The 56,130-nt window shown below is 67.5% G+C and carries 54 protein-coding genes, 1 tRNA gene and 2 pseudogenes (1 of these 57 only partly in view); 25 read left to right on the top strand and 32 right to left on the bottom strand.

Going from position 1 to position 56,130, the window contains the following annotated elements; genetic code table 11:
• On the bottom strand, positions 1-161 hold the beginning of the coding sequence (locus DEI89_RS12800) for an SRPBCC family protein (RefSeq protein WP_110904441.1). It extends 292 nt beyond the left edge of the window; the window shows 161 of its 453 coding nt (coding positions 1-161); the start codon lies at positions 159-161; its stop codon lies beyond the left edge, outside the window.
• A 201-nt stretch (positions 162-362) separates the two neighbouring features.
• Here DEI89_RS12800 and DEI89_RS12795 point away from each other — a divergent pair, with 201 nt between their 5' ends.
• Both DEI89_RS12795 and DEI89_RS12790 read left to right on the top strand, forming a co-directional pair.
• Entirely contained in the window at positions 363-905 is a 543-nt protein-coding gene (locus DEI89_RS12795) for an amino-acid N-acetyltransferase (protein ID WP_181421642.1), read from the top strand.
• A gap of 64 nt (positions 906-969) precedes the next feature.
• On the top strand, positions 970-1,662 hold the full coding sequence (locus tag DEI89_RS12790; RefSeq protein WP_110904440.1) for a hypothetical protein: 693 nt from the start codon (positions 970-972) through the stop codon (positions 1,660-1,662).
• Positions 1,663-1,737: 75 nt separating this feature from the next.
• Here DEI89_RS12790 and DEI89_RS12785 read toward each other — a convergent pair whose 3' ends face one another.
• Positions 1,738-1,944 (bottom strand): cold-shock protein, encoded by a 207-nt coding sequence (locus DEI89_RS12785; protein WP_065963953.1) that lies wholly within the window; start codon positions 1,942-1,944, stop codon positions 1,738-1,740.
• 122 nt (positions 1,945-2,066) lie between these two features.
• Positions 2,067-3,173, bottom strand: a complete 1,107-nt coding sequence (locus DEI89_RS12780) for an acyl-CoA desaturase (RefSeq protein WP_110904439.1) — start codon at positions 3,171-3,173, stop codon at positions 2,067-2,069.
• 196 nt (positions 3,174-3,369) lie between these two features.
• Here DEI89_RS12780 and DEI89_RS12775 point away from each other — a divergent pair, with 196 nt between their 5' ends.
• Both DEI89_RS12775 and DEI89_RS12770 read left to right on the top strand, forming a co-directional pair.
• On the top strand, positions 3,370-3,657 hold the full coding sequence (locus DEI89_RS12775) for a hypothetical protein (RefSeq protein WP_110904438.1): 288 nt from the start codon (positions 3,370-3,372) through the stop codon (positions 3,655-3,657).
• Positions 3,658-3,730: 73 nt separating this feature from the next.
• Positions 3,731-4,114, top strand: coding sequence for an SseB family protein (locus DEI89_RS12770; protein ID WP_110904437.1), 384 nt, complete (start codon positions 3,731-3,733; stop codon positions 4,112-4,114).
• 44 nt (positions 4,115-4,158) lie between these two features.
• On the opposite strand, the gene radA is transcribed toward DEI89_RS12770, so the two are convergent.
• Positions 4,159-5,520 (bottom strand): DNA repair protein RadA, encoded by a 1,362-nt coding sequence (radA, locus tag DEI89_RS12765; RefSeq protein WP_110904436.1) that lies wholly within the window; start codon positions 5,518-5,520, stop codon positions 4,159-4,161.
• 9 nt (positions 5,521-5,529) lie between these two features.
• Complete coding sequence (locus tag DEI89_RS12760) at positions 5,530-6,498, bottom strand: SGNH/GDSL hydrolase family protein (protein WP_110904435.1); 969 nt, start codon at positions 6,496-6,498, stop codon at positions 5,530-5,532.
• 141 nt (positions 6,499-6,639) lie between these two features.
• On the opposite strand from DEI89_RS12760, the gene DEI89_RS12755 reads away from it, so the two are divergent.
• Positions 6,640-6,729: transfer RNA gene (locus DEI89_RS12755), tRNA-Ser, on the top strand.
• 95 nt (positions 6,730-6,824) lie between these two features.
• Here DEI89_RS12755 and DEI89_RS12750 read toward each other — a convergent pair.
• From DEI89_RS12750 to DEI89_RS12735, 4 genes and pseudogenes are all read right to left on the bottom strand, one after another.
• Positions 6,825-8,768 (bottom strand): hypothetical protein, encoded by a 1,944-nt coding sequence (locus tag DEI89_RS12750; protein WP_146236787.1) that lies wholly within the window; start codon positions 8,766-8,768, stop codon positions 6,825-6,827.
• Positions 8,765-10,045 carry a hypothetical protein gene (locus DEI89_RS12745; protein ID WP_110904433.1) on the bottom strand — a complete coding sequence of 427 codons (1,281 nt, stop codon included), beginning with the start codon at positions 10,043-10,045 and terminating at the stop codon, positions 8,765-8,767. Before DEI89_RS12745 ends, DEI89_RS12750 begins: the two co-directional genes overlap by 4 nt.
• A 621-nt stretch (positions 10,046-10,666) precedes the next feature.
• A pseudogene (locus DEI89_RS17765) lies at positions 10,667-10,822 on the bottom strand (transposase); the annotation flags it as partial.
• A 77-nt stretch (positions 10,823-10,899) separates the two neighbouring features.
• A complete protein-coding gene (locus DEI89_RS12735) occupies positions 10,900-11,559 on the bottom strand; it encodes a hypothetical protein (RefSeq protein WP_110904432.1) in 660 nt (219 codons plus the stop codon).
• A 190-nt stretch (positions 11,560-11,749) separates the two neighbouring features.
• On the opposite strand from DEI89_RS12735, the gene DEI89_RS12730 reads away from it, so the two are divergent.
• Positions 11,750-12,076 carry a hypothetical protein gene (locus DEI89_RS12730; protein ID WP_110904431.1) on the top strand — a complete coding sequence of 109 codons (327 nt, stop codon included), beginning with the start codon at positions 11,750-11,752 and terminating at the stop codon, positions 12,074-12,076.
• 678 nt (positions 12,077-12,754) lie between these two features.
• The gene (locus DEI89_RS12725) at positions 12,755-15,517 is read left to right on the top strand and encodes a helix-turn-helix transcriptional regulator (protein ID WP_110904430.1); all 2,763 of its coding nucleotides are present in this window, start codon (positions 12,755-12,757) and stop codon (positions 15,515-15,517) included.
• Positions 15,518-15,567: 50 nt separating this feature from the next.
• Here DEI89_RS12725 and DEI89_RS12720 read toward each other — a convergent pair whose 3' ends face one another.
• Entirely contained in the window at positions 15,568-16,521 is a 954-nt protein-coding gene (locus DEI89_RS12720; RefSeq protein ID WP_110904429.1) for an SDR family NAD(P)-dependent oxidoreductase, read from the bottom strand.
• On the bottom strand, positions 16,514-17,113 hold the full coding sequence (locus DEI89_RS12715) for a type 1 glutamine amidotransferase domain-containing protein (protein ID WP_181421640.1): 600 nt from the start codon (positions 17,111-17,113) through the stop codon (positions 16,514-16,516). The genes DEI89_RS12720 and DEI89_RS12715 overlap by 8 nt, the downstream gene beginning before the upstream one ends.
• 92 nt (positions 17,114-17,205) lie before the next feature.
• Here DEI89_RS12715 and DEI89_RS12710 point away from each other — a divergent pair, with 92 nt between their 5' ends.
• The gene (locus tag DEI89_RS12710; RefSeq protein ID WP_110904427.1) at positions 17,206-17,574 is read left to right on the top strand and encodes a helix-turn-helix transcriptional regulator; all 369 of its coding nucleotides are present in this window, start codon (positions 17,206-17,208) and stop codon (positions 17,572-17,574) included.
• Positions 17,575-17,806: 232 nt separating this feature from the next.
• Here DEI89_RS12710 and DEI89_RS12705 read toward each other — a convergent pair whose 3' ends face one another.
• From DEI89_RS12705 to DEI89_RS12695, 3 genes are all read right to left on the bottom strand, one after another.
• Complete coding sequence (locus tag DEI89_RS12705; RefSeq protein WP_110904426.1) at positions 17,807-19,441, bottom strand: ATP-dependent DNA helicase RecQ; 1,635 nt, start codon at positions 19,439-19,441, stop codon at positions 17,807-17,809.
• A gap of 61 nt (positions 19,442-19,502) precedes the next feature.
• Positions 19,503-20,261, bottom strand: coding sequence for an MBL fold metallo-hydrolase (locus DEI89_RS12700; protein ID WP_181421639.1), 759 nt, complete (start codon positions 20,259-20,261; stop codon positions 19,503-19,505).
• 183 nt (positions 20,262-20,444) lie between these two features.
• Positions 20,445-21,194 carry an acetoacetate decarboxylase gene (locus DEI89_RS12695; RefSeq protein ID WP_110904424.1) on the bottom strand — a complete coding sequence of 250 codons (750 nt, stop codon included), beginning with the start codon at positions 21,192-21,194 and terminating at the stop codon, positions 20,445-20,447.
• Positions 21,195-21,538: 344 nt separating this feature from the next.
• Here DEI89_RS12695 and DEI89_RS12690 point away from each other — a divergent pair, with 344 nt between their 5' ends.
• The 3 genes from DEI89_RS12690 (at position 21,539) to DEI89_RS12680 (ending at position 24,291) form a co-directional block, all read left to right on the top strand.
• On the top strand, positions 21,539-22,501 hold the full coding sequence (locus DEI89_RS12690; RefSeq protein WP_110904423.1) for an alpha/beta hydrolase: 963 nt from the start codon (positions 21,539-21,541) through the stop codon (positions 22,499-22,501).
• Between the two features lie 114 nt (positions 22,502-22,615).
• Positions 22,616-23,680, top strand: a complete 1,065-nt coding sequence (locus DEI89_RS12685; RefSeq protein WP_181421638.1) for a DNA topoisomerase IB — start codon at positions 22,616-22,618, stop codon at positions 23,678-23,680.
• On the top strand, positions 23,677-24,291 hold the full coding sequence (locus DEI89_RS12680; RefSeq protein ID WP_110904421.1) for an NADPH-dependent F420 reductase: 615 nt from the start codon (positions 23,677-23,679) through the stop codon (positions 24,289-24,291). The genes DEI89_RS12685 and DEI89_RS12680 overlap by 4 nt, the downstream gene beginning before the upstream one ends.
• 30 nt (positions 24,292-24,321) lie before the next feature.
• Here DEI89_RS12680 and DEI89_RS18330 read toward each other — a convergent pair whose 3' ends face one another.
• Positions 24,322-24,834: an NAD(P)-binding domain-containing protein gene (locus DEI89_RS18330; RefSeq protein ID WP_181421637.1), complete on the bottom strand. Its 513-nt coding sequence runs from the start codon at positions 24,832-24,834 to the stop codon at positions 24,322-24,324.
• Between the two features lie 969 nt (positions 24,835-25,803).
• On the opposite strand from DEI89_RS18330, the gene DEI89_RS12670 reads away from it, so the two are divergent.
• The 5 genes and pseudogenes from DEI89_RS12670 (at position 25,804) to DEI89_RS12655 (ending at position 30,183) form a co-directional block, all read left to right on the top strand.
• Positions 25,804-27,390, top strand: a complete 1,587-nt coding sequence (locus tag DEI89_RS12670) for a sodium:proton antiporter (RefSeq protein WP_110904419.1) — start codon at positions 25,804-25,806, stop codon at positions 27,388-27,390.
• Positions 27,391-27,802: 412 nt separating this feature from the next.
• The gene (locus tag DEI89_RS12665; RefSeq protein ID WP_309146530.1) at positions 27,803-28,195 is read left to right on the top strand and encodes a UBP-type zinc finger domain-containing protein; all 393 of its coding nucleotides are present in this window, start codon (positions 27,803-27,805) and stop codon (positions 28,193-28,195) included.
• Positions 28,196-28,367: 172 nt separating this feature from the next.
• Positions 28,368-28,685: pseudogene (locus DEI89_RS18325) on the top strand (alcohol dehydrogenase catalytic domain-containing protein); the annotation flags it as partial.
• Between the two features lie 69 nt (positions 28,686-28,754).
• The gene (locus DEI89_RS18130) at positions 28,755-29,336 is read left to right on the top strand and encodes a zinc-binding dehydrogenase (RefSeq protein WP_258368899.1); all 582 of its coding nucleotides are present in this window, start codon (positions 28,755-28,757) and stop codon (positions 29,334-29,336) included.
• A 97-nt stretch (positions 29,337-29,433) separates the two neighbouring features.
• Positions 29,434-30,183: an SDR family oxidoreductase gene (locus DEI89_RS12655; protein ID WP_110904417.1), complete on the top strand. Its 750-nt coding sequence runs from the start codon at positions 29,434-29,436 to the stop codon at positions 30,181-30,183.
• Between the two features lie 182 nt (positions 30,184-30,365).
• On the opposite strand, the gene DEI89_RS17390 is transcribed toward DEI89_RS12655, so the two are convergent.
• Positions 30,366-30,857, bottom strand: coding sequence for an FtsX-like permease family protein (locus DEI89_RS17390; RefSeq protein WP_146236786.1), 492 nt, complete (start codon positions 30,855-30,857; stop codon positions 30,366-30,368).
• A 196-nt stretch (positions 30,858-31,053) separates the two neighbouring features.
• On the opposite strand from DEI89_RS17390, the gene DEI89_RS18320 reads away from it, so the two are divergent.
• The 4 genes from DEI89_RS18320 (at position 31,054) to DEI89_RS12635 (ending at position 34,966) form a co-directional block, all read left to right on the top strand.
• Positions 31,054-31,257: a ketopantoate reductase C-terminal domain-containing protein gene (locus tag DEI89_RS18320; RefSeq protein WP_110904416.1), complete on the top strand. Its 204-nt coding sequence runs from the start codon at positions 31,054-31,056 to the stop codon at positions 31,255-31,257.
• 170 nt (positions 31,258-31,427) lie between these two features.
• Positions 31,428-32,561, top strand: coding sequence for a glycosyltransferase (locus DEI89_RS12645; RefSeq protein ID WP_111050491.1), 1,134 nt, complete (start codon positions 31,428-31,430; stop codon positions 32,559-32,561).
• A gap of 448 nt (positions 32,562-33,009) precedes the next feature.
• Positions 33,010-34,065 (top strand): LLM class flavin-dependent oxidoreductase, encoded by a 1,056-nt coding sequence (locus DEI89_RS12640; RefSeq protein ID WP_110904414.1) that lies wholly within the window; start codon positions 33,010-33,012, stop codon positions 34,063-34,065.
• Between the two features lie 340 nt (positions 34,066-34,405).
• Entirely contained in the window at positions 34,406-34,966 is a 561-nt protein-coding gene (locus tag DEI89_RS12635) for an NADPH-dependent FMN reductase (RefSeq protein ID WP_110904413.1), read from the top strand.
• Positions 34,967-35,357: 391 nt separating this feature from the next.
• Here DEI89_RS12635 and DEI89_RS18125 read toward each other — a convergent pair whose 3' ends face one another.
• Entirely contained in the window at positions 35,358-36,410 is a 1,053-nt protein-coding gene (locus DEI89_RS18125; RefSeq protein WP_258368895.1) for a hypothetical protein, read from the bottom strand.
• Positions 36,411-36,434: 24 nt separating this feature from the next.
• On the opposite strand from DEI89_RS18125, the gene DEI89_RS12625 reads away from it, so the two are divergent.
• The gene (locus DEI89_RS12625) at positions 36,435-37,034 is read left to right on the top strand and encodes a TetR/AcrR family transcriptional regulator (protein WP_110904411.1); all 600 of its coding nucleotides are present in this window, start codon (positions 36,435-36,437) and stop codon (positions 37,032-37,034) included.
• Positions 37,035-37,046: 12 nt separating this feature from the next.
• On the opposite strand, the gene DEI89_RS12620 is transcribed toward DEI89_RS12625, so the two are convergent.
• The 11 genes from DEI89_RS12620 to DEI89_RS12570 all read right to left on the bottom strand — a co-directional run bounded on the left by DEI89_RS12620 (position 37,047) and on the right by DEI89_RS12570 (position 48,214).
• A complete protein-coding gene (locus DEI89_RS12620; RefSeq protein ID WP_110904410.1) occupies positions 37,047-38,198 on the bottom strand; it encodes a glycosyltransferase in 1,152 nt (383 codons plus the stop codon).
• A 22-nt stretch (positions 38,199-38,220) separates the two neighbouring features.
• Positions 38,221-39,588: an FtsX-like permease family protein gene (locus DEI89_RS12615; RefSeq protein WP_110904409.1), complete on the bottom strand. Its 1,368-nt coding sequence runs from the start codon at positions 39,586-39,588 to the stop codon at positions 38,221-38,223.
• Position 39,589: 1 nt separating this feature from the next.
• Entirely contained in the window at positions 39,590-40,324 is a 735-nt protein-coding gene (locus DEI89_RS12610; RefSeq protein WP_110904408.1) for an ABC transporter ATP-binding protein, read from the bottom strand.
• Positions 40,325-40,409: 85 nt separating this feature from the next.
• Positions 40,410-41,102, bottom strand: coding sequence for a hypothetical protein (locus DEI89_RS12605; RefSeq protein ID WP_110904407.1), 693 nt, complete (start codon positions 41,100-41,102; stop codon positions 40,410-40,412).
• A gap of 130 nt (positions 41,103-41,232) precedes the next feature.
• A complete protein-coding gene (locus DEI89_RS12600) occupies positions 41,233-44,025 on the bottom strand; it encodes a LuxR family transcriptional regulator (protein ID WP_220034539.1) in 2,793 nt (930 codons plus the stop codon).
• A 71-nt stretch (positions 44,026-44,096) separates the two neighbouring features.
• Positions 44,097-44,612, bottom strand: coding sequence for a MarR family winged helix-turn-helix transcriptional regulator (locus tag DEI89_RS12595; protein WP_110904406.1), 516 nt, complete (start codon positions 44,610-44,612; stop codon positions 44,097-44,099).
• A 96-nt stretch (positions 44,613-44,708) separates the two neighbouring features.
• Positions 44,709-45,065 (bottom strand): nuclear transport factor 2 family protein, encoded by a 357-nt coding sequence (locus DEI89_RS12590; protein WP_258368894.1) that lies wholly within the window; start codon positions 45,063-45,065, stop codon positions 44,709-44,711.
• 83 nt (positions 45,066-45,148) lie between these two features.
• Positions 45,149-45,640 carry a nuclear transport factor 2 family protein gene (locus DEI89_RS12585; RefSeq protein WP_110904405.1) on the bottom strand — a complete coding sequence of 164 codons (492 nt, stop codon included), beginning with the start codon at positions 45,638-45,640 and terminating at the stop codon, positions 45,149-45,151.
• Positions 45,633-46,592 (bottom strand): alpha/beta hydrolase, encoded by a 960-nt coding sequence (locus tag DEI89_RS12580; RefSeq protein ID WP_110904404.1) that lies wholly within the window; start codon positions 46,590-46,592, stop codon positions 45,633-45,635. The genes DEI89_RS12585 and DEI89_RS12580 overlap by 8 nt, the downstream gene beginning before the upstream one ends.
• Before the next feature lie 82 nt (positions 46,593-46,674).
• Positions 46,675-47,622, bottom strand: coding sequence for an SDR family NAD(P)-dependent oxidoreductase (locus tag DEI89_RS12575; protein ID WP_110904403.1), 948 nt, complete (start codon positions 47,620-47,622; stop codon positions 46,675-46,677).
• Positions 47,615-48,214 (bottom strand): type 1 glutamine amidotransferase domain-containing protein, encoded by a 600-nt coding sequence (locus tag DEI89_RS12570; RefSeq protein WP_181421634.1) that lies wholly within the window; start codon positions 48,212-48,214, stop codon positions 47,615-47,617. The genes DEI89_RS12575 and DEI89_RS12570 overlap by 8 nt, the downstream gene beginning before the upstream one ends.
• A gap of 89 nt (positions 48,215-48,303) precedes the next feature.
• On the opposite strand from DEI89_RS12570, the gene DEI89_RS12565 reads away from it, so the two are divergent.
• Positions 48,304-48,711: a helix-turn-helix transcriptional regulator gene (locus tag DEI89_RS12565; RefSeq protein ID WP_110904401.1), complete on the top strand. Its 408-nt coding sequence runs from the start codon at positions 48,304-48,306 to the stop codon at positions 48,709-48,711.
• Here the strand turns inward: DEI89_RS12565 and DEI89_RS12560 are convergent.
• On the bottom strand, positions 48,708-49,454 hold the full coding sequence (locus tag DEI89_RS12560; RefSeq protein ID WP_110904457.1) for an NADPH-dependent F420 reductase: 747 nt from the start codon (positions 49,452-49,454) through the stop codon (positions 48,708-48,710). The genes DEI89_RS12565 and DEI89_RS12560 overlap by 4 nt on opposite strands.
• Positions 49,455-49,490: 36 nt before the next feature.
• Entirely contained in the window at positions 49,491-50,078 is a 588-nt protein-coding gene (locus tag DEI89_RS12555; RefSeq protein WP_181421633.1) for a discoidin domain-containing protein, read from the bottom strand.
• A 118-nt stretch (positions 50,079-50,196) separates the two neighbouring features.
• On the opposite strand from DEI89_RS12555, the gene DEI89_RS12550 reads away from it, so the two are divergent.
• Genes DEI89_RS12550 through DEI89_RS12540 form a run of 3 tightly spaced genes read left to right on the top strand, consistent with a single transcriptional unit; the run spans position 50,197 to position 53,303 of the window.
• A complete protein-coding gene (locus DEI89_RS12550) occupies positions 50,197-51,462 on the top strand; it encodes a histidine kinase (RefSeq protein ID WP_146236785.1) in 1,266 nt (421 codons plus the stop codon).
• A gap of 4 nt (positions 51,463-51,466) precedes the next feature.
• Positions 51,467-52,138 carry a response regulator transcription factor gene (locus DEI89_RS12545; RefSeq protein WP_110904398.1) on the top strand — a complete coding sequence of 224 codons (672 nt, stop codon included), beginning with the start codon at positions 51,467-51,469 and terminating at the stop codon, positions 52,136-52,138.
• A 10-nt stretch (positions 52,139-52,148) separates the two neighbouring features.
• A complete protein-coding gene (locus DEI89_RS12540) occupies positions 52,149-53,303 on the top strand; it encodes a low temperature requirement protein A (protein ID WP_110904397.1) in 1,155 nt (384 codons plus the stop codon).
• A gap of 819 nt (positions 53,304-54,122) precedes the next feature.
• Here the strand turns inward: DEI89_RS12540 and DEI89_RS12535 are convergent.
• Positions 54,123-55,151 (bottom strand): hypothetical protein, encoded by a 1,029-nt coding sequence (locus tag DEI89_RS12535; protein ID WP_110904396.1) that lies wholly within the window; start codon positions 55,149-55,151, stop codon positions 54,123-54,125.
• Positions 55,152-55,404: 253 nt separating this feature from the next.
• Positions 55,405-56,130, bottom strand: a 726-nt coding sequence (locus tag DEI89_RS17760; protein WP_110904394.1) for an antitoxin VbhA family protein, incomplete at its 5' end; no start/stop codon positions are given.

Here is a 56,130-nt window from a genome sequence, read left to right as displayed (position 1 = left end):
TGACCGGCGACCTTGACGGTCCAGTCGGTCGTGGTGTCGTCGACCTGGACGATCTTCTCCACCTCGTCCAGGAAGGTGGGGAACTCCTCGAAGCGGGTCCACTGGTCGTAGGCGGCACGGACGGGGACGTTGACGTCGACGGTCTCGATGATCTGGGGCATGTGGTGCTCCTCCTGCTCGTCGTACTGGTGTGTCTCGGACGGTAGGCCGGTGCGCCTGTGCAGGGCCCTGACGCATGTCCCCCGATGACGTCGTGTGACGTGGCGGGTCGGACGGGGCTGCCGGGGCTGCCGGGGCCGGCGTACAGCCGGGGGCCGGGTGCGGCGCGGCCAGGCGGTTGGCGGAGACGTAGGCTGGAGCGGATGACTGAGCACGGACGGCATGCGTTCTCCGAACGGGACGACCACGGGATCCTGGTGCGCCCGGCGCTCGCGTCCGACGTCCCGCACATCCAGCGGCTCATCGCGCCGTACGTCGACCGGCGGATCCTGCTCGGCAAGGAGAACGTCGTCCTCTACGGGTCGATCCAGCAGTTCCGGATCGCCGAAGGGCCCGACGGTGTCCCGATCGGCTGCGGCGCCCTCGCCGTGTTCTGGGACGACATCGCCGAGGTCCGCACGCTGGCCCTGGACCAGGACTGGATCCACAAGCGCGTCGGCCACCGCATGCTCGAGGCGCTCGAACACGACGCCCGCGAGCTCGGTGTCGCCCGGATCTTCTGCCTGACGTTCGAGGTCGACTTCTTCGCCAAGCACGGCTACCTCGAGATCGGCGAGACCGTCGTCCCACCCGAGGTGTACGCCGAGCTCGTGCGCTCGTCCGACGAAGGCGTCGCCGAGTTCCTGGACCTCGCCCGGGTGAAGCCGAACACGCTCGGCAACACCCGCATGCTGAAGATCCTCTGACGGGTTGACCGGCCGCCCGGCGAGGGACCTCCTCCGGGCTCGCACGGATGTCTACCCTGTGCGCATGTCGTCGTTCCGCCATCCCGTCGGCCCCGAGCGTCCCGGCACCTACTGGCGCCGCCGAGCCCTGGTGCTCGGGGTGGTCCTGCTCGTCGTGGTCGTCGTCGTGCTCATCGTCGTCGGTCGTGGCAACGGAGCCCCCGCGGCCGGTCCGACGCCGGGTGCCGGGGCTTCCTCGGCAGCAGCTGGTTCCTCCACCGGCTCTGGCGGGGCTGGCGGTTCTGGCGCGTCGGATGCCGCCTCGGGCGCGCCGAAGTCTTCGCCGGCCCCGTCCGCCGCAGCCCGCAAGGACGGCGCGGCCTGCGACCCGCACCAGATCGAACTCACCCCGGTGCTCGACAAGCGCGTCTACGCAGCCGGCGAGGACCCCCAGGTCGCGATGTCGATCAAGAACACCGGGTCGAACTCGTGCCACATGGACCTCGGGTCCGCGCAGCAGGTGCTCACCATCACCTCGGGCACGGAGCAGTACTGGTCGTCGAAGGACTGCCAGACCGGAGGCACCGACCAGGACGTCACCCTGAAGGCCGGCCAGGAGCTCACCACGCCCGCCATCGCCTGGGACCGCACCCGGTCCTCGGCGACCACCTGCGACACCGCACGCGCCTCGGTGACGGGCGGGGGAGCCAGCTACCACCTGCAGGTCGCGGTGGGGGAGATCACGTCGGCGGAGTCGGTGCAGTTCGTCCTGAACTGAGGACATCGGGGCGGGAACGACGAAGCGCCGGGCCCGAGGATCGCTCCTCAGTCCCGGCGCTCACGAAGACCGGTACTAGCCGATGACGGTGATGTTCTCCGCCTGCGGGCCCTTGCGGCCCTCGGTGATCTCGAATTCGACCTTCTGGTTCTCCTCGAGCGACTTGTAGCCGTTGCCACCGATCGCGGAGAAGTGGGCGAAGACGTCAGCGCTGCCGTCGTCCGGCGCAATGAAGCCGAAGCCCTTTTCGTTGTTGAACCACTTGACAGTTCCAGTTGCCATTTCGGCGTTCCTTACTTTCTTACGTGCGCGGCGAGAGAATTCCACCACCGCGGGTTTCGACGACGTTGCCATCGAGTTGTGTGCGACACCCGGCATCGTGCGGGGTGACGGAGATCAGAGGTTCAGTGCAATCTGTAGGCACTGACCATCGGGCAGGTGAACGGGTCGCGCGCTGCGAGACCGACTCGGTTGAGGTACCGGACGACGATCCCGTAGGAGCGGAAGAGTGAAGTCTCCGTGTACGGGACCTCGTGCTGTTCGCAGTGCTCACGCACGAGGGCCTTCGCACGACGCAGGTTGGGCCGCGCCATGCTCGGGAACAGGTGGTGCTCTGCCTGGTGGTTGAGACCACCCAGCAGGTGGTCCACCCACACGCCACCAGTGATGTTACGGGAAGTTCGGACCTGACGCGAGAAGAAATCTATCTTGGCCCCCTCGGCGATGACCGGCATGCCCTTGTGGTTGGGCGCGAACGACCCTCCCATCATGACACCGAAGACCGCCATCTGGACCGCGAGGAACGCGAAACCGATGCCCAGCGGCATCACCGCGAAGACGAACCAGGCGAGCAGACCGAAGCGTGCGACGAGCAGCACGGCCTCCAGGCGGCGCTCCCTCGCCGTGCCCTTCGCGGCCTTGCCGGTGACGACGGCACGGACTGACAGCCAGTGCAGGTTGGCGCCCTCGAGCGTCAGGAGCGGGAAGAACGCCCACCCCTGGACCATCGCGAGCTTCCGGAGGAACCCGCGCCGCTGCTGGGCGTCCTCCTCGATGAAGACCACGCCGTCCGGGGCGATGTCGGGGTCCTTGCCGATCGTGTTCGGGTTGCCGTGGTGGCGGTTGTGCTTGTTCATCCACCACGAGTACGACAGGCCGACGACGAAGACGCCGATCCAGCGACCGGCGTGGTCGTTCCACTTGCGCGAGGCGAAGATCTGGCGGTGTGCCGCCTCGTGCGAGAGGAACGCGAACTGCGTGAAGAGGACACCCAGGACCCCGGCGGGGATCAACTGGAACCACGACGCGCCGAGTAGGGCGGACACGCCGAGGGTCGCGGCGGTGGCGACGACGAGGGACGCGAAGACCGCCCAGTAGAAGCCGGTCCGGCGTTCGAGGAGACCTTCGGTTCGGACCCGCTCGAGCAGGTCCTTGTACGTCGAGGTCGGTGTCGGCGCTCCGGGGGTCCGGGGAGCGGTCGGGCGGTAGAGGGTGGGCGATGGTGCCGGCATGAGAGCTGCTTCCCCATCAGGAACAGCCCTTCGGCCGTGCAACGAAAGTTCCCGCGACTGCGATTGAGGCGAAAGTAGTGACGTTGTCTGAGTTATCACCGCGAAGCGCGCCTGCTGAGTGCGTCTACAGGACGACGGGCGACTTCGTGACGGCGACCGCGGCGCAGCGTCACGGACATCGACGGAAGGCTGGGCAATGAAGTACCTCATCTACGGGGTCGCCTCGGTCATGACGAGCGATGAGGCCGCATACGCCGTGCTCGACTACGCCACAGCCCTGGCCCAGTCCGGACTCGCCGATCGTGTCGATGTCCCCTCGGTGGACGACTACGGCATGGCGGCGACGTCGAGCTTCATGCTCGCCCCCGCGATCGGCGTCCTGGTGCAGTCCGCGCCCGACGATGAACTCGGGCCGGAGACCACCCAGTTCGCCGCTGACCTGCGCACCCGGACGCACGCGGTGCAGGCCGGCCGGGTGCACTGAAGCGGTCCCGCCCTCCCCTGTCTGACGGTTTGACCGGACCCGTGCGCACTCGCATGCTGCTTGACTAGGGGCGATGGCAGAGAAGGAACAGCGCTTCCGGAGTGAACAGCTCGAGGAAGCCCTCGCGAAGCAGGACGTCGCCGCGGTGGCGTATGCGCTGCGCAACGACATCGTGATCGTCCCGCGGCTCGTCACCGGGAAGAAGGACATGCAGGTCCGGGTGTTCGGTCGTGAGGACTCGGACAAGCGCATCCTGCTGCTGTTCTCGTCGGCGGACGCGTACACCGCGATGGTGCCGGGCGAGAAGCTCCGGCAGGTGATGGTCTACGACGCCGCTCGGCTCGAGGAGTTCCTGGCGGCACACCTCGACTCGCTCGAGGGCGTGTTCTTCGACATCGCCGGGCCGCACACCATGCAGTCGGAGCCGGCGGACCTGTTGGCCGCGCTGCGCGCCTGACTGGTCTGGAGGCTGTGTCTGGAAATCCAGACGGGCTGCCGATCTCAGAACGCGGCGTCGAGCTCGCGCTCTCGCGGTGACTTCGTCATCGAGAACGCGACCCGCAGGGCTTCGCGCAGGTGCTCGGCGTCAGCCCCCAGGACGGTCGTGAAGCCCAGACGTCCGGCCTCGTTCGCGCGCTGCTTCGCCCCGGTCGCCGCGCGGATCTCGCCGGCCAGGCTGATCTCCCCGATCGCGGCGAGGGTGTGCGGATACGGGCGGTCCCGAGCGGCACTCGCCAGGGCGAGCACGATCGCCAGGTCGGCGCCCGGCTCGGTGAGCTTCATGCCACCGACCGTCGACACGTAGACGTCGGCGTCCGACAGCTTGATGCCGGCGCGGCGTTCCAACACCGCGAGGAGCATCGCCACCCGGGACGCGTCGACACCGTTCACGACCCGACGTGGCTGCGGCGCGGAACTCGGGACGACGAGCGCCTGGATCTCGACCGGGAGGGCGCGTCGGCCTTCCATCGCCACGGTGATGCACGTGCCGGACACCGGGGCGCCGTTGCGGGACATGAACAGGCCGCTGGGGTCCGGGACCTCGTGGATGCCATCGCCGGCCATGTCGAAGCACCCCACTTCGTCGGTGGGGCCGAACCGGTTCTTCAGCGCTCGGACGAAGCGCAGCGCGGTCTGTCGATCGCCCTCGAAGTGGCAGACCACGTCGACCAGGTGTTCGAGCAGTCGGGGGCCGGCGATCGTGCCGTCCTTCGTGACGTGTCCGACGATGAGGACCGGGAGCGCCTTCTGCTTGGCCACACGGATCAGCGTCGAGGCGACTTCGCGGACCTGGGACGTGCCGCCCGCGATGCCGTCGACGGAGGCGGACGAGATGGTCTGCACGGAGTCGGCGATGAGGAGGTCCGGTTGCACCTGCTCGATCTGCCCGAGGATCACGCCGAGGTCGACCTCGCTCGCCAGGAACAGGTCGTCGTGCATGGTGCCGGTGCGCTCGGCACGAAGCCGGACCTGGTCGACCGACTCTTCAGCACTGACGTAGAGGACGCGCTTGCCCATCGCAGCCGCGCGTGAGGCGACCTCGAGCAACAGGGTGGACTTGCCGACGCCGGGCTCACCGCTCAGCAGGACGGCCGCGCCCGGGACGATGCCGCCGCCGAGGACCCGGTCGAATTCACCGATGCCGGTCTGCCAGCGCTGGAAGGAGCCGCTGCGGGCTTCGGTGATCGGTCGGGCGATGCGGTTGCCGGTGACGGCGATCGACGTGGTGCCGCGTGTGCTCGCCGTCGCGGCAGATGCGTCCTCCACCGTTCCCCACGACTGGCACTCGCCGCAGCGGCCGACCCACTTGATGCTGTTCCAGCCGCACTCGGTGCAGCGGTAGGACGACTGGGGGCGGGCCATGCGACGAGGTTAGGCCGCTCCGCCGACATCGGTCGGCTCGTTGCCATCGGTCCGGCCGGGCAGCGGGAGCGACCCGGTGACGCGCTGTCGCAGGCGGTCGAGCGAGCTCGGACGGTTCGCCGTGTCGAGTGCTTCGGCGCCGTCGGTGTCCTGCTCGGCGCGGGCATGGGCGACGTCACCGGCCTGGCGGCCGAGGTCTTCGGCTTCCCGCGCGGACAGGTACCGCCGGATGGCCGCGACGGTGTCGACCCGGGCGTCGACGGCGGGCTCGAACGCGCTCGCCCAGATCTCGTACCCACGGTCGTTCGGGTGGAACAGATCGCCGTAGGAGTTGAAGAACGTCCGACGGATCCCGACCCGTTTCGTGATCGCGTGCAGCGGCGCCACGGTCAGACCGAGTTCGTCGGCCACCCGGTGCACGATCTCGTTCGCGACGGCCACCTTGCGCTCGCGGTCGGGCACGAACATGCACGGCAACTCGGCGACGATCGCGTGCGACGGGACGGCGCCGTAGATCGCGCGGATGTTCCGCTCGAACTTGTCCGGGTGGAAGTCGGCGATGTCGTTCGCGCCGATCGAGACCGTGCAGACGTCGGGGGTGAAGTGCCGGAGCTTCGGGAGCTGGTCCTTCTTCGCACCCCACGTCGTGGCTCCCGACACGCTGAGGTTCACGACGCGCACGGTCATCCGTGACCGATGCCGGATCCGACGGCTGAGGAGCCCCACGTACCCACGGCCGGGAGTCGTCGCACCGACGCCCTGTGCCGCCGAGTCCCCGATCGCCAGGTACGTCAACTGACCCTCGTGGTGGAGCCGTTCGCGCCACCAGTCGGCGTGCACCGGGAGCATGTCGACCACACGCTGCGACGCGGCCCGCTGTCCCCGGATCCCCGCTCGTGCGCCGAAGCCCGCTGCTCCGCTGACCACGGCGGCGCCGGCGAGGGAGGACAGCAGGGCGACGAGGGTGCGCGTTCTCATGCCGGAGACGGTACGCGCGGACCCTCGGGTCGAGGTCACGGTCGTGACGGTCTGGGGACGAGGCGCCGGAGGTGCGCGCCCGTGGAGGGGAGGCGTGCTGGGTGTCGCCGGGGGCCTCCCGGATCGTGTAAACTCTTCCCCGGTACCGTGTCCGAGCGGCCGAAGGATCATGTCTCGAAAACATGTGTGGGGGCAACTCCACCGTGGGTTCAAATCCCACCGGTACCGCCACAGGGTCATTTGCAAGTCTGAGGTATCAGCGTTTGCAAGTCTCACCCAACAGAAGAGCCCCCGGCAGATGCCGGGGGCTCTTCTGTTTGTCCGGGTCAGGCCGGGGGTTCCGGCAGCGCGGGCTCCTCGTAGGGCACGAGTTCGCGGGGCGGCGGGTTTCGGAGGTAACGGGTTTCGCCGCGACGGTCTCGGGACCGCTGCAGGTACTCGCCTTCCTTCTTCCTCGGCTGGGGTGCCCGTCCGGCTGCTGCTCGCAGCTGCTGCTCTCGGAGCGCGTTCTCGAAGTTGATGATGCGCGTCATGTTGGACCGGACGGCGAGGAGTGCGAGTGCGAGCTGTTGGGCGGCGAGTCCACGCATCGGGCGGTTCGTGGTGACGTGGAGCTTGTGGTCGCGTTGCAGCAAGTCGTTGGTGGATTCGCTGCTGCTGCGGTCGGAGCGGTAGGTCTTGAACCACTGGCGGCCGTTGTGGCGGAGCATCTGCCGCTGCTGCACGTGCTCGGTGGGCTTCACGGTGACGCTTGTCTGGCAGCACACCCGGTAGTCCTTCTGCCGGTCGCTGATGTTTGCCCGCTGAATACGGACACGGTCTGCTTCATCGTCCGGCACAGCTTTCGGGTGAAGCTTCCGCAGCGGGCAGGACGCCGTTGGTGAGATACCGGAAGCGGGGCAGCTGAGCCGGAGCGTGCCGTCGGGCTTCTTCTCGTGCACGCTGAGCTCGTAGCGCTCGAGCTTCTCGAGTTCTTTCCAGTACTCCGCATCGGTCAACTGACCGGCTTCCCATCGTTTAGTTACCTCGAGCAGGTCGAACGGAGTGGACGGGCAGACGTAGCGTCCCTCGACCATGATTGCGCCGCCGAGCGCCCCATTGGTGATTCCCTTCTGCCGGTCGACATAGTCCTTGACCACGGGGATGCGTCGACGTACGAGTTCTTCGTGGAAGGCGTCTTTGAGCTGCGAGTACCCGCGGTCGAAGGAGAATCGGGTCAGTTCGTACCCGCGCGCTTGTAGGGAGTCGAGCAGGTCGATTGCGTGGTCGCCGATGCGCTTGTTTGGGGTGCCGAGGCTGATGGCGCGGATGAGCTGTGGTGCCTGCAGCTTCTTGTCGAGGTCGGGGTCCTCGATGACGTCGATGATGATGTTCGCCATGTAGGACAGTTCCCACTTGACGCGGGATACACGCTTCTCGTCGTCGGCGTTGCGTTTCTTCGCGCCCTTCTTCTTCGGCGCCCAGTCGGCCTCGAGCGCGAGCACCCGCCGTCCTTCGGCCTTGTCAGTGGTCGTGTCGAGCTTGTTCCGCATCGGCACTTCGTTCCCGTCCTTGTCCCGCTTCCACCGTGCTTGGTGCACCCCGGCGGTCACCTGGCTCTGGTCGATGGTGAACGCTGTCTTCCTGCGTCGGAACTCCGGCGCCTGCTGCCGAATCGACATCTCGACGAGAGCGTTCATGAACCACTCTCCCCGGGCGCGCATCCGCGCAACGAACGCTTCGTCGAGGTTCGCTTCCCACGCCTGACGCTCTTCCAACGTCATCGCCTTCCATTTGGTTCGCTGGAACCCGTCGTTTGCCACGTACGGGTCGAACGTCGCGATGACGCGGTGGATGGCGCGGTGGGCGAGGAAGTACCAGTTCTTGAACGGGTTGTCGTAGAGGTGGGCGATGCCGAGTACCTCACGTGCCTCGGGGGTGAGACGGTGTTCCAGCGCCCGTTCCATGTCGCGGACACGGACGGTCGACTCCTCCATGACGAGGATGAGCGCGACGGTGAGGATGACGGCGTCGGAGATGTCGGGCTGCGGCCCGCCGGCACGTTTCCCCGCCACCGCCCGGTCGAACCGTCGCCATCCGACGAGGGCCGGCAGGACGCGCGACTGCAGTAGGCGGTTCAGCCATGTCTGTGCAAGGTCCGCGTCGATGGGCGTCATGGAGCCCGCGCCGGCGGCAATTTCCCGGTCGGTGAGGCCACCGTCGGTCGAGGCTGCGAGCACCTCGAGGGTAAGGGCGACAGTGTCGTCCCAGGACAGCGATTCCATCGTCATCGGGCGTCACCGCCATCCTGCTTGTCGCGGCGCTCCTGCAGCTGCTCCCGGAGCTCTGTGAACGTTGCGGAGTCCGGGGCGGCGGCCGGCATGTAACGCGACGCTGAACGTCGCTTGTTTCGCGGAACCTCGGCGCGGAATCGCTTTGGCATCCAATCCGCCTCCAGCGCTGCGATACTGCAGCGTTCCGTGTGGACGTGCTCCGCCGTCCTGGGCACGGATGACTGCGCGCTTCCGGCTGGCACGGCGGTCTGGTCCAGGTGGAGCGCGACGTCTGCACGGCGCAGTGCAGTGTTCGCGAGGTCGTGCGGAGCCAGTGGTCGGTTCTGCCCCTCGATGTCACGACGCAGCTTCCGGTGTGAGGTGGCCCGCTCGCGGTCAAGTGCCGTGGGACGCATGTGAGCCGACGGCTGGCGGAGTACCGCGTCCCAGTCGGTCAAGTCGGCCGGTGCGACGCGCGGCAGGTAGCGGCGGAGCGTCTGAATATCGGGCATGCCGGCGGCCTGCATGAGCACGCCGAGAGGGAGTACCGGCAGCTGGCTGAGCACCCACGTGTCGCGGAGTCGCTGCGCGAACGGGGCGGGGTGCTCGCCGACGCAGAACCACGTCAGTGTGCGAGGTCGAGTGTCGTCAGCCACGCTGGGGAAAAGGACGTGCCTGTCGGCTTCGAATGAGTCGATGACGTCGTCGATGTACGTTGCCCACTCGGTCTGGATTGGGACGATGCGCGGGTATCGACCCGTGACGCGGACGCTGTAGCCGGTTGCGGTGCGGACGATATCGCGGCCGCGAACGTGTGCGCATTCGACGGACTGCAGGCCGGCACCGCCGGCGAGGGCGAGGAACGTCTTCGCATAGCGGCGGTGCACTGCGTTTTTGCGTGCGGTGGCCCAGCTTTCGATTTCGGCCAATTCTGCCGCCGTGTAGGGGACGACTCCGTGGCTGATGCGTCCGCGATTCTTCCGGTTGTGGTCGACGTCAGCGACGGCACTGGCGACTCGGAACAGCAGCGAGTGCAGCGTCTTGTGCAGGCTCGCCTGCTTGTTCGGGGACCGCATGCGGATGTAGCGGCCGAGCAGCGTCGGGTGGAACAGTTCGGTCCGGTTGAGAGGGGCGCGCTCTTCGTTGACGGCCCACAGGATGTAGTGGGTGACGACGGAAAGCATGCGGAGGCCGACGGTCGCGTTCGACGGGCCGGAGTCGAGTACCGCCTGGCGTGCGAAGTCCTTCACACGGTCCCAGTCACGCGGCACGACGGTGGAGGGGCGGTACTGCATCAGCGCCTCCCCTACACTCGGCGAGTCGTGGTCATTAGTAGGAACAAAGTGTGCTACAGGAGCTGCGGGAGCGGAAGGGGTGGTGTGGTTTCGTTCGGTCATGCCAGGGCTATGCGCGGCCTTATCTCCCGGCCGGGATCTGGAGTGTCAGATCGCGCCGAGGAGCGGTCTGGGATGCGCACCCTCTCGTGGGAAAACCCCTGATCACGGATCAAACGTCCGCGGCGCTTCCCCGCCTGACTCCTCTAGGAAGTCCACTTTTGCGTCTGTTCATCCCGGGCGTGTCGCAAGCCCGAGGCGGTACTTCAACTGCTCGACCATCGCGCCTCACGGCTGCAGCCGAACCTTCGGCGGAGCGGAGGAACGGCTCCTGCTCGTAACTACCCCGGGTTCTCGCGGGGAGCCAGCTAGCGTCCCATTGAGCTGAACGGGGGAGCACCAGAGGGATCCTCGCGCCGATAGCTCCCGGGCAGATTGAGTTGATCGGCGATCAGCCGGCTCACCGAGATGTCACGAAGTGACGACTGCCACATCCACCCGGAATTGCTCCGGTCAACTGTTTCGAGCGCTCGACGTTGCGTCTGCGCGGTGTTGCTGCATTCAGCGACGGCGCCCTGCGACCCCGATGCCGTCGTCACGGTCCGCCAAGCGCAGCCAGCGGGCCAGGCAGGACTCGGAGACACCGAAGTCCTTCGCGACCTGCCGCACTGACGTCTCGCCCTTCCGGGCGACCGCGATCACGTCACGGCGGAACTCTTCCGGATACGCCTTCACCATGGCGCACATCCTTTCAGCAGGAGCCAATGCCCCTACCTCTCAGGAGTCAACCGAACCTGCAGCAGTCCCCCGGGCCGTCAGTCATGAACGAACGGCAGTACCCGGTCGAGCGCTTCTGCGGATTGCAGCCCGGCGGTTCGCAGCAGCAGCTTTAGTGGGGTGCCTCGTTCAAGGTGTCCGACCAGCCATGTCGCTCGCATCCGTCGGGTCTGCAGCGGTACTTCGGGTCCTGTGCGTGAGACGAAGTCGGTGATGAGGTTGATGTTGCCGCCGCGCTGGTCGGTACGGAACGCCCATCCTTCGCCGTCCATGAACTGCAGCCGTGCGTGCAGGCCCGCGTCCCACTCGTGGAGTACCGGTACCTCGCGTTCGTTGTCGCCAGCGACTCGAATGATCAGTGCTGCGCCTACTTCGGCAACGTGCTCGAGTCGCTGCCGGATGATTTCCGCCCCGGTTAGGCCGGCGCCGAAGCCGAGAGACAGTAGCGCAGCAGCTGAGGTTCGCCGTTCGACGGACGTTTGCGCTCGCGACCAGCCTTCGAGGGTCGCTTGTTCGGCGACCGTGTAGGGCGTGACCGCGTCCGCTTTCCCGAGGGCCTTGAACTTCCCGACCGCATCGTCGCCGAGGAGCGCTTCGGAGACGCGGCGAAGCCGGGCTCGGATGGTGTTCCGGCTGGCACGATTGTAGCCGGCGAGGTGATGCGTCACGAATCGATTGACCATGTACGGGTCGAACACGGACGCGTCGTCGAGTGGCGCGTATTCACTGCGGGAAAAGTGAGTCAGGCGCGTAACTGCGGGGTACAGCTCTCTCGCGTTGTACGTGACCAGAGGTTCTGCTCTGGCGACGACGTCATGGACGTATGGTCCGATGGCGTCCCAGTCCTGTGCCGGGAGCTGTGGCCGGTATGGACGACTTAGCTCAGCCATGGCGTTGCTCGTCGCTCTGCGCCTTGCCCTCTACGCTTTCGGTATGGGTCGTCCGATGCGTGCATTGCCGGTGGAGCTTGCGGACGCGCCGTGGCCGGAGGTGCCTTCCTCGGACCAGTTCGGGGAGATCGCTCGTCAGTTCGTGTTGAACGTCCGCGACGCGATGGCGGGGCGAAGTCTTCGGGCGGTCGCTGCGGATGCCGGTATCGGGCATGTCACCCTGCAGCGGGTTCTTGCCGGTCAGGCGTGGCCGGACCTTGTGACGATCGCGCGTCTTGAGGTGGGGTTGGATGCGGCGTTGTGGCCGAGGCATCCTGTGTCGTGAATCGGTCGTTGAAGCGGTGGGCCATCTCGTAGAACGCCGCCCACCCCGCTGGGCTTCGTTCCTGCGGTTCCGGCGGGTACCAGTCACCGTCAACGAGATCGGCAAGTTCCTGCATCGACGTCCACGTGTTTGGGTCATGCTCGTCGAACGTCGGGGGAGTGCGATGGGTGGGGAGGCCGCAGCGTTCGTCGTAGTCGTTACGGTCCGCGACGAACTCGAGCGCGATACGGCGCAGGCGCCGACGGAGCTGCGCGTCCCGGCCGACGGACGAGATGCTGACTTCTCGTGTGTCGAGGTCCAATCGGGCGGCCGCATGTGCCTTGCCGTGAGTAACGATGATCGTGACGGCGGAGCCATGAGCGATCGCTTCCACGACTACGCCTTCCGGTGGCAGCACGGACGTTGGCCAGCCCAGTCGGGGGATCTCGCGTCCTCGAAGGAGGGACGCGATCTCCCTCAGCACCCCAACACCGTCGGTCATAGTTACGAACATACGCCTTCTCGGAGGAAGCGTCCATCCCTACATCCTTGGCAGCGGCGGCCCCAGGAAGGACGACATCGAATGGTGCAGCGGTCCTACTCCTCTCGCCATGACGTGTGATTCCGCGACGGCGAAGTCCAGCTACGCTTTCCCTGCCTCGCATGAGGCCTTGCCCGAGCATGGGGTGGAGGAGAACGATGATCGGCCGGTCGGAAGAACTCGCCACGCTGCGCAGCATCATCACTCAGGTCGTCACGACCGGTCAGGCCGTCATCGTTGAGGGCGAAGCAGGTATCGGAAAGTCGGCGCTGATCTCCGAAGCCGTTCAGTTGACCGTCGACGCGGGGTTCCGTCAGCTGCGGTGCACGGGGATGCAGAGTGAGACGACGGCCGGGTTCGCGAGTCTGCATGAACTGCTACACCCGGTGCTCGGTCAAATTCACACGCTCCCGTCGCGACAGCGGGGAGCGCTGTTAACCGCGTTTGGGTTTGAGGACGGGCCCGAGCCTGACCGGCTGCTCATCAGCCTCGCGGTGCTCGGCTTGCTTGAAGAAATTGCTTCACAGCAGCCAGTGGTCCTGATTGTGGAGGACTTACAGTGGCTGGACGCGTCCACGGTCGAGGCCATCACGTTCGTTGCGCGGCGGCTCACGACTGCGCCGATCCTGATGCTGATCGCTGCTCGAACGAGCGGCGAAGTCTTAGCTGGTGACCCGCTCACCGGGCTTCCGCTCACGCGAATCAACTTGGGACCGTTCACCGTCGGTGAGTCGCGCGAATTTTTGGACACCGTACCTGTCGAACTCACTCGCGAGCAGCGCTCGAGGGTGCTGGACGAAGCAGCGGGCAATCCGCTGGCTCTGCGGGAATTCGCGACCTCTGTGAGCACGACAGCAGGCGATGATGCGCTCTCGCCGTTCGGCCGGCTCCCGACGACACGACGACTCGAACAGAACTTCCTCGGCACGGTTTCGGCGCTTCCGTTCGGCTGCCGCCGCATGCTTCTCCTCGCGGCCACGGCACACGACCCCGTCGTTAACGAACTCTTCGCGGCGGGGCAACTTCTCGGCCTTGCACCGTCGGAGCTGGATGCCGCGGAGCGTGCGGGTTTGGTTTCCGTCTCCGGTGGACGTCTCAGTTTCCGGCACCCGTTGGTGCGGTCGGCTGTGTATGGGGCCGCCACGACGACCGAACGAGGACAGGCGCACCACGCGCTCGCGGAGGTGAGTACCGACTTCTCTCGGGCCGCCTGGCACCGAGCCGCGGCATCGGACAAGCGCGACGAACGCGTAGCAGCGGAACTGGAGGAGGCAGCCGAACAAGCCCGGCGACGGGGGGCGCAACCTGAGGCAGTCGCAGCCCTTCATCGGGCGGCGACGCTGACCCCAAATGTCGGCGACCGTGTGCGGCGACTCGCCACTGCGGCGGAGATCGCGCGTCGAGCCGGAGCGACCGCCGTGTCGGCCCGCTTGGTGGAGGAAGCGATTCCGCTGGCAGGCGACGAGCAGGTGGTGGTCGGGCTGACCTCGACGCAGTTGCTACTCAGCATGACCGCAGGCACGCCGGGGCCGAGCGGCGTGGAACTGATGGGGCTGGCACGCCGCCTCGGGGGCGCGGAGGGCACCGATCACCCCGCGGAGCGGATCGCCGTGCTCTGGACTGCCGCTGTCGGCTACTACGGGCAACCTGCCTCCGACGAGGCGCGGCACCGGGTGGAAGCAGAGGTCCTCGCTATTGAGCCCAGCAGGTGGGACCCGTACCGGCAGATGGCACTGGGCCTGCTCGATCCGGTTCATCGAGCGGCCGAGCTTCGGCCGGAACTGCCTCGGCTCGCAGCCGCCCTTTCGGAGGACACCCTCGGGTTGCAGAGCCTGGCGCTAACATCCGAGTCCTTACAAGACCTACCGATGGCGTTCGAGAGCTGGAGCATGGCGGCCGATCGCGCTCGCCGGACCGGATTCCAGAGCGATGAATGCCAAGCGCTCCGCGGGCGTGCGAACATGCACCTGATGCTCGGCCGGCTGTTGCCAGCTCTCGACGACATCGAACGCGCGATGCGGATGGTGGAGGACCAGGCGTTGCCTGTCACTGAGGCCGCAGTTACTGCCATAGCTGCACGGGTGATGGCGTGGCAGGGGGACCTTGTTCGGGCTTCGGCAATCCTGGGGAGGAGCCGGGAACGAGCCGCTGAGGCCCCCTTGGCCTTGGTGAGTGCGGATCAGGCGTGGGCGGGCGGACTGATCGCCCTGGCAGAGCAGCGATATCAGAGCGCGTGGGCCGAACTTGCCGATGTCGCGAACCACCCTGTGACTGCCATGTGGGCAGTTGCCGACCTCACAGAAGCAGCGGTGCGGGCTGGTGCACATGTTGCGGTCACCCCGATCGTCGAGAGCGCTGCCCGGGATGCAGAAGTGATGGGAGCGGCGCATCTCGACATGTTGATTGGCCGGAGCCGCGCCCTGCTTGCGCCTGAGGACGACGCCGAGCTGCACTTCCGCTCAGCAATCAACTCCGGGGTGGCCGCGGGCACTCTGCTGGAACTCGCCCGAACCCGCCTCCTCTACGGGGAGTGGTTGCGTCGACAGCGCCGGCCGCTGCATGCACGCGAGCAACTTGGACAGGCCCTCCGAACCTTCGAAGCTGCCGGTGCTCGAGCACTAGTTGGCCGGGTGCTGGCGGAGTTGCGCGCAGCAGGCGTCGCGACACCGAGCGCATCACACCGTCATCGATCCGACGCAATCTCACTGCTGACTCCGCAAGAGCTTCAGATCGCGCGGCTGGCGGCACGGGGAATGACGAACCGCGAGATCGCCGACCAGGTCTACCTGTCGCATCGCACGGTGAGCACCCACCTGTACAAAGCGTTCCCGAAGCTCGGCATCACCGCAAGAGGGCAACTACGGGAAGCGCTGATGCGGGCCGATGATGGACAGAGCGAACTTCCACGCGAGCACGACTGAGCCGCCGCCACGACGTCCTGCAAGCCGGACGCCGCGGCGGAGACTCACGATCAACGAACCGCAGCAGATCCGAGCGACCAGAGCTGTTCGGCGTTCTCGGCATCCACCGCATACCGAGCGACACCGCGGTCGTGGCCGGCGCCGTCCTCCAACTGCTCCGCTTCCTGATTGTCCTCGAAGTACCGTCCGGTCACACCCTCGACCAGCGGTGACGCGACGAGCAGCGCCGACGTCGCAGCGCCCTGGGCGGGGGTCTTAAAGAAGTCCTGCTCAATGCGGTTGCCGTCGGAGTCCAGCGCACCCATGGCGCGGAGGGTGTCCTCGTCGAGGTGTCGCTGCAGACGCGTGGTGATCCATCCCGGCATTAGGGAGTTCGCACGAACTCCGTAGTCCCGCCACCGGTCCGCGATCCCGGCGGCCAGGAGCACGTCGGCCGTCTTCGACTGGGCGTAGGCGCCCCACCGGTCATACGGACGCACAGCGAAGTTCGGGTCCTCGAAGTGAAACGGCGACCGGAGGTGCGCCGTCGAGCTCACCGTGACGACCCGAGCCCCCTCCGCGGCGAAGAGATGATCCCGCAGACCGAGAAGTAGCGCGAAGTGGCCGAGGTAGTTCGTCGCAAGCTGCATCTCCCAGCCGGCGCCTGAGGTGCGCTTCTCCGGTAGCGCCATGATCCCCGCGTTCGCGACGACGCCGTGCACGGGCCCGTCTTGCTCCGCGGCGAACAGAAGCACCGAGTCGAGGTCACCGAGATCGAGTGGACGGACCGTGATGCTCCCGCCGTTCGTACCTGCGGCTCCGGCAGTGGCGGACAGCGCTCGCTCGCAATCACGGACGCCGATTGTCACGTCCGCACCAGCTCCGGAGAGGGCACGAACCGTCTCGAGTCCGATACCGGAGGCACCTCCCGTGACGACGTAGTGCCGACCGTGTAGGTCGACTCCGGCGAGGACTTCGGCGGCGGTGGCTTCCGGGCCGAACGGCGTCGTGAGCAAATCAGTCATGGTGGTTCTCCTCACGAGCGGTACGCAGACGGTCGAGAACGCGAGCCATCTGCTGTGGCATGTCGCCCGGCTTGCGGGCGGTGATGAACTGGCCGTCCTCGACGACCGGCGCGTCGACGTACGTCCCGCCCGCGGCGCGGACCTCGTCCGCGACCTCGCGCCATGACGTCATGTTTCGTCCTGCGACGAGTCCGGCGGAAGCGAGGACCTGAGGACCGTGGCAAACGGCGCCGATCACTTTGCCCGAGGCTGCGAAGTCGCGGACGAACTCGAGGGCCTCGGGCAGGGTGCGCACCTCTGCCGGTGCGAGTCCTCCGGGGATGAACACGGCGTCGTAGTCGGACGGATTGGCCAGCGCGATGGGCTGCAGGCCGGTCGAGAGTGCAAGTCCCTTGTATGCAGTGACGGTTTCACCGGTCGGGGTGAGGACGTCGACGTCGTAGCCCTCTTCCACGAACCGGTAGTAGGGGTAGAAGAACTCGACGTCCTCCACGCGGTCGGCAGTGACGATGGCGATGCGGCCGAGCGGCGCCTCGTCTTGGCGGATGGCAGCTCGGTTGTCGGTGACCTGGGGGTCGATGGTGGTGGGCAAGGCTCTCTCTTCTCTCTGTTCGGCGGTCGTATCTGACCGGCATGGTTTGACAACCATCAAACCGTGGCCATCATTCCTGGTAGGTTCGACGTATGTCAAACGTTCCGACGCAGGATCATCGCGACCCGTTTCCGCTGCCGGCCGTCGCCGACCTCGACCTGGTGCAGGTGCTCAAAGCAGCGGGAGACCCGGCCCGGCTGGTCATCCTCGAACGGCTGTCCGACGGCGAGTACCACCCGTGCAACCTCACCGACTACCGGCTCGAGATCCACAAGGCAACGCTGTCTCACCACTTCAAGGTCCTCCGCGAAGCCGGATGGACCCGTACACGCGTGACCGGTCGCGAGTACGCCGTTCAACTCCGCCGGGACGCACTTGACGCGCGATGGCCCGGGCTTCTAGGCGCTGTGATCACCGCCGCCCTCCGTGACAACCCCGAGGCCGAACTACCTCCGGCGTAGCGGTCGGTCGTAGTCCGACGCGAACGCGGCTGAACGAGAGAGTGATGTTCGAGCATCCGCCTTGTGGAGAAGTTGGCTCCGGTGTTACCGAACAACGGCGACCGGGACGCCTTCCCGGGGAGCGCACCGTGCGCTTCCAATGATCGTCGTTCGGTGTGGTCCAGGTCGCTGCCTGGGTAGTCGGGGCCCGCACGCTCAGTGGCCTGTTGTGCCCGCCGAGCGGAGCGACGAGTCAGTCGAGACGGGTCAGGAGGTTTCGCTTTCGCACGTCCACCAGCGAAAGCGTCCGGTACCCAGCACGGGGGAAAAAGACAGTGAGTCGGTCGTCCTCGGTGCTCATGATGTTGCCGTCGCCCCACACCGGATGGCGCACGGAAGCGTCCGGAGGCCACTCCTCGTCGTGGGCACCGTCTGCTGGATGGGAACCAACGGCGTAGGCAGTGCCCGCGGTGCAGGTGTCGCAGTTTCCGCAGGGGTGTGCCAGCTCGCCACCGAAGTACCCAAGGAGGAACTGTCGTCGGCACGCGCGCGTCTCCGCGTATTGACGCATCATGTCGATGCGCGACTGCTCGACGTGCTCACGCTCATCAGCGCGCTGCTCGGCGGCCTGGATCGCTTCCCCTAAATTCCAATTGTGCTCGGCGATATGGGCAAGCCCGCTCTCCTGATCGAGAAGGACGGACGCCTCGACGAGGAGATTGGCCGCTCGGCCTGCAGCGTGATCCGACAACCCTGCGGCGGTGGCCAGGGCCGATCGCGACAGGTTCCCACTCCGTGGGACGGCAGTGAAGACTGCACGGACAGCTTCCGGATTTGGGCTGCCGGAGGCGAAGAACCGTCGGATGCCGAGGTCGCCGGACAAGTAATGCAACGTCGCGACTGCAGCCGATCGGTCGCGGCCAGCGCGACCAATTTCTTGGTAGTAAGCGTCAACGGACTCGGGGATGTCGGCGTGGATGACGAACCTGACGTCAGGTTTGTCAATGCCCATACCGAAAGCAGTCGTGGCGACGACGACGTCGACATCGCCGTTGAGGAAGCCCTTGTGGACACGGGTGCGCTCGTGGTCGGGCAAGCCTGCGTGGTATGGCTGTGCATTCCGCCCCGCAGCGCGCAGCGCTGCTGCGTAGGTGGCAGTCTCAGCGTGCGTGGCGACATAGACGAGGCCCGCGCCGTTCGTGTTGGCAACCTGGCGAACGACGGCATCCGCCTTTGTGCCGCGGTCTTCGTGCCGCACCACTTCCAGCCGGATCTCCGGCCGGTCGAAACCGGCGGCAACCACGAGTGGTTCCCGCATCCCGAGACGTTCTAGGATCTCCCGCCGGACCGGCGCGGATCCTGTCGCGGTCAGTGCCAGGACCGGTGGCCGTCCCAGACGCGCGATCGCTGCGCCGAGAAGGAGGTAGTCGGGCCGGAAGTCGTATCCCCAGGAGGAAACGCAATGCGCCTCGTCCACCGTTACCAGTCCCACTCCCGCGGCTCGGAGTCGGGTGACCACCGAGTCATTGGCAAGCTGCTCGGGAGCGAGGAATACGTACCGTGCGCGCCTGGTAGTGATGTCATTCCACGCAGCGTGGATGTCCCTGACGTGCATTGAGGCGTTGATCATGACCGCTGGTGGCGTATCGGGATGACGTTTCAACCCGGCGAGCTGGTCTTCCTGTAGCGCAACCAACGGCGACACCACGACGATCAGGCCGTTTATCGCGAGGCCTGCCACTTGGTAGATCGCTGACTTCCCCGACCCGGTCGGTAGCACGGCGAGAGCATCCCGACCAGCCGTGACGGCGTCGATGACGTTGACCTGTGCGGGGTGCAACTGCCACCCGAAGACCTTCGAAGCGCGGGCGCGAAGCGACTCCTCCATCAGAGGCCGACTCGCCACGGAGTGTCGAACGGCTCGCGTTCGGGTACTGAGGGGCCGCACATCAGGTCAACCGTTTTCTGGTCAGGGGAACCCACTGATTGCCCACCCGACGGACGGCAGGTCCGTGGCCGGGGAGGATCAGTCGAGCACGAGGGAGTGCTTGTGCTGAGACGAACGCCCGATCGGGGTCGCTCGTGAAATAGGCGGGGATCATGCGCGGCCGTGCTTCCCAACGCGATGGTTGGGTGGCGTGGTGCGTGATGATGGCGTCGCCGGTCACCAAAGCTTCGGTGCCCAGTAGCTCGTACGCGGTTGAGCCTTCGGTGTGTCCCGGTGCACACACCGGTCGCAGCCCTCGGTTTTGGAAGTCGGCAGCGGTGAACGCTCGCGCGGATGGGACCCTCACTCGCGCAAGCCCACCCGACGCTACTGCGAAGCTCAGCCACCTGATGACTCGGAGCGACGCAACACGACCGCCGATGTCGGTGAAGGTGACCTGCTCGCGGTCCGGCCCTTGCACATTCGCAATCTCGCTTGCTGCGACGAGGACATCGACTTCGGGGTAACGCTTCAGAATTTCGGGGACACCTCCGACGTGATCCACATGTCCATGCGTGATAAAGATGCGTTTCAGTTCGGAAGGGTCATAGCCGGAGATGCGAATGCTGTCAACGACCAAAGCACTGTCGGCGGGATAGCCTGCGTCGATGAGGGAGACACCGTCGCGTCCGGCGAGGATCACCCAATTCGAAGCTGGCCCTTCAACAAAAACTACCCCATCGGCGATGTCGACTAAGGCGCGGATGTCACGATGTCTCACGTGTCGACAGTAAACGTTTTCGCTCTGTCGAGTGGCACTTTTTGATCCGTCAAATGACGTAGATCTTCGAGCAAAGTATCTGCGGAGGAGCGGGCGTGGCAACGTTCGGGACCGAGGCGGGTCTGTGTAGAGGGGGTCGTCAAATAGCTCATTCAGCTGTACGCCCTGCCACCGGATTCGGCGCTACTGCCCGCTCCCATGCAGGTAATCATGTACGGATTGCACGGGTGCGAGAGTGAGGTCGGTCAGGATGTGGGAGGCACTGAGGACCTCGAGCACTGGTAGATCTGCCATCGGTACGAGGGCATGCTCGAACAATTGCAGGCGGGCCGGCCCCGTCCACGCTTCCTTGACCGTGATGTCGCTGATCTCAGTCCGGACGAGGTCGGCTGCACTAAGGCCCTGTGTGAACACGTTCGGGACGAGCTTGACCATGAAGGTCGGCACTGTGATCTGTGCAGCTGCCTCGTCCAGGGCGAGAGGCTCCCACTTGTAGGCCATCGTCGCCGTAGCGATTCGCTCCGAACCGCGATCGAGGGTGCCAACGAGTGCACCCTCTTCGACGTGCAAACGCGGGGCGCCGAGTGCCTTCGGGTACGCGCTGAGTTCGCGGCCCGAGACCGTCGCGGCGAAGTTGTTGAGGTACATCGAGTGCAAGTACTCACCGTGCTCGCCGTCGACGGACACCTGGATAGCCTGACCCGACTCGACGTACGGACCGTATCCATCGACGTCGCCCATTTTCATGACCTCGAACCGAACCAGCGGCTCCGTCACCGTCATCGGTTCCGGCACGACTTGCCGTAGCGCTTCCGGGTCGGTGCGGTAGACGATGTTGAAGTACTCGCGGTCGATGAACCGGGTCGCGCGGAGCGGGTAAACGGGAGTGGCGAGGGGAGTGGTGCCACGGCGCAGAGCGTCGAGCGGATTCATCCTGCAGACCTCCCTAGTGCGGTATGGATCGGACCGAGTCGGATCGCGCCGAATGGCTGACGTTCACATGATCAACACCGTCTCGGATCCGCAGCATCCGTCGCATGACGTAGTTAGTCCTCTGGGATGTCGCTGTCCTCGACGCTCTTTCTCAACGGGTGCGTCGCGACCGCTCACCGAGTTGAGGCCTGCGAGGTGACCAGAGGGGAAGTGCCTCCGACCGGTTCGCCGGACCACCGAGCGACGGCACCATACGTCACGTAACGGATGCGCGTTCGGCATCGTCCTGGAAGCGTTCGTGGTTGAAACATCACTGTTGCCCCCCACTCTGAGGAGTACACAACATGGCCGGAAACCCGAAGAACATTGCTCTCGAGCCCGCAGGTCAGGAGTTCGTCGACGCGACCGCGAACCCGCCGTTCCTCTACCAGCTGCCGCCGGCGGAGGGGCGAAAGGTCGTCGACTCGGTCCAGGACTCGCCGATCTTCAAGCCGGAGGTTGATGAGGAATGGCTCGAGATCGCGGGCGGTCCCACTGGCACGGTGAAGATCCGTATCGTCAAGCCGGCTGGCACGACGAGCAACCTCCCGGTGATCCTCTACGTGCACGGCGCTGGCTGGGTGTTCGGTGACGCGCACACTCACGACCGTCTCGTTCGGGACCTCGCCATTGGCTCGAACGCGGCGGTGGTCTTCCCCGAGTACGACCGCTCCCCGGAGTCGCCGTACCCGGGTCCACTCGAGCAGTCCTACGCAGCGGCGAAGTGGGTCGTCGAAGAAGGCGCCAACAAGGGTCTCGACGTCTCCCGATTCGGTATCTCCGGCGATTCCGTCGGCGGCAACATGGCGATCGCGATCTGCCTCCTCGCCGCCGAGCGCAACGACGACATCGTGTTCCGCAAGCTCGTCGCGTTCTACCCGGTCACGAACGCCGCGTTCGACACTGGCTCGTACGAGGAGTTCGCGGAAGGGTACTTCCTCAGCCGTGACGGCATGAAGTGGTTCTGGGACCAGTACACAACGAGCGAGGAAGAGCGCGCACTTCCGACGGTTTCCCCGCTTCGCGCCTCGCTTGAGAAGCTCGCAACCATGCCGGAGACGCTCATCATCACCGCCGAGGCCGACGTGCTTCGCGACGAGGGTGAAGCGTTCGCTGCTCGTCTCCGCGAGGCGGGTGTCAAGGCGACCAACGCCCGCTTCGGCGGTATCCACCACGACTTTGTCATGGTCAACTCGGTCCACGACACCGAAGCATCCAAGCACGCGCTGATGCTGGCGACCGCGTCGTTCAGCGCCGCTCTGGCCTGACTCGCAGGGGCAGGGCGATCTGATTGGTTCGTCCTGCCCCGACGGTGCCGCGGTCCATGAGCGCAGCCGCCGAGGCAGCTAACTGCACAAGCGATCAAGTAAGGAATGAGCGGCGTGGACAGCGTGGTGCTTCGGCCAGCAGGGCTGACCCGCCTGGACGGACAGGTCGAGACTTGGCGTGGTGTGAACGGGGCGATCGTCACCGACGACGTCACGCTTGAACGGCTCCGTAGGCTCGCAATCCCGCCAGCGTGGACGCACGTGTGGGCGAGCAGCGACCCAGATGCTGCCGTCCAGGCCACCGGTCTCGACGCGCGGGGGCGGACGCAGTACCGGTACTCACTTGAAGCACGAGCGCGAGCTGACGAGAACAAGTTCTCACGAATGCTTGAGTTCGCCGAAGCGCTCCCGGCCCTTCGGCAAACCGTGCAGAGGCACTTGACCGCGCCAGTCGAGAATCACACGACGCTGCACCGCGTCGTGGCGTCCGTTGTGCGCCTTCTCGACTTTGGGCTCTTCCGTATCGGTAACGAGCGGTACGCCAAGAGCAACCACACCTATGGACTTTTGACCCTCCGCCGGCGGCATGTTCGCGTCTCGGGAAGCGTGATGAATTTCGAGTTCGTAGGGAAGGAACACCTTGAGCATGACGTCCTGGTCGAAGACGCCGATGCTGCCGCTGTGGTGAGAGCGCTGCTCAATCGATCCGACGACCCGTCCGAACGATTGTTCGCCATTGGTGCCCCGCCAGCTCAGCGAGCGCTCAGCAGCGCAACCGTCAACTCCTACCTCCACTGCCACAGCGGACAAGCCGCAACCGCGAAGGTTTTCCGGACATGGGGAGCGACCGTTGCCGCCGCGACCGTCGCCGCTGGGGCGCCTCTGAGCGAAGGGCTGCCACGTCATCGCGCTCTGGCGCTCAACGCCTTCGAAGCTGCTGCTGAAGTACTCGGAGATACTCCGGCCGTGGCTCGGGCGTCCTACGTTCACCCGGCGGCGCTATCGGTTGGAACGGGCAATGCGGTGCGTGAAGCCGTCGAGCGTGTTCTCACGGACAAACCAGCGGCGACGTACCGAAGCGCGATGCGAGACCCAACAGTGCAGGCGACCGTCCTCAAATCGCTCCTGACGTCAGTCAAAGCAAACTCTTTAATGGTGAAGCAAGGTTCCTCAACATGAACTCCAACCCGAAGGTCAGCATTGGCATCATCGGTGCCGGAAACATCGCCACCGCGATCGCGACGCGTGCCGCTGCGACCGGACGACACGACGTGCTGCTGAGCAACAGCCGAGGTCCTGAAACCCTCGCGGAACTCGTCGCCCGGTTGGCTGGAGTCAGGGCAGGCACGGTTGAGCAGGCCAGCCAGGCGCAGATCGTCGTCCTTTCCGTGCCGTGGAGCGCAATCCCAAAGGCGGTCGGCGCAGTTTCGGACTGGACAGGCAAGACCCTGATCGACACGACGAACCCGATCGAACCTCCTACGTTCCGCGCCGCTGAACTAAACGGGAAGACCTCGAGCGAGGTAGTTGCAGCCCTGACGCCGGGGGCGAAGTTGGTCAAGGCCTTCAACACACACAACCCGGGAGCACTGGCAAGCGACCCGTCAGTTGCCGGAGGCACCCGAGTGATGTTCTACTCCGGTGACGACCCCGAGGCGAAGCAGTCCGTTCAGGAATTCATTTCTGGCCTAGGGTTCAAGGCCGTCGATCTCGGTGGGCTCGCAACCGGGGGTGCCATGCAACAGTTCCCGGGAGGTCCGCTCGCCGGGCGGGACCTCGTCCAGTTGTAAGCGTTAATTCATGACGTTCTCAGCAGTCGCTTACGCCACGCTCCACTCGGTCGAACGTCCTCGTAGGACGGCTCGAAGTATGCCCCACACCATGCTGCTTCCGCTCGCGGGGACGGCCCTGCAATGATCGTGGGACGTCTGACGGCCAGGCGCGAGCGGGAGGTCTTCACGACATGTCGGCCGAACTCGGTGTGCCGCCGGAGTCTCCCTACGCGTTCCTGACGAATGAACAAACTCGAACGTGGTATGCATATATGAAACTTCAGTTGCGCTTACGTTACGAGATGAACCGGCAGCTCCGCGACGACAGCCAGATATCGCTCGCTGACTACGACTTGTTGGTTGCACTAGGTCGGCGTACCGGTGGAGCGGTACGGCGAGGAGAACCATGTCTGCATTCTCCGCCGCGCCCAGGACGGTGTCAGCGCGGGCCCCGTCTCCCAACGCGGAGACGACGTCGGCCAAGCTCTCAGGGCCGCGTGAGTTAGCGAGAATGACATTGTGGCCTGCCGCTAGCGCGGCTTCCGCAAACCCTGTGCCCACGCGCCCAGTACCGATCACAGCTACTGTACTCACTTCAACTCCCGGGAATGTGTTGTATGATATAAGCGGTACGGGGGTCCGAGCGCCATGTTGACCTTCACAATCCAGCTAGTCATCGACGGCGTCTTCCGTAACGTGACGTATCTCGGTGAGCGTCGTCGCTCCGGTATCGACACGCGCTTCGCCTGAGGCCTCGGCAGTGCCGCACGCCGGCGGCACCACGAGCGGCTCGTCAAACCTGCTCCGCGGGGCAGTCATAGCCCGGTGGAACTTAGCCGTCGGGCTTGGAGTTGTGACCCGTTCGGCTGACTGTTCACGTTGCGGCAATGTGGGCTGGGCAGTCTTTCCGCATGACACAATCCACGAGCTCGCACTGGTTCGGTCACTGCGCGACGGCTGTCCGAGGGTGGCTGCTCTCCCATCCAGGCTCCCCGCTCCCCACCGAGGTGTTCGACGCCGTCATCGGAGCAGGCGGCGTGCCCGTTCGGATCGAAGCGCCAGACGGAAGCCGATCGGAGGCGTATTACCTGCATCCCGCCGACAGCGCGTACCTGACCGAGCTAGCCAGGGCAGGTCGTTGAATCCGGCGTCTCGATGTCACGACGGTTTGCCGCCCGCCTCGAGAGTGTGCACGGACGGCCGGATCGCCAGTGCACAACCCTGTGCTTCGTGCCGGACGTGCGCCCGCTGAGTGTTGCTTGATTAGTAGCAGCGCTCGTCTGCCCGCCTCACCGAGAGCGTTCGTCTGTTCAGCGCCTTGTGGTCCTGAGATGGTTCGACGCGCGTCCGCGGAACCGGACTCGCATCGAGGTGCTGAGGCACTCGGGCGAACGAGCCCTAGACCTTGGCCGTGCCACCGGTACACTGCTCGAACTTGCGCTTGCGCCAAGCAGTGTTTAACTGTGAGCTCTGACCGGCAAGGCTCGGAAGGACCGTGGCTCTCCGCGCCGTCGCAACTCGAGGAGTGCCATGGACCCGGTATCGACGATCACTTGGATCGTGCTCTTCGTGCTCCTAACGGTCACTGTCTCAGGGCTCTCCGGAAAAGTCGGCTGGTCCGCCCCCGTGGCCCTCGTCTTGGTGGGCGCGGTCCTCTCGTTCGTGCCGCAGGTACCGGCCATCGAGATCGAACCCGAACTGGTGCTTTACGGAATTCTTCCTCCGCTGCTATTCGCATCGGCTATCCGCACTTCGTTCTCTGACATCCGCAGCGGCGGGGACAGCATGTTGCTGCTGTCCGTAGTGCTCGTTGCTGTAACTGTTGCAACGGTTGGAGTGACCGTCTGGCTTCTCGTGCCTGCGGTCCCACTCGCCGCCGCCCTCGCCTACGGAGCCGTTGTCGCTCCAACTGACGCCGTGGCCGTCACTGCTGTGGCAGGACGATTACGCTTGCCCCGACGGGTGCTTTCGGTACTCGAAACGGAAAGTCTGTTCAACGACGCGGCAGCGCTCGTGGCTTTGAATGTGTCCATCGTCGCGATCGCCAGTGTTGTCGAGCCATGGATGATCGGAGCCGAGTTTGCGCTGGCGGTTGCGGGCGGAATCGGCGTCGGACTCGTTGTCGGTTTCGTTATCGCCCAGGTCCGGCGCAGGCTCAGCGCTCCTGTTCTCGACACTAGCTTGTCGCTCGTGACTCCATATCTGGCTTTCATCCCGGCTCAAGAGGTCGGCGGGTCGGGAGTCGTCGCGGTGGTTGTTGCCGGACTCGTTCTCGGCGCGAAAAGCCCGCAGATTCAGTCCGCGCAGGCTCGCATCGCCGAGGCGATAAATTGGCGCACCATCAGATTCCTGCTCGAGAATGCGGTCTTCCTCGTTATTGGGTTGAGCTTGTCGGGGATCATAGCCGGACTTGAAACTTCGTCTGTGGGCTTTTGGGCGATAGTGGGCCTTTCCTTGGCGGTCCTGCTGGTCCTCGTGCTCTCTCGCTTCGCCTTCGTGCTCACTGGCACGCTGTTGTACCAGTACGGGCCCGCCTTGATTCGACGCCGCGCCTGGGGCTGGAGGACGGGCGTCGCGCTGTCGTCCGCGGGAATGCGCGGCGTCGTCACGCTTGCAGCGGCATTCCTTCTTCCCGAAACGACGCCAGAACGGGAGTTGTTGCAGTTTCTCGCCTTCATCGTTGTGGCCGGGACGCTCCTCGGCGGCTTGGCGCTGCCCGTCATCGTTCGTGCTTTGCGCCTGCCTCCGCCGAACGCCGACCAGGAACGCGTTGAGCGTCAGTTGCTGATGGCAGAGGCGCAACGTGCAGGGCTTGATCGGCTCGCCACTGAAGAGACGGAGGGAGTCGAGGATCGAGTGATGCAGAGACTTCGCACCAACGCGTCGTTCCTCACTGATGCCCTGGAGAACCCGACGCGCCCCGCGTCAGAGCCGCTCCCTGACAGCTATCACCGCCTGCGCTACTTGATGCTTTACGCGGAGCGCGATGCTGTGGCCGCCGCTCGCTCGGAAGGGCGTTATCAGGACCCAGCGGTCCGCTCCGTCCTGGCAAGCATCGACGCCGAAGAACTCGCCCTCCGTGTCAATGCGCCTACAAAAAGCTCTGACGACGAATAAATCCCACTGGAACTGCCACTGATGCTCATAAACAGGGGCGGCGGCCCGTGGTGCCGGTACTGGCTGTGTCGACGGGCCAGCTAGCGTTGCCGAGACTTCCCGTGGCGAGCTGCGGAGCCACGGGAGGAGGAGGAACAACTGCCGGCTCGACGCGGAGCCAAGTTACGTCAGGGTACGGATAGCGCTCAGCGGCTGTGACCTCGAGCATTCATGGTGAGCAGTGTCCGCTCTCATGATTTGGAGGTCCGGTGCCTGATAACACCACGAGCATCGTCCAGGCAGCCGCAGAATCGCCGCTCGCGGACCCGGTAACGGTCCCGGCGTTTCTCTGGGAGGCCCACCCAGAGTGGCGGAACGGGATCGCACACGGTGACCTCGCCGACTCGGGCGGCCTGATCTACCAAGGAGGCCAGTGGTGACAAGCGACGAGTCTCTCGGGGGGCAACTCAACCGTGAGGTCGCTCCCAGCGGTACGGGTTGCGTTGAGTGCACCATCGATGGGTCGTGGTGGGTCCACTTGCGTCGCTGCGCCGCCTGCGGCCACGTCGGCTGCTGCGACGACTCAATGAATCGGCATGCCCGGTCCCACGCGTCCCACACCGGCCACCGGTTCATTCAGTCCTTCGAACCGGGGGAAGACTGGATCTGGGACTTCGCTACACGATCGATCGTCTCGAACGGTCCCGCGTTAGCTCCGCCAACAGCGCATCCGTCCAGCCAGCCGGCCCCGGGACCCGAAGGATCGGTGCCACCTAACTGGATGGATCAGCTGAATGATCGCAACCAGCGGGAAGCGCAGCAATAAGCTTCAGCCGTAACGTCGGTCCGGGCTGTTGGACACGGGCGCGAACGTCTGTTCCGGTCTCTACGTCAACTGACGGATGCGTCCCCCTTCGGTATCGAGCAATATTCTTCAAGGGATTGAAGGCGCAACTCCGTAGGTTGCCCACCTCCTGTGTCGCTCGTGAAGGGAACAAATGATGGGAACAGTCGTCTATCAACATGGGTGGGGTTCCCCGGAGGTGCTAGAGATTGCACAACGTGTGGCGCCGCGGCCTGGGCGGAACGAACTTGGAATTAAGCAGGAAGCGGTTGGTCTGAACCATTTGGATTTGCTTTTCCGTCGTGGCCCGTTTCGGCCTCCGAGTGACCCATTCGTCAATGGCTTCGAGGGTGCTGGCGTTGTGACTGCTGTTGGTTCGGGGGCTGAATCATTCCAGGTGGGCGACCGGGTAGGGTACTTCTCCGCCAGCGGGGCTTATGCGGCGGAGCGCACTGTTAGCACGAGCGACGTGGTCCGGCTGCCTGCCGCGACTTCCTCGCTCCGGGCTGCGGCGTTGATGACGAAAGGTTTGACTGCTCGGATGGCGCTGCGCCAGGCATACCAGGTGCAATCCGGAGACGTCATCATCGTCACTGGAGCGACGGGAGCGATCGGCTCGATCCTTACGCTGTGGTGCACGTCACTGGGCGCCAAAGTAGTTGCAGTTGTTGGATCCGCGGCTAAGGCAGAACAGGCGGTGGCGAACGGAGCAGTTGCGACCGTCGTCAACGGTACCTCAATCAAAGCCGTGGTCGACTCGGTCACGCTTGGAGGCGGAGCCGACGCCGCGCTAGACGGCGTCGGCGGTGACCAGGTAAGCGCGCTCATTCCCGCTGTTCGCCGAGGGGGCTACATCGTCTCATATGGGAATGCTGCGGGGAGGGCTAACCCCGACCGCGTGGAACTTGAACGACGAGCAATCTCGTTCGATGATCCGCCGCTGAGCAAGTACCTGCACGGCCAAGAAGAAGCTCAGCGTGCTGTCGACGACATCTTCCGCGCGGATGACCATGGTGTCTTCGCGGCGCTTCCGGTGCGAGAACTCGAACTCACGGAAATCCGTCGAGCTCATGCGGACCTTGAGGAGCGCCGGATCCTCGGTGTCACGGTTCTCACCACCTAAAAGGCAGATGCGGCTTTAGCGGCTCCACACGCTGCTGAAAATCCTGGATTCGTTGGCAACGAAACGCCCGAACGGGCAGTGAGAAAGAGGGAATCTAATGGAGTACTACGAAGGTAAGGTCGCCGTTGTCACGGGAGGTGCCCGCGGCATCGGAGCAACAATCGCAAAGAAGCTTGCAGGGTACGGTATGCACGTAGCGTTTAGCTACGTGCAGTCCGCCTCGGCGGCAGAGGAAGTTGTTGAAGCCATTCAGCAACTAGGGCGCAAGGCAAGGGCCTACCGTGCAGACCAAGGCGACCCCGAGTCCGTGTCCGCATTCATCCGTTCGGCAGCCGACGATTTCGGACACATCAACGTCCTCGTGAATAGTGCGGGCGTATTCACGACGGGTACGGTCGACTCCGGAGCGATCGATCAGCAAGCATCGGACCGGCAGATCGATGTGAACTACCGCGGTGCGGTCGCTACGGTGAAAGCCGCGAGCAGCCACATCGTCGATGGAGGGCGGATCATCGCGATCGGTACGAGTGCCGCGTACAAGCCGCTGATCTCGCCGGGCCTAGGCGAGTATGTCGCAACGAAAGCGGCGCTTGCGGCTTTCGCGAAGGGCGCCGCATTGGACCTCGCAGGCCGCGGTATCACCGTCAACATCGTCGAGCCTGGTCCGATCGACACAGACATGAACCCTGACGGGACCGATTCCGCCAGCGCCATGAAGGCACGTGTTCCGCTCGGGCGGTACGGAACCGCCGACGAGGTCTCGGAACTTGTCGCCTATCTCGCGGGTCCACATGCAAGCTTCATCACCGGGTCGCAGATCATCATCGACGGCGGCCTCACTGCCTGACCGAACGTGAAACGCTAACGGCCCCGAGCGAAAGCTCGGGGCCGTTAGTTCTGTCATCAGGAAGCGGTTCGTGGGCCGCGACAATCAGAGTCCGGGTCGACAGCCGTTCTTGACGTTAGTGCCTTACGGTTCTGTTTTTATTGCTTGAGGTCGCGCTGCCCCGCTCAGCGCGACCTCGAAGGCTATTCGGAAGCTACGAGGACGGCCCTGATCGGTTGGCGGAGCGCAAGCAGGACGGGGATGGCGCTAGCGGCGACGAGGATGATGGCGCATGCAGCAGAAGCAAAGCCCGCTTGACCTAGGCCGAAGTCTGGTGCGGTTGCCGCTACTCGGCTAAGACTCAAGGCGACGCCGCCTGCGGTGAGGGCAAGAACAATCGCGCTAGCAAGAATTGCAGTGACGACGAGGATGAGAGCTTCCCAGACCGCACGAAGGAGGACCACTGTTCGGGTGCCGCCCGCAGCTTGAACGAGTGCAGCTTCTTGCTCGCGCGTTCGAGTTGCCATCAGAACGGTAGCTGCCGCTCCGGAAAGGGATACGAGGAGTGAACCTCCGACAAGCAGGAGGAAACTTGCTGGCGCAAGATATCCCGCCGTGTTGCCCGTCGCGGCGGCGGTAGCATTGCCCAACGTGGCAAAGCCGGCGTAGAGCGATCCTGGCAGGGCGATGGTCACGAGAAGGGCGTTGATAGTCGCGGTACTTCTCGTCGCTTGGAACTGCGCCGCGTTCCGGGCAAGGAACCAGGAGGCGGACAGTCGGGCGGGTACCAGGGTCGTCCACATCCGGAGGATGGCGGGAAAAACGGCGGGGCCGGCGGCCGCCATGGACGCCGTGAACAACGGTCGGATTACCAGTATCTGATTTCCTCCGCTGACGCTGTCACCGCTGACCAGAGACCACACACACCGCACCTCCCTCGAGGTGGACGCAACGCTCGGTCGGCCCACGGAATACGAGTTCCTCAGCGGAGCGCTGCTGCGATACGCCGTAGCAAACCGCATCGCCGTACCGCGGCTCGCGTCCGTACATGCGCTACTCAGCGCGCTGCTGCAGCCAGCCCGGACACAGCTGTAGTCCAAGTGATGGCGAGAACGGACGCATGACGACGCGGCCCGGTTTGCCCCTCACCTTCGAACCTATCCCTCATCGAATTCCGCATCTGACCCCGCTGAACCTGGCGACCAGCGTCAAGGCACGTCTCACTGCAGCCGTTCGGCTGCATGCATCCCCTATGGAAGGAAGTCATGCGTCTCCTCTTCGCCGCAGTTCCCGCACTCGGTCATCTGCTACCCCTCGCCCCGTTCATTCACGCCGCCCGCGAGGCCGGCCACGACGTCGCGGTACTCACCAGCGCTGGCATGGCACCAGCGATGGAACTGGAACTACCGGGTGTGACGCTGCTGCCGGCAGGTCCGATGCCGCCAGAGCTGTTCGCTGAGGTCGCCCGCCGCGTCCCGGGTAGCGACCCAGCCGCGGCACCAGAACCGGCCGCGGTCGCCGAGTTCTTCGCCGGCGTTCGCGTCGACCTCTCCGCCGACACTGCCATCGAGGAAGCCACCCGATGGCAGCCCGACGCGATCATCGCTGACGCGGTCGACTTCGTCGGACCCCTCGTCGCAACCGCGCTCGCTATTCCGCACGCGCTCGTCGCATTCGGTCCGGCGCTCCCCCCGGAGTTCACCACCCCACTGTTCTCCGTCGTTGCGTCACGGTATGCGGACCGAGGCTTGGCGCTGGTACCGCCAGCGGCAATGTTCGACCCGGCGCCGTCACTGCTGCAGCCCGACGGTTGGGTTCCGCCGGAGTTCGTCATCCCGTTCCAGCCGGCACCACACCAGCGGGAAGACAGTGCAGCGGCGAACCTGTTCGCGAGTGCCGGTGAGCGCATCCCGGTCTTGCTCACTCTCGGCACCGTATTCGGGAACGACACACTTCTCGGCGCACTCGTATCGAACCTCGAATCGGAGCAGACCGACGTCGTCGCGACAGTGATGGAGAAGGCCGAGCAGCACCACAACACGGACCACGTCCGCTACGAGGCGTTCCGCCCACTTGCCGAACTGCTCCCCGGCGCGAGCGTCGTCGTCAGCGCCGGCGGCGCGGGAACGGTCCTTGCAGCGCTGAGCCAGGGGATCCCCCTCGTCGTGATCCCACAGGGCGCAGACCAGTTCATCAACGCCGAGCGCGCCGCTGCCGCCGGCGCAGCCAAAGTGATCAGCGACCCGGCCGACACCTTGGATGCGGTGCTCGAGGTGACCGCCGATGCGCAGTACGCCGCCGCCGCCGCCGCAATCCGCGACCAGATGCGAGGTCGACAGACACCCCGTCAGGCCATCGAAACGTTCCTCGCGCAGGTCGCCGCTGCCGCCAGCCAGTAGCACCAACCCACACGACGCCGGCCGGACACGTCACAGCTTCGAGCAAGCAGACGCGTCCGGCCGGTCTGCATGTGACCATCAGTGCCCGCTCAGACCAGTCGGACCACCGCCGAAAACTGTTCCGCAACGTGCTGTTGTTCTCGCCGGCATCCTGCGAGCCCCTGGGCTCACAGGATCGACGGTGGTTATCGCGGCTACGCGGCTACGCGGTTCGCCGCGATGACGCTCACTGAATGAACTCGTGACCTGAACTACCTCAACTTGTAGCTACTGCCGGGTCTGATTGGCCGGGCTGCCGACGTCGATGACGGGGTGGCAACGGGGGCGCTGAAAGGTACGTCAAGTCACGGATGCCCTGCACCAGCCATCGTCCCCATGCTGAGTGAAAGCCGAGGACGTGCGGAGGATGCGTCAATCACTTGGTCGCAGGAACAACGAAAGAGACACCATGCAAGAGATCACCTTCGGCCTCGATACTTTCGGCGACGTGCCAACCGACGACGCCGGCGTCTTCGTCAGCCACGCGCGATCAATACGCCAGCTCGTCGACGAGGCGGTACTGGCCGACGAACTCGGGGTGGATGTCTTCGCAGTCGGGGAGCACCACCGCCCCGAGTTTTCCGTCTCGTCGCCCGAGGCGGTCCTCGCCGGTCTCGCCACCGTGACGAAGCGCATCCGGCTCGGCTCCGGCGTCACGGTCCTGTCCTCCGACGACCCCGTCCGCGTGTTCCAGCGCTTCGCGACGGTCGACGCGCTGTCCGAGGGTCGCGCCGAGGTGATCCTCGGCCGCGGGTCCTTCACCGAGTCCTTCCCGTTGTTCGGCCACGACCTCGCCGACTACGACGTCCTGTTCGAGGAGAAGATCGAGCTGTTCGCGCAGCTCCTCCGCGAGGAGCCGGTCACCTGGAGCGGAACGACCCGTGCGCCGCTCGTCGACGCCGACGTCTTCCCGAAGACCGAGCACGGCCTCCGCACCTGGGTCGGCGTCGGGGGCTCCCCGCAGTCGGTCGTGCGGACCGCGCAGTACGGGTTCCCGCTCATGCTCGCGATCATCGGTGGGCAGCCCGAGCGCTTCGCGCCGTACCTCGACCTCTACCGCCGGGCGGCCGAGCAGTTCGGGACGACGGCGCACCCGGTCGGCATGCACTCGCCCGGCTTCGTCGCCGACACGGACGAGGAGGCGACGGAGCTGTTCTGGCCGCACTACCGGGTCGTCCGCGACCGCATCAGTGCCCTGCGCGGATGGCCGCCGGTGACCCGCGCTGAGTTCGATGCCGAAGTCTCCACCGGTTCGATGTACCTGGGCGCACCGGAAACCGTCGCGCAGCGGATCGCCCGTGCCGTCGACGCGATGGGCGTCGGTCGCTTCGACATGATCTACACCTCCGGCGGCCAGTCGATGCGGGCCCGCACCCGCGCCGTCGAGCTGTACGGCGGCGTCGTCATTCCCCGCGTGCGCGAACTGCTCGCCGAGCGCGCGGACAATCGTGAGGCCTCGGCGTGACCGGCAGCGACGCACCGCTTGACGGATCCTCGTTGCCGGCCCCGGCATCCCGGACCGCGTCCGGCTGGTCCTCTCCGTCATCACCCCACTAACAGAGCCTTTGAAGGCCAACGAAATAGCTGTCTGAGCCGGCGTCGTCGTTCTCGCCTTACCGGACGGGCGTCTCGGCAGAGTTCCGACCGAGTGCCTCATCAACCCACTCGCTGGTGGACGAGGCAACCGCCTCCGCCGCAGCTCACTCTCCGTGAGCGCCAACGGCGCGCTGCCGCAGCACGCCCCACCTTCTTCCCGCTCCACGCGGGAGAGCATCACAACACCACCTCGAAAGGGACCAGCCCTCATGTCAGAACTCCGTATCGCCGTCATCCTCGGCAGTACCCGACCCGGCCGCAATGGGAAGGGCGTCGCCGATTGGGTGATGACACAGGCGGCCGATCGCGAGGTCAGCTACGACCTCGTCGACCTTGCCAACTACCCACTGCCTCACCTTGACGAGGCTGCGCCACCCGCCACTGGCGCATACGCAAACGAGCACACCAAGCAGTGGTCGGCGAGGATCGCGCAGTACGACGGGTATATCTTCGTCACCCCCGAGTACAACCACTCCACCTCCGGCGTGCTGAAGAACGCCATCGACTACCTCTACAACGAGTGGAACAACAAGTCGGCTGGCTTCGTCTCCTACGGCAGCCTCGGCGGTGCACGCGCCATCGAACATCTCCGCGGCATCTCCGCCGAACTACAGCTCGCGGACGTACGTCAGCAGCTCAGCTTCTCGCTCTTCACAGACTTCGAGAACTACAGCACCTTCACGCCAGGACCGCAGCACACCGATGCTGCCCAAGCTCTGTTCGACCAAGTCGAAGCCTGGGCCGGCGCACTGAAGACGCTACGAAGCTGACCCCACCAGGCGCAGGAGCGCGCCCGCGCTGATCACGCCAAGGAAGCGAAGCACCCGCCCGACTTCGGCCGGCCGGGTGCTTCGCCGTGTGCGAGCAGAACGCAGACTTGAGAGAAGCTTAAAGTGCTTTCACTTCGTGTCATGCGTGCGCGGCAACCCCAATTCGAACGAAGTCCGCCGTGTGCCAATGTCGCGAAGCAGACTCGCTAGATGTACCCGGCCGTGACGTTGGGCACGCTTCCGAGGTTGTGATCTGAGCATCCCTCCTGGCTTGATGGAGCTGTTGAGTTCAACCATCGCCAGGGGCCCGCGTCGGTCCACGCTTTTGCCCGACTGAACGTCCACGGTCGCCGGCTGCTCGGCAGCCGTTTGATCGGTGATCGCCATCCCGTCAGACATGTCGCGAAGGAGGAGCGGTCACCGCCTGCGTCGCGACGTCCCGTCGCCGCGCGGTGGCGGTCCGCGCTCGGTGCGCTAAGGACAGGGCCGCAGCCGCGGCGACGATCCACGCACCCAGCGTGAGCAGCGCGCCCGTTGCGCCAGCCCCGTCGAAGTAGCTGAACCCGGTGATGGCGCCGAACGCGGCCCCGGGCGGTAGGGCCTGTCCGACGGCGGCGAGCACGGGCGGCAACAGGTGTGTGCTGATGGTCGCACCGCTCGTCGCGTTGCCGAGGGTGGTGAAGAGGAGCGTCGAGACGATCACGCCCATCGGCCCGATGATCGAGGTGATAGCCAGCGTCGACAGCGAGACGGCGACGGCAAGGAGCGAGAGCACCACGATCACGGCACCTGTCGACGCGGGGACGGCGCCGTCGACCGGTCCGGCGATGACCGCGACCACCGCGGCCGCGGCGATGCTCCCGACCACCGTCACGACGATCCGGGTGCGGAGGCGCGCGAGGGCGTTGAGGGAGTTCATGACCTGGGCCAGGATGAACGCCGCCAGGGTCGTGCCGAAGACCAGGTAGAACCCCGCGATGCCCTGGCCGTCGTTCGTCGCGAGCGGGACGAGGTCCTGCGTGCGGGTGACCGAGGCGCCGGCGCCCGCGGCGACTCCGGTCAGCATCGTGGTCGCGGCGGCCGTCGCGCTTCGCCCTTCGGCACCCGCGGTGTACAGGGTCCAGCCGCGCGCCCCGGGGACGAGGGCTGCGACGGCGTCGCGGGACCGGACACGGTCGCGGGCGTCGGACGGTGACCCGGCGGTGCGAACGTCGGCGCGGTCGCCGAGCGCGTCCCCGGCGGCGTCGGCCACCTGCGTGCCGACGATGGCGACGGGCAGGTGATGGGGGGACGGGGCTTTCTGCAGGCCGATGTACAGGCCGGCGAACGCCCCGGCGACGGTCATCGCGACGAGGACCTGGGTGATGAGGACGGGCAGGATCCGGCGGAGCGGAGGGAAGCCGGTGGGCTTCGCAACAGAGTTAGTAATCGATTCATTACTCATGGCATCGGATGATACCCTTATGGCATGACGACAGCAAGGGGCTCGGTTCCCAAAGTTGCGGAGCGCATGGCTGGCAGCCAGCGGCGGAAGGCAACGCTCACCGCGGCGGCCGCCGTGTTCGCTCGAGAGGGGTACCACGGCGCCACGACGGAGCGGATAGCACAGGCCGCGGGCATCAGCCAGCCGTACGTGGTCCGGATGTTCGGCTCGAAGGAGAATCTGTTCCTCACCGTCGTCGACGGGTGCCTCGAAGCCGTGTTAGAGGCGTTCCGGGCGGTGCTCGACGACGGGCAACCGGTTCCGGTCGCCGCACGGCTCGGCGCGGCCTACCGCGAGCTGGCGACCGAGGACGGCGTGCACCTCATCGTGATGCAGTCGTACATGCTCGGCGCGGACCCTGTGATCGGACCGGTCGCCCGCGACGGCTTCACCCGGATCCTGCGCTTCCTGATCGGGGATGCCGGCCTGTCGGAGTCCGCGGCAGAGTTGTTCCTGGCCCAGGGGATGCTCATCAACACCCTGCTCGGCATCCGTCTGAGCGACCAGGACGACCCCCTCGCGCGGCGGTTCACGGAGTCGGTGTTCGGCCCGGGCACCGCGGGACCCGGGCCGATGGAGCGCTGAAGAGCGCCGAGGTCAGGCGACGCGCTCACCGTGGGCGCGCTCGACCCGTTCGACCAGTTCCCCTATCGCGGCGGCCGCGCTTGGGCGGTTCGCGGTCTCCTCGCCCAGCCGCCGTGCTGCGTCAAAGTGGCTTCGATCGGCGAGCAGCCGGTGGACGGCGGGGCCCACGGCGCCCGGCTCGTCGACCACGATCGCGACCCCGGCTTCGGCCGCACGCGCCGCATTGATGAACTGGTCGGCACCCTGCGGGAGCAGCACCATCGGCACACCGACGCTGACAGCCGCGAGCACGGTGCCGGCGCCTGCTGCCGCGACGACGAGGTCGACGCCCTCGAGCAGCTCGCGCATCGGGCGGAACGGCACGAAGTGGACGTGCTCGGTGTCGTCGAGGTGCTCGCCGATGACCCCCACCGTCGCCACGACGTCAGCCTCGTCCGGGTGGAAGCCGTCGATGATCGCCGTCAGGAGCGCGGCGTCGCCGAACACGGTGCCGAGGGTCACGAGCACCCGCGGCCTCCAATCGCTGGCCGGGAACGGTGCGAGCGGTGCGTCGGACGCAGCGTTCGGGCGGCTGTGCGGCTCGGATCGGAACGGGATCGTGACGGGCGGCTGCGTCCATCCGGCTGCCTGCAGCGAGGCGGGCGTCGGGTCGAGCAGAGCCACCGGCGGGGTTGGCGCCACTCCGCGCTGCGCGTAACGGGGAAGCACGAGCTCGGTCATCGGGCGACGGAACTCCTCGGGAACCTCGGGGCCGAAGGCGACGACCGCATGCGGTACGCCGAGTTCCGCGGCGACGAGCGGTCCGACCAGGTCGACGGCGTCCGCGACGACCACGTCGGGTGCCCACCCGTGTGCTGCGCGCACGGCGTCGTCGATGGTCAGGTCCACGCGTGCGCCGGCGAAGAACTCGGCGACGGCCGCCGGCTCGGGTCGGTTCGCGGGGTCGCTGCCGGGGATACGTCGGGCCACCTCGGCGAACAGGTCGGGAGGCATGGGGCCGGCCGCCAGGACCGGCACCGCCGGCAGTTCGGTCGACATGGCCTCGCGCATGCCACCGCTGGTGAGCAGGGCAACGTCGTGGCCGGCCGCCTGCGCGGCACGGGCGAGCGGGACGAGGGGCAGGAGGTGTCCGAGCGCGGGGACGCCGGAGAATAAGATGCGCATGAGGAGTCTTCCTGGTTCGGGGTCAGTCGGCGGCGAGGACGAGCGGGATGCTGCGTCGGCGTCCGGTGACGAGGGGGATCGTGCCAGCGGCCACCATGAGCGCCAGGCTCACGAGGGCGGCCGGGAGTGCGGCCTGCAGGCCCAGGTGGGGCTGCGTTCCGGGGACGGTGACCGCGAGCGCGACGGCCTGTCCACAGGCAGTCAGCACGAGGACCACGGCGGCCACGAGGACCGCAGTGCCGACGAGGATGACGGACTCCCAGGCGGCACGCGCGAGCACGGTGGCGCGGGACCCGCCGGCGGCCTCGACCAGCGCGGCCTCCTGCTCGCGGGTGCGTCCTGCCATCAGTACGGTGGCGGCCGCGCCGAAGAGCGACACGAGCAGCGGCCCGCCGAGCATGAGCAGGAAGCTCTGCACGTCGAGTCCACCACCCGAGGATCCCGTGGTCCGCTCGACGGCGTCGCCTACGGTGTCGAAGCCGGCAAAGAGGCTGCCGGGCAGGGCGATCGTGATGACGAGCGCGCTCACAGTGGCGCTGCTCCGGTCGACAGAGAACGCGGCGGCGTTGCGGGCGAGGAACCACGAGGCCGACCGGTGCGCGGGCACCACCGAGGTCCAGGCCCGGAGGGCGGCGGGAAACACCACGGGGCCGATCGCAGTGCACGCCGCCGTCAGGAGCGGCCCGATCAGCAGCACCTGCCCACTGGTCCGGACGCCAGCGTCGACGATGGATGCGGTCAGCAGCCCGGCGAGCAGCAGCGCGACGGCGCCCCCGGCCCACCGGGTCCACGTCGTCCGGGTGCGGACGGACTCGGGCTCCCGCAGGACCTCGATCGGGCGGACGAGGCCGGCTCGGCGCGACGGCCGGAGACTGCTCAGGACGACCACGACCGTCACGGCGAGCACCACCGCGACGGCGCTGGTCGGACCGAACCGTTCGTCGAGGTTCCGGAGTCCGTCGGACTGCGACAATCCGAAGTGCAGGAACGCCGGCACGAACGGCGCCACGATGAGGCAGCCGATCGTGCTTCCGACCAGCGCCACGACGGCGAGCTGCAGCCGCACGATCACCGTCACCGTGCGGGACGGCACCCCTACCAGCTGCCAGAGCGCGTAGCCCCGGCGCTGCAGGTCGATCGTCAGGCGGGTGACGCTGCCCAGGACGGCGGTGACGGCGACGATGGTCAGCACGACGACGAGCGATGCCAGCGTGGCGAGGCCGCCGGCTCGGAGCAGGTCCATCGTCGTGCCGGACCCGATGATCGCGAAACCGGTGTCGAGCATCCCGGCGGCGATGGCGGCGGCCGCTGCGGTGGCCGCGCTGACCACGAGTGCGCCGATCCAGATACCGGCGTTCTGCCGCAGGTCGCTCAAGACGAGTCGGAGCATCTCAGGCCTCCTGGGCGGCGGCGGTCAGGGCCTCGAGTACCTCGGCGGCGTCCGGGTGTGCCAGCTCGCGGTGCACGGCGCCGTCGCGCAGGACGAGCACACGGTCGGCCCGCGCAGCCGCTTCGAGGTCGTGCGTGACCATCACCACCGACCGGTCACCGTCGGCCACCCGGCGCAGCAGGTCGAGGACCGCGTCACCGGCGGTGGTATCGAGGGCGCCGGTTGGCTCGTCGGCGAACACGACGTGCGGTTCGGACGCCAGGACCCGGGCGATCGCGACCCGCTGCTGCTGCCCGCCGGACAACGCGCCGGGTCGGTGGTCCCCGCGGTCGGCGAGTCCGACCGAGGCGAGCGCGGCGTCGACCTGGGCCGCGGAGACCGGGCGGTGGGCGAGGCTGGCGGGTAGCGCGATGTTCTGCCGTGCGGTCAGCGACGGAATGAGGTTGAACGACTGGAACACGAAGCCGACCGTCGAGCGGCGGAGTGCTTGCAATTGCTTCGGTCGGAGGGTCTCGAGGCGTTGCCCGGCGATCGACACCGACCCGCTGTCGTAAGGCTCGAGGGCGGACAGGCAGTACAGCAGCGTCGACTTGCCGGAGCCGCTGGGCCCGACGACGGCGACGAACTCACCGGGGAGCACGGAGAGTGAGACGCCCCGGAGCACCGGGACCCTCGACTGTTCCGGGCCGAGGAACGACTTCGTCAGGTCGTGTGCCTGCAGGAGGGGTTCGGTCATGGTGTCAGTCCATCTCGTTCTCGGCGGCCGGTCACTGGTGCGGACAAGAGGGTCGGGGTGGAGCCAGCTCCACCCTCGGGAAGCGTCAGACGTCGGTCCGGGCAGCAGCCGCGTGCAGGAGCGCCAGCACCCGGGCGTACCGGCGCTCCTGGTAGACCCCGTGCACGGTGGCGAGCATGACGGCCGTGACAACGCCGGCAGCTAGGGACGTGGACTGCGTCCACGTGCTCGCGGTCAACAGGGCCGCCCCGGCGCCGGCGACGATGCAGTTCACGACCGCGATCGCGCTCGACAGCGTGAAGAACACCCCACGCCAGGACAGCCGGAGCCCGATGTCGAGCAGCTCGTTCGGCGCGATCCGGTCCTCGGGTACCGGGAAGTACCGCGGGGCGCCCGGCAGGATCGTGCCGTACCAGCGGCGGATTCGCTGCATCGAGGCGAGGGCGACCACGTCCTCCAGCGAAGTCTGGACGAGTCGCTCGTAGGTGAAGACGCCGAGCAGCACGACGACCGGGATCACCACTGCGAGGTAGCCCGTGGCGAAGTCGGTGTCGGCCAGGAACCCGAACGCCACCAGGGCACTCGACAGCGTCGTCAGGTAGATCGCGGCCCGGGTAGACGACTCGGAGACGGTGATGCCGCGCGCCGTCTGGAGCACGAAGTGCTCGGTGACCAGCGCCGTGAAGAACGCGCTCGGCGCATCCGGTAACCGCCGGGCGGCATGGTCGGCCTGGCCAGCGGTGTCGTCCGTCGCGTTGCCCGCTGAGCGTTCCGGCACCGGCGCCTCCCGATCGTCGTCGTGGTCGCGACCCGGTCTCGGGCCGTCGTCATGAGACTCGCAGCTGGCCTGTTGACCGGGCATCCGTTGGGTGACGTAACCGGCGCCTCCAGGCACCCCTTCGGTCGCGTCAGTCCACCGGAGGGGACGCGGCCAGCGCCGCGGTCAGCTCGGTGCGGCTCGTGACACCGAGCTTCGGGAACACCTTGTACAGGTGTGTGCTGACGGTGCGGTGCGACAGGTAGATGCGGTCCGCGATCTCCCGGTTCGTCATGCCGGTGGCGGCGAGCCGTGCGATCTGCAGTTCCTGGGGCGTGAGCTGCTCACTCGTCGACGACGTCGTGGTGCCGGTTCGGTCCGGCGCCTCGCCGGCGGCGCGGAGTTCCGCGGCGGCCCGGGCAGCGAAGCCGGCGGTGCCGGCGGCGTCGAACGCGCCGAGCGCCTCGCGCAGGTGCGGCCGTGCCCCGACCACCCGGCGTTCCCGACGCAGCCACTCGCCGAACAGCAGCTGGGTCCGGGCGAGCTCCACCGGGGCGTCGGCGAGCCGGCCAGCCTCGATCGCCCGCGCGTAAAGGGGCTCGGCCGCAGCGCCCTCGGCCAGCAGGGCGCGGCTCCGCACCACGAGGGAGGTGAGGTGCGCGGACCCGGTGGTGCGAGCGACCGTCTCCGCCTGGCCGAGGTTCTCGACGACAGATTCGGGCCGTCCGCCGCGGACCGCCGCCTCGGTGCGGTCGGCGATCGCCCAGAGTGACCGTGTGGCGTGCACGGTCATATGCGTGAACTCGATCTGGGCGTCCCGGTAGCGGTGCTGCCCGAGGGCGACCAGACCGGCTGCCCACCGGGCGTCGGCGCTGGCGAGGGCGAGCCGTCCGCCGTGTGCGAACTCGGCGCCCTCCCGCAGGGCAGCCAGGGCAGCGTCGTGGTCTCCGAGCAGGGCGTGTCCCCGGGCGAGCGTGGCGTAGGCCATCCCGGCGATGAGTGGGAGCTGGACATCGCGGGCGATGCGCACGGCGTACTCGGCGTCGGCGAGGCCGTCCTGCACCCGCCCGCGCAGCATGAGCATCGTCGCCCGGCCCCGGAGCGCCTGGGCCTCGTCAGCCACCGCTCCGAGCTGGTGGGCGCGCTCGTACGCCAGTTCCCAGCAGGTCAGTGCGGTCTCGAGGTCCTGCTGGGACTCGGCGGCGATCGCGAGGGACGCCATCGCGAGCGGTTGCTCGGTGAGCTGCGGCACGAGGTGGGCGATTTCGGCTCGCAGGTGGTGGGCGGACCCGAGCGGCGCGAGAACGGCGAGGGCGACCGACTTCAGCGGGCTCGCGGACGGCACAGCGAGCAGCGCGGCCTCGATGTAGTCCCACTCCGACCGGGGCAGGTTGCGGCCGCGTGCGTTGATCGCTGCTGCCCAGAGGACCCGCACGAGTCGGTCCGCGTGCTCCGGGCCGGCGAGCACCGGTCGGATCCGGGAGAGCTCGATACGCGGTCGACCGGCGGCACCCGTCGTCAGGCGCAGCACGGTCTGCGTCACGGCGGTCTCGGTGACGGTTTCTGGGTCGGCGGCCAGGGAGTCGACCTGTTCCAGCAGTTCTATCGCCTCGGCGGTCATGCCGGCCGCCCGGGCGGTCTCAGCGGCCCGTCCCAACCGGCGCGCGCGGCCGGTGACACCCTGCGAGAGCGTAGCGGCGCGTTCGTAGGCGCGCACGGCTTCAGGGCGGGCACCGCGCTGGGCCGCGCGGTCCGCGACGGTCTCGAGGTCGGCGGCGATGGACTCGTCGCGCTCGAACGTCGCCGATGCCCGGTGCCAAGCGGCGCGCATCCCGTCGGTGACGACCGACGCGAGTGCCCGGTGCGCCGCAGACAGCGCGGCGGCGGACGCGTTCCCGATCACCGCCGAGCGGAGCAGCGGGTGTCGGAAGCGCAGGGACACGAGGTCGGTCCGCAGGAGCCCGAGTTCTTCGAGCGGTTCGAGGTCGTCGACGCCGAGGTCCATCGTCCGCGCGGCCGCCATCACGTCCTGCAGGGCTGCGTCGTCGGCCGCCGCCGCGAGCACCAGGAACGCGCGGCTGCCGGCCGGGACCGCGGCGACCTGCTCGAGGAACGCCTGTTCGAGCCGACGGGTGGTGGGGAGCCGGGACGAGATGGTGGAGGGGCCGAGGGCGGCTCCGGGCACTCCGCCCGCACCACTCGCCAGGAGCGCGGCGGGCAGTTCGTGGAGGGCGAGGGGGTTGCCGCCTGCCTCGGCGAGGACGCGCCGGCGGACCGCGGCGGACAGGGAGCCGGCGTGTTCGGTGAGCAGGGCTCGGGCGGCGTCGTCGGGAAGCGGCCCGAGCTCGAACGTCGCGAAGCTGCACGGGGGGGCTGCGTTCGGTGCGTGTCCGCTCCGGACCGCGGCGATGATGACCACCGGTGTGTTCGTGAGGCGGCGCCCCACGAAGTTGAGCACCTCGACGGTCGACCGGTCGAGCCATTGCAGGTCCTCGGCGCGGACGAACACCGGGCGGTGCGAGGCGGCTTCCTCGAGCAGGCCGAGGGTTGCCGTGCTCACCAGCAGGCGGTCCGGGCTCGGGCCGTCCTCGATGGCGAGAGCCGTGAGGAGTGCGGCCCGCTGCCGGGGCGGCAGTGTCGCGCTGTACGCCAGCAGCGGGTGGAGCAGTTCGTGCAGACCGTCGAACCCGATGCTGTTCGCACTCTGGATGCCGGTGCAGGTCAGGATGCGGAAGCCCGTTCTGCGCGCGTGCCGCTCGACGGCTGCGAGCAGGGCCGTCTTGCCGATGCCAGCCTCGCCCTCGACCACGAGGGCGGAGCCGCGCTCGGCGATTCCGCCCTCCGTGGCGTCGTCGAGTATCCGCGTCAAGGCCGCGAGTTCGTCGGCACGACCCAGCAGCGGTGCCCCGTCAACCGGTGCGGAGCGGATTCGTTCGGTGTCCAAGCATGCCCCCTCGCTGGGTTAGGTGACTTTTCACCTAACCTATGACGCGCCGTCGCGCGCAGCAAGCCGGCTCAGGGGTGGTCGGCCGGACGGGGGAGCGTGCCGTGCTCGAGCACCGACTCGTACACGCGCTCGAGGACGTCGGCGAAGCCCGCCAACTCGTCCTCGCGCAGGTCGCTGAAGAACATGTCCTTGACGAGCTCGGTGTGGCTCGGTGTCGCTTCGCGGAGCGTCCGCCAGCCCGCCTCGGTCAGAGCGACGGCCGTGGTGCGCCGGTCGTGTTCGGCCCGACGGAGCTCAAGGAACCCGCGCTCGGCCATGCGTTTGGCGTGGTGGGAGGCACGGCTGCGCTCCCACCCGATGCGGGTCGCCAGGGCCGACATCGTCATCTCGCCGCCCGGCTCGCTCGTGAGCGCGACGAGGACGTCGTAGTCAGCGAGCGAGATGTCGCTGTCCGCCCGAAGCTGCCGGTTCATCTCGTACCGCAGGCGCAGCTGGAGCTTCATGTACGCGTACCAGGTGCGCACCTGCTCGGCACTCATGTAGGCGTACGGCGACTCCGGGGGCACCTCGTGCTGCATCGACATCGCCCGTGCCCTCCTGCCGCGCGCCCGCCGTCCAGACGCCCGACCATCATCGCAGGGTGCGTGACGCTGCGGAGGGTCGGGCGTCTGCGGGTGGGTTCAGCTGGTCAGCAGCGTGTAGACCTTCGCGATCACGTCGCCCTCGACGAAGCAGATGTCCATCCCGGACACGACGGGCGGCGCTCCCTCCGGTCCGAAGTGCCAGGCGAGGTACCCCATCCCGTGGTTCTCGTAGACCGGGCCGGCCGGCGAGAACACGAACCCAGGGGCCTCGTCGAGCAGGCGCTGCGCCTTGGCGTCCAAAGCGTCGTGGCCGGTGACGACCTCGTCGGGGTCCAGGAACTCGACGTCCGGGGCGTACGTCCGCTCGATGGCGGCGCGGCGGCGGTCCGGGTCGCGTTCCCCGAACACCTCGAACAGGTTGGCGTGCATGAGCGATTCGAGCGGTTGCGACATGGTGTCTCCGTCGGTGGTCGGTGGTCGGTGGTCGGTGGTCGGTGGTCGGTGTCGATGTCGGGGTGCGGTGGTGGCGGTCCTCGTCAAGTGTGCGACGGGGACCGGTCGGTCCAGTCGAAGACGAGGTCCCGGTGCGCGATCGCCCACGCGCCCTCGGCCCGCACGAACCGGTCGAGGTAGCGGATGGACATCGTCAGCAGCACCCGCTCGTCCCCGTCGTGCAGCACGTGGAACGCGACGCAGTACGTCTCGCCCTCGGCGGCGTCGGGCCCCGTGAACCGGATCGTGGACTGGCCGTTGAGGTACGTCGTCACCTCGTACTGCGCGATCAGTCCGGCGAACGTCTCGGCCAGGTGCTCCCGGCCGTGGATCGTGTCGACCGGATCGTGCGAGGAGGGGTCGCCGTCGTACAGCACGACGACCCCGTCCTCGGTGAACACGGACGCCTCGAGCACCGCGTCGCGACGGTCGGCCCCGCGGGCGTAGGTCGCCAGCAGGGTGCGGATCTCCTCGCGCGCGACGAGCGTCTCGAGCGTCTCCGGGGTGCTCGCGCGGCCGTGCTCCTGCTCAGGCAAGGGCTGCGCGGAGCGACGCGGTGGCGAGCATCAACGCGTGCTTCGCGGCCTCGGTGTCGTGCAGCGCGTTCACCATCACGAAGTCGTGGACGATGCCGCCGAACCGGGCGTTCGTCGCCTTGACACCGGCTTCGCGCAGGCGTGCGGCGAAGGCCTCGCCCTCGTCGCGGAGCACGTCGGCCTCGCCGGTGATGACGAGGGTCTCGGGCAGGGTCGCGAGTACCTCGAGCGGCGCACGGAGCGGCGACACCGTGGGCAGGGCGCGCACGGCCTCGTCGGTCGTGTACTGGTCCCAGTACCACTGCATGCCTGCTCGGGTGAGGAAGTAGCCCTCGGCGAACTCCTCGTAGGACCCGGTGTCGAACGCGGCGTTCGTCACGGGGTAGAAGGCGACGAGCTTCACGAACTCGACGTCGCCGCGCTCGGCTGCCATGAGCGACAGCGCGATCGCCATGTTGCCGCCGACGGAGTCGCCAGACACTGCGAAGCGCGAGGCGTCGAGGCCCTTGTCGCGCCCCTCCTTGACGACCCACTGAGCTGCCGCGTACGACTGCTCGAGCGCGACCGGGTGACCGACCTCGGGGGAACGGTCGTACTCGGGGAACACGACGGCGGCGTTCGACCCGATCGCGAGGTCGCGCACCAGGCGGTCGTGGGTGTGGGCGTCGCCGAAGACCCAGCCGGCGCCGTGCACGTAGAGGATGACGGGCAGGTTCGCCGTCGTGCCGGCCGGCTTGACCAGGCGGATCTTCACGGTGCCGGTGGGACCGCCCTCGATCTCCAGCCACTCCTCGTCGACGTCGGGCTTGAAGATGGGGGTGTCCTGCACGGAGTCGACCGCCTTGCGCCCTTCGGCGGGCGGCAGGTCGTTCAGGAACGGCGGGTTCGACGTCGCATCGACGAACTCCTGGGCGGCGGGCTCCAGGGCGATGTGCTTCGGGTTTCCAGTCATGGTGGGCTCCTCGTGGGTCGCTGGTGACGGATGGTGCGTGGCGTCCTCCACGCTGACAGGAGGCTCGCCCGGGCAGCATCCGTCAGCTGACGTATCCGGCACTGAGCGTCCAGAGCCGCTCCGCGTTGCCGTGGTCCAGCGCGTACGGCGCGACTCCGCGGTCGTGCCCGGTGCCGTCGTCGAGCACCGGCGACTCCTGGTTGTCCTCGAAGTACCGCCCGGTCACGCCGGCGACCAGCGGGGAGGCGACCAGCATTGCCGACGTTGCCGCGCCCTGCGCCGGGGTCTTGAAGAACGGCTGCTCGATCCGGTTGCCGTCGTCGTCGAGCGCGCCCATCGCCCGGAGCGTCGCGTCGTCGAGGTGGCGCTGCAGTCGGGTCGTGATCCAGCCGGGCATCACGGCGTTCGCGGTGACGCCGTGCTCCGCCCACCGGTCGGCGACGCCCACCGCGAGGAGCACGTCGGCCGTCTTCGACTGTGCGTAGGCGGCCCACCGGTCGTACGGACGCACCGCGAAGTGCGGGTCCTCGAAGTGGAACGTGGAGCGCAGGTGCGCGGTCGAACTCACCGTCACCACCCGGGCGGATCCGGCCGCGAACAGGTGCTCCTGCAGGCCGAGCAGCAGAGCGAAGTGGCCGAGGTGGTTCGTCGCGAGCTGCATCTCCCAGCCCGATGCGGCGAGCTGCTTCTCGGGCAGAGCCATCACGCCGGCGTTGGCGACCACCCCGTCGACCGTGCCTTGCCACGCGTCGGTGAAGCGGCGCACGGAACCGAGGTCGCTCAGGTCGAGCGGTCGCGGCACGACCCGGCCGCGGGCCTCCAGGTCGGCGAACGCCGCGTCGGCGCGAGCCGTGTTGCGCACCCCGACGACGACTTCAGCGCCAGCGCCGGCGAGGGCACGGGCGGTCTCCGCGCCAATGCCGGAGGCGCCTCCGGTCACCAGGTACCGGCGGCCGTGCAGGTCCACGTCGGCGAGGACGTCGGCCGCGGTGGCGGACGCGGAGAAGGGGGTGCGGACAGGGTCAGACATCGTCGCACTCCGTCCGTGCCGTGGCGAGCCGTTCGAGGATCCGGGCCAGCTGCTGCGGCATGTCGCCGGGCTTCCGTGCGGTGACGAACTGGCCGTCCTCGACGACCGGCTCGTCGATCCAGGTGCCGCCGGCCGCGCGGACCTCGTCGGCGACCTCGTGCCAGGGCGTCAGGCTGCGTCCGTCGACCAGCCCGGCGGAGGCCAGGACCTGGGGTCCGTGGCACACGGCGCCGATGAGTCGACCCGTGGCGGCGAAGTCGCCGACGAACGCCAGGGCCTCGGGGACGGTCCGGACCTCGGCCGGGGCCAGGCCGCCGGGGATGAAGACCGCGTCGTAGTGCTCGGCGGTGGCGTCCGCGACGCGCTGCAGCCCGGTTCGCAGGGACAGGCCGACGTACCCGGTGACGGTCCCGCCGTCGGGCGTCAGGACGTCGACGTCGTAGCCGGCCTCGACGAACCGGTAGTAGGGGTAGAAGAACTCGACGTCCTCGACGCGGTCCGCGGTGACGATCGCGATCCGGCCGACGGGCGGTCGGTCGGCGCGGATCGCGGCGCGGTTGTCGGTGACGCGGGGGTCGGTGGTGGTGGGCACGGTGGGCACTCCTTCGGCTCCGAGGTCGTTGCCTCGGCACCGTTTGACAAGCATCAAACCATTGGGATCATTCCTGATAGGTTTGATGCATGTCAAATGAAGAGCCGAAGGTTGGGCACGACCCCTTCCCGTTGCCCGCCGTCGACGACCTGGAACTCGTGCGGGTGCTCCGGGCGGCCGGTGACCCCACGCGACTGGTGATCATCGAGCGGCTGTCGGACGGCGACTACCACCCGTGCAACCTCACCGACTACCGGCTCGACATCCACAAGACGACGCTCTCGCACCACTTCAAGGTGCTGCGCGAGTCGGGGCTGACCCGGACGCGTGTGACGGGACGCGAGCACGCCGTGCAGCTACGCCGGGACGCACTCGAGGCGCGCTGGCCCGGGCTGCTCGACACGCTCGTCGCGGCAGCGGTGCGGGACGACCCCGGGGCGCAGGCGGCACCCGAGGCCGGAGCGGAGACCGCGCCCGAGGCGTCGCCCGCGGGCTAGCGGCGAGCCGCTGCCGCCAGTGCGGCGGTCATGCCGGCCCGGTCGTGTCGGACCCCGTACGCAGGCTGGTCACGTTCGAAGCGCCAGCCCTCGCTGAGCGGTCCCACGTCGACCACGTCGAACCCGAACCGGTCGAGCAGTTCCGTGACGACGGCCTTCGCGTCCGCGTCGTCCCCGGCGACGGTGAGGGCACGGCGACCCGGGGCGTCTGCGGGGGACCCGTCGGTGGTGACGTCGGCGGCGCCGAGGTTGTTGAACGCCTTCACGACCCGGGCGTCCGGAAGGGACCGCTGGAGCAGCTCCGAGGTGGTCGGCACCGTTCCCTGCTCGAGTTCGTCGACCGACCCGAAGAACTCCGGGTAGTAGTTGCCGGTGTCGACGACGACCTTGCCCGCGAACGCCTCGGCCGGCAGGTCCCGGTAGCCGTTGATCGGGATCGAGACGACGACCACGTCGCCGGCCCGGGCGGCATCGGCGACGGTGGCTGCTCCGGCACCGGGGGAGAGTTCGTCGATCAGGGCCTCGAGCGTCTCCGGCCCGCGGGAGTTCGCGAGGACGACGTCGAGACCGACGTCGATCGCGCGGCGGGCGATCTGCGCGCCGACGTTGCCGGCGCCGATGATGCCCAGGGTCTCGATGGAATTGGTGGTCATGGTCCGTGCTCCAGACGTGGTGCGGGTGGTGTCCCGCCAGGATCCGTGGTCCCGCCGGTCGGGGGCATCCGTCGGACGACGTAACCGCACCACGGCGGCCCCGTCGTTCAACGGGTGCTGCCCCGGCTACCGGATCTCGAGGTCGTACACCGAGTACCCGTACGGTGTCGCGCGCTCGACCCCGTGCAGGCGGACGTACCGCCACGAGCCGTCGAGGGCGAGCCGGTCGGTCCCGCCGTCGCCGTCGGTCTCGGTCGCGAGCGTGGTCCACGCGTCGTCCTCGGCGTTCCGCGCTTCGATGCGGTAGGCGCGGCCGAACGCGTCCTCCCACCGCACGACGGCACCGTGCAGGTCGTGCTCCGCGCCGAGGTCGACGGCGAGCCACTGGTCGTCGGTGTGCCCGCTCGCCCAGCGGGAGCCGGGGTCCCCGTCCACGGCGTTGCGTGCGGGGACGCCGTCGCCTTCGTCGTCCGAGGACGACACGGCTGCGCGGTGTGCGAGGTCGGGGGTCGGGGAGCCCTCGGTCGAGAACACGCGGAGGGCCCACAGGGAGACGCCGTACGCCGTGTGGCGACGGTCGGCGAGCAGGCGGACGTACCGCGCGGAGACGTCCTCGAGCGGTGCGGGGCCTGCATACGGACAGATCGGCAGCGCCGGTCGCGTCGTCAGCGGTTCCGCGTTCTGGGGATCCTGACGGATCGGGCGGCGGGCCACACGCCGGACGGGTCGACACCGACGGTGGAGCCTGCTCGACCGACACCGCGAGGCAGCACCACCGACACCGCGAGGCAGCACGCTGGTGGCCGGCCGCCCCTGCCCCTACCGTGGGCGGGTGACGACGACCGACCGGACTGACCGCGTGTGGCCGGCGGTCGCGCCGTGGACGTTCCTGGCCTCCGCTGCTCCGTGGAGGGCCCTGCTCGTCGTCACGCTGACCGCGCTGCTCGGCCTCGTCGTCGTCGCACCCGTCGTCGCGACCTGGTTCCTCGCACCCGTCTGGGCGGTGGCGGCCGGCCGGTTCGGCCGCCGACACCCGGTCGTCCTCGGACTGCGCGCGATCCCGGACCCCCGCCGTGTGGGCCGTGCCCGTCCCCGCACGTTCCGCGGTCGGCTCCGGGACCCCCTGGTGTGGTCCGAACTCGGCTACCTAGTCGTGTTCCTCGTGGTCGCGGGAATCGGTTTCGCCCTGGTGGTGCTGGTGCTCGCGGCCGTCGGGGTCGCCGTCGGCGCCGCGACCGGTGCCGGTCCCCGGGACGACGATGTGATCCGGAACTGGGTGGACGGCCTGCAGCTGCCGGCGGCGGTCGTCCTCGCCGGTGCCCTCGTCGCCCTCGTCGTCCTGGTGTACATGGTCAATGCGCTCGCGACCGTCCACGTGCAGGTCGCGCGGGCGCTGCTGTCCGGCCGGGCCGAGGTGCTCGAGCAGCGCGTCGAGGAGCTCACGTACTCCCGGCAGGCGTTGCTCGACGGATTCGACGCGGAACGCCGGCGCATCGAGCGCGATTTGCACGACGGCGCACAGCAGCAGCTCACCGTGCTCTCGATGAACATCGGTCTCCTCGGGCTCGAACTCGACGCGGCAGAGCAGACTGGTTCCGACCTGGTTGCCGTCCGGACACAGCTCGACCGGATCACAGGCAACGTCGACGACGCGGTCGCCGCACTGCGGGCGAGCATCCGCGGCATCCATCCCCGGGTGCTCGTAGACCACGGGTTCGGGGCAGCCGTCGAGGAGCTCGCGTCACGCTCGCCGCTGTCCGTTCGTGCGGATGTCGACTTGCCCGAGCGGGTCGCCGCCCGGATTGAGACGGCGGCGTATTTCGTCGTGAGCGAGGCGCTGACGAACGCAGCTCGCCACGGTTCGGCGACCGCCGTGTCGATCAGCGCAGGGACGCTCGACCGCTGGTTCTGGCTCGAGGTCGTTGACGACGGCGTCGGCGGAGCTGCACCGTCACCGGGCGGCGGGCTCGACGGCCTTCGGGAGCGGGCGACGGTCCTCGGGGGCGCGTTCCGCGTGGACAGCCCGCGGGGAGGGCCGACGGTGCTCCGGTTCACCGTGCCGCTGCTCGTCGACGATGCGACCGTCGCCGGGCCGTGATCCAATGGCGCTCGTGGACATCTACGTGGCCGAGGACGCGGTGCTCCTCCGCGAGGGGCTTGTCAGCCTGCTGGAACGCGCCGGACACACCGTGCTCGGCTCGACCGACAATGCCCGACGACTGGTCGACGAGGTCGCGGCGCTGGCCGCAGCAGGACGGATGCCTGACCTCGTGCTCACCGACGTTCGGATGCCCCCGACCGACACGGACGATGGTCTCCGCGCCGCCGTCACGCTCCGCCTAGAACACCCCGGTCTGCCGGTCGTCGTGCTGTCCCAGTACGTCGCGGACGCGTACGTGCAGGACCTGCTCGACGACGGTCGCGGTGGTGTTGGGTACCTGCTCAAGGACCGCGTCGGCCGGGTGGCCGCGTTCCTCCGCTCGCTCGAGACCGTTGCGGACGGTGGCGTGGTCGTCGACCCGGACGTGGTGCGGCACCTCACGCGGAGCGGCGACGTCGACGGTCCGCTGGCGAGGCTGACCGAACGCGAACTGACCGTCCTGACGCACATGGCCGAGGGCGCCTCGAACGCCGACATCGCTCGCGACTTGCACCTGTCCGACGCCGCCGTCGCGAAGCACGTCGGCAACGTGTTCACGAAGCTCGATCTGACACCGGACGACGCCAACCGACGGGTCCGTGCGGTGCTCACCTACCTGCGCGAACAGCGCTGAGGGGCTGACGATGCCGACGACCGGACTCCACCGGATGGTGCCGCGCGACCCCGCTCAACAACATCGGGCCGCGAGCCCCCTGGAGCTCTTGTTCGACCTGGTGTTCGTCGTCGCGGTGGGCTTCGCCGCGACGAACCTGCACGAGATCGAGGTCGAGGGCCACGTCACGTCCGCCGTCCTGGCTTACGGGCTCGTGTTCTTCTCGATCTGGTGGGCCTGGATGAACTTCACCTGGTTCGCCACGTCGTTCGACACCGACGACTGGCTCTACCGCGTGATGACCTTCGTGCAGATGGCCGGGGTGCTTGTCCTCGCCGCCGGGGTGCACGCGGCCATGGTCGAGAACAACTTCACGGTCGGCGTCATCGGCTACGTCGTCATGCGGCTGGCCCTGGTCGGGCAGTGGATCCGCGCCGCCGCGTCCTCCACCCGCTACCGCAGGACAGCCACCCTGCACGCCGTCGGCATCACGGTCGTGCAGGTGCTCTGGGTCGTCTCCCTGGCCCTGCCCGACGACGTCTGGTCGTACGCGGCACCGTTCCTCGTGCTCGCCGAGCTGTCCGTGCCGATCTGGGCGCAGACCTCGACGGGGACGGCCCCGTGGCACACCCGGCACCTGGCCGAGCGGTTTTCCCTGTTCACCCTCATCGTCCTGGGCGAGGGGCTGGTGGCCTCGGCCGGTGCGGTGATCGACGCCCTCGCGCACACCGAGCACCTCGGAGCCCTGCTAGCGCTCGCGGGGTGCGGGCTGGTGATCACCGTCGGGATGTGGTGGATCTACTTCTCCCGCGAGCAGCACGCGCACATCCGCTCGCTGCCCACCGCGCTCGTGTTCGGCTACGGCCACTACTTCGTCTTCGCCGCCGCCGGTGCCCTGCCGGCCGGCGTCGAGGTCGCGGTCAGCGCCGATGCCGGACACGTCGAGCTGTCGTCCGCCTCGGTCGCGGCGACCGTCGCGGTGCCGGTCGCCGTGTTCGTGCTGTCGATCTGGGCGCTTGCGATCCGGCCGTCACTGTCGGCGCGGGCCAACGCCGTTGTGGTGGTCCTGGTGCTCGTGGTCCTCGCGTCGATCGCGGTGCCGGCGGTGTCGCTGCCGCTCACGGCGCTCGCCGTGGCGGCGGTCGTTGTGACCCTCGAGGTCGCGTCCGCGCAGACCGACCGCTGACGCAACGACGGACGGCGCCGACTGCCGGATGCACCGGTGATGAGCCAGCTGCTCACAGTCGTCCTCCGGGCTGAAGTCGGTGGTGCAGCCAACTTTGCCCACTGGCCAATCTCGTCGTAGTTCGTCGAGACGTCGCTCGTGACGCTATTCGGGTGGAATCGGGTAGTGGCGAGACGGCGCTCGTGGCGGGGGTGCGGAGAGCTCGGTGAAGCGCAGCGCTTCTGTAGCGGAGTGGGGCGGGCATGCTAGGCCGGAGTCAGTGGCGTGTGCAGGTGCTCGCTCGGGTGAGGTCTTCTTCGCGTGGAAGCCAGACGAAGCCAGGCGCTTGTCCTGTTACGGATGCCATGGCGGACAGGGCCGGGCAGGCTGGAGCTGAGTGATCGCGGCGTCAACGGTGGCGAGCTGATCCGCGTAGACGGTTGCTCGGTACCAGGACGGGTCCGACGACGATCGCCGGAGTCGGCGACTGGTTGCGTGCATGGGTGAGCCAGCTGCGCCATCGCCATCGGGAGCCGAGAAGGGAGACGTCGCCGCAGACGAAGAAGCGCTCACTCCAGCCCACCACCTCGAGTAGTTGCGCCTGCCCCGCTTCTCGGCCGTCGTTGATGTCGGAGAAACGGCCGATGGCGGCCCACGTGTTCCTGTCGGACTTGGCCCAGATGATGTTCCTGCTTCTCGGAGCGTGTCGAGCGGCTCCCACAGGGCGTTGCTGTCGTTGTCGCGGTACCAGAGTTCCCCGTCGTCGGGAACGTCGGCTGCGTGGGGGTTCGGAAGGAGGGTGAGGGCCCCGGCGGGCTAGCGGGTGGGGGTCATGGGCGGTCAGCTGGGGAGGTTCCAGCGGAGGTCGTAGCCGTTGTCAGCGAGGAACTGCAGCCGGTCCCGCACCTCCTGCAACGATGCTGCGTCGTCGGCGTTGCGGTAGTCGGAGCGGAGGAGCGTGTTGGCGGTGATGATGTCGTCGGTGCGGTCCGTGTATCCGGCGGCGGCTGCGGTGAGGAAGATCGTCGCGTCCGCGGGCCGGATGAGTTCGGCGCCGGAGAAGCCGATCGTGTCGGGTTCGAAGCCGAGCGCGGCCATGTCGACTTCCTGTTCGGTGAACGCCACGACCCGGTAGGGCATCTCACGCTTGCTGATGGCGGGATAGTCGGGCCGGTCGGAGATGGCACGTCCGGAGATGCGGCAACCAGCTGCGCTGAGCCGTTCCGCTTGCTCGACGAGCGGCACGTTGGACGTCCACCTTGTCCTGACACCGCCGGGTCCTGGGTAGCAGGCGATGGCGAAGTCGACGAGCCCGCCGACCTGCCGGGACTCCCACCCGATGTCTGTGCGGTGCACGCGTTTCCCGAGGCGTGCAAGCGCGTCGTCCACCTGCCCGGCAGTCAGCCCGGACTGCACGAGCTTGTCGAAGGTGGAGCCGTTGACGGCGAGCATCCGTGCGACGGCGAACGCCACGTAGATCGGTGCCGCATCCTTCCACCGCTCCTTCGTCCCAAGGGCTTGTCTGCCGTCAATCCAGACCCGGCGCCGGTCAACGTCGACTAACAGCACCGTCGCGGTCTGTTCCGCGAGCGCGATCTGCGTCGTAGTGACAGTCCGCGGTGCCAGGAGGAGCAGTTCCGCATCGTTCGGGTCGTCGTCGCGGGGGCGTTGGGTGAGGGTTGGGAAGCGTGCGCGGCGGCCGTCGGCGAGGCGGATCGTGTCGTGCGACTCCACGACCGCGCGAAGCCCCGCGAGCTTGAGGACGGCGAGGGCGTCGGTGAGGTCGGTGGTTTCGCCAAGCCCGTACGGCATCGTGATCTGCGGCCGACCGCTGTAAGCGTCGGCGACCCATTCGAGTGCAGGCCCCATCAGCTGCGTTCCTCCGGGGTGTCGGGTCGGATGAGGGCCATGAGCCAGCCCGCTTCGGCAAGGAACGGCCCCCACCCGTCCCGGGTGTCGCCGGGGGCGGGTTCGCACCGGTAGCCAGAACCTCCGTCAGCGCTGTGAACGATGATCTGACGGAGTTCGGGGCTGGTCGGGTCGCGAAAGTACATGTGTCCGTGTGGGCCGGCGAGGTCGAAGGCGACGCTAAGCAGGAACAGGTCCGGGCGGCTCGCGGCGCTCACCATTCCCGTCCCCGGAACAGGGCGATGACTGTCTCGAGCGGGCGCCCTTCCCGAATCCATTGCAACGGCGTCAGGGCGTCGGCGTCGACGGTGAGGTGTGTGCAGGGTGTGGTCATGAACTCGGTCATCGCTGCCGCGTCCAGGAGTGGCTGCGGTGCTGCCGCGTAGAGCACTTCCAGTCCTGGGAGCAGGACGGAGCGGTCGCCGAACTCGGGGAGAGCCGGGGCAAGGATCTGCCAGTCGGGGATGCGTTCTTCACCCTCGAGGTCGAAGCTCAGCAGCCGGCACGAATCGAACAACTCAACGACCTCGTCGCTGCTGATCTGTAGGGCGGCAGCTACTTCTGGTTCGGTGAGGGTTGTGTTGAGGAGATGCCTGCGGATGCGGGCCTGTGTTGTCTGCCACCAGTCCTCGGGCACGTCCGCCGGGCCGATCGCGCTGTGGTCGGGATGGCGGGGGATCTGTCGGCCTTCGTCGGCGTACGCGGACAGCTGCTCGCGGGTGACTTCACCGCGGGCGTACATCCACAGCTGCGACTGCCAGGGCATGGCGTCCGGGAACCCTTCCAAGTAGCCGGAGTGGATCACCGCCCGGACGGCTTTCTCCCGCTTCGCGATTTCGGAGGCTGGGATGAGGAGGGTCTGGACGATGCGGTTCGCTTCCCGTACCGCCGGCACCGTCAGGTCTGAAAGGACCGTGTTGTGCTTGTCGTAGAGCTCGTA

This window comes from Curtobacterium sp. MCBD17_030 (assembly GCF_003224255.1).
Classification (GTDB): domain Bacteria; phylum Actinomycetota; class Actinomycetes; order Actinomycetales; family Microbacteriaceae; genus Curtobacterium.
The sequence above is the reverse complement of the archived record's forward strand: the minus strand, read 5'-3'. Positions and strand labels throughout refer to the sequence as shown.

Coding starts and splice junctions, on each gene's coding strand:
- DEI89_RS12795 (WP_181421642.1), top strand. CDS start 363: ATGACTGAGCACGGACGGCATGCGTTCTCCGAACGGGACGACCACGGG.
- DEI89_RS12790 (WP_110904440.1), top strand. CDS start 970: ATGTCGTCGTTCCGCCATCCCGTCGGCCCCGAGCGTCCCGGCACCTAC.
- DEI89_RS12785 (WP_065963953.1), bottom strand. CDS start 1,944: ATGGCAACTGGAACTGTCAAGTGGTTCAACAACGAAAAGGGCTTCGGC.
- DEI89_RS12780 (WP_110904439.1), bottom strand. CDS start 3,173: ATGCCGGCACCATCGCCCACCCTCTACCGCCCGACCGCTCCCCGGACC.
- DEI89_RS12775 (WP_110904438.1), top strand. CDS start 3,370: ATGAAGTACCTCATCTACGGGGTCGCCTCGGTCATGACGAGCGATGAG.
- DEI89_RS12770 (WP_110904437.1), top strand. CDS start 3,731: ATGGCAGAGAAGGAACAGCGCTTCCGGAGTGAACAGCTCGAGGAAGCC.
- radA (WP_110904436.1), bottom strand. CDS start 5,520: ATGGCCCGCCCCCAGTCGTCCTACCGCTGCACCGAGTGCGGCTGGAAC.
- DEI89_RS12760 (WP_110904435.1), bottom strand. CDS start 6,498: ATGAGAACGCGCACCCTCGTCGCCCTGCTGTCCTCCCTCGCCGGCGCC.
- DEI89_RS12750 (WP_146236787.1), bottom strand. CDS start 8,768: ATGACGATGGAATCGCTGTCCTGGGACGACACTGTCGCCCTTACCCTC.
- DEI89_RS12745 (WP_110904433.1), bottom strand. CDS start 10,045: ATGCAGTACCGCCCCTCCACCGTCGTGCCGCGTGACTGGGACCGTGTG.
- DEI89_RS12730 (WP_110904431.1), top strand. CDS start 11,750: ATGGCGTTGCTCGTCGCTCTGCGCCTTGCCCTCTACGCTTTCGGTATG.
- DEI89_RS12725 (WP_110904430.1), top strand. CDS start 12,755: ATGATCGGCCGGTCGGAAGAACTCGCCACGCTGCGCAGCATCATCACT.
- DEI89_RS12720 (WP_110904429.1), bottom strand. CDS start 16,521: ATGACTGATTTGCTCACGACGCCGTTCGGCCCGGAAGCCACCGCCGCC.
- DEI89_RS12710 (WP_110904427.1), top strand. CDS start 17,206: ATGTCAAACGTTCCGACGCAGGATCATCGCGACCCGTTTCCGCTGCCG.
- DEI89_RS12705 (WP_110904426.1), bottom strand. CDS start 19,441: ATGGAGGAGTCGCTTCGCGCCCGCGCTTCGAAGGTCTTCGGGTGGCAG.
- DEI89_RS12695 (WP_110904424.1), bottom strand. CDS start 21,194: ATGAATCCGCTCGACGCTCTGCGCCGTGGCACCACTCCCCTCGCCACT.
- DEI89_RS12690 (WP_110904423.1), top strand. CDS start 21,539: ATGGCCGGAAACCCGAAGAACATTGCTCTCGAGCCCGCAGGTCAGGAG.
- DEI89_RS12680 (WP_110904421.1), top strand. CDS start 23,677: ATGAACTCCAACCCGAAGGTCAGCATTGGCATCATCGGTGCCGGAAAC.
- DEI89_RS12670 (WP_110904419.1), top strand. CDS start 25,804: ATGGACCCGGTATCGACGATCACTTGGATCGTGCTCTTCGTGCTCCTA.
- DEI89_RS18130 (WP_258368899.1), top strand. CDS start 28,755: ATGGCGCTGCGCCAGGCATACCAGGTGCAATCCGGAGACGTCATCATC.
- DEI89_RS12655 (WP_110904417.1), top strand. CDS start 29,434: ATGGAGTACTACGAAGGTAAGGTCGCCGTTGTCACGGGAGGTGCCCGC.
- DEI89_RS12645 (WP_111050491.1), top strand. CDS start 31,428: ATGCGTCTCCTCTTCGCCGCAGTTCCCGCACTCGGTCATCTGCTACCC.
- DEI89_RS12640 (WP_110904414.1), top strand. CDS start 33,010: ATGCAAGAGATCACCTTCGGCCTCGATACTTTCGGCGACGTGCCAACC.
- DEI89_RS12635 (WP_110904413.1), top strand. CDS start 34,406: ATGTCAGAACTCCGTATCGCCGTCATCCTCGGCAGTACCCGACCCGGC.
- DEI89_RS18125 (WP_258368895.1), bottom strand. CDS start 36,410: ATGAGTAATGAATCGATTACTAACTCTGTTGCGAAGCCCACCGGCTTC.
- DEI89_RS12625 (WP_110904411.1), top strand. CDS start 36,435: ATGACGACAGCAAGGGGCTCGGTTCCCAAAGTTGCGGAGCGCATGGCT.
- DEI89_RS12620 (WP_110904410.1), bottom strand. CDS start 38,198: ATGCGCATCTTATTCTCCGGCGTCCCCGCGCTCGGACACCTCCTGCCC.
- DEI89_RS12615 (WP_110904409.1), bottom strand. CDS start 39,588: ATGCTCCGACTCGTCTTGAGCGACCTGCGGCAGAACGCCGGTATCTGG.
- DEI89_RS12610 (WP_110904408.1), bottom strand. CDS start 40,324: ATGACCGAACCCCTCCTGCAGGCACACGACCTGACGAAGTCGTTCCTC.
- DEI89_RS12595 (WP_110904406.1), bottom strand. CDS start 44,612: ATGTCGATGCAGCACGAGGTGCCCCCGGAGTCGCCGTACGCCTACATG.
- DEI89_RS12590 (WP_258368894.1), bottom strand. CDS start 45,065: ATGTCGCAACCGCTCGAATCGCTCATGCACGCCAACCTGTTCGAGGTG.
- DEI89_RS12580 (WP_110904404.1), bottom strand. CDS start 46,592: ATGACTGGAAACCCGAAGCACATCGCCCTGGAGCCCGCCGCCCAGGAG.
- DEI89_RS12575 (WP_110904403.1), bottom strand. CDS start 47,622: ATGTCTGACCCTGTCCGCACCCCCTTCTCCGCGTCCGCCACCGCGGCC.
- DEI89_RS12565 (WP_110904401.1), top strand. CDS start 48,304: ATGTCAAATGAAGAGCCGAAGGTTGGGCACGACCCCTTCCCGTTGCCC.
- DEI89_RS12545 (WP_110904398.1), top strand. CDS start 51,467: ATGGCGCTCGTGGACATCTACGTGGCCGAGGACGCGGTGCTCCTCCGC.
- DEI89_RS12540 (WP_110904397.1), top strand. CDS start 52,149: ATGCCGACGACCGGACTCCACCGGATGGTGCCGCGCGACCCCGCTCAA.
- DEI89_RS12535 (WP_110904396.1), bottom strand. CDS start 55,151: ATGGGGCCTGCACTCGAATGGGTCGCCGACGCTTACAGCGGTCGGCCG.